This is a genomic window from Flavobacterium sp. T12S277, assembly GCF_048514875.1.
Classification (GTDB): domain Bacteria; phylum Bacteroidota; class Bacteroidia; order Flavobacteriales; family Flavobacteriaceae; genus Flavobacterium.
The window spans coordinates 1-43,261 of the sequence record NZ_JBLYEG010000022.1; the positions used below are offsets into that span (position 1 = coordinate 1).

34 protein-coding genes are annotated in these 43,261 nt (G+C 34.3%); 29 read left to right on the plus strand and 5 right to left on the minus strand.

The window, feature by feature from the left end; all coding sequences use genetic code 11:
• Nucleotides 1-584 precede the first annotated feature (584 nt).
• Complete coding sequence (locus ACN1CN_RS21245) at nucleotides 585-1,664, minus strand: pentapeptide repeat-containing protein (protein WP_419137481.1); 1,080 nt, start codon at nucleotides 1,662-1,664, stop codon at nucleotides 585-587.
• Nucleotides 1,665-1,885: 221 nt separating this feature from the next.
• Here ACN1CN_RS21245 and ACN1CN_RS21250 point away from each other — a divergent pair, with 221 nt between their 5' ends.
• The 7 genes from ACN1CN_RS21250 (at nucleotide 1,886) to ACN1CN_RS21280 (ending at nucleotide 9,426) form a co-directional block, all read left to right on the plus strand.
• Nucleotides 1,886-2,332: a hypothetical protein gene (locus tag ACN1CN_RS21250; protein WP_419137483.1), complete on the plus strand. Its 447-nt coding sequence runs from the start codon at nucleotides 1,886-1,888 to the stop codon at nucleotides 2,330-2,332.
• A gap of 39 nt (nucleotides 2,333-2,371) precedes the next feature.
• Entirely contained in the window at nucleotides 2,372-3,121 is a 750-nt protein-coding gene (locus tag ACN1CN_RS21255; RefSeq protein WP_419137484.1) for a LytR/AlgR family response regulator transcription factor, read from the plus strand.
• The gene (locus ACN1CN_RS21260) at nucleotides 3,121-5,052 is read left to right on the plus strand and encodes a sensor histidine kinase (protein ID WP_419137486.1); all 1,932 of its coding nucleotides are present in this window, start codon (nucleotides 3,121-3,123) and stop codon (nucleotides 5,050-5,052) included. The genes ACN1CN_RS21255 and ACN1CN_RS21260 overlap by 1 nt, the downstream gene beginning before the upstream one ends.
• A 222-nt stretch (nucleotides 5,053-5,274) precedes the next feature.
• The gene (locus ACN1CN_RS21265; protein ID WP_419137488.1) at nucleotides 5,275-6,546 is read left to right on the plus strand and encodes a hypothetical protein; all 1,272 of its coding nucleotides are present in this window, start codon (nucleotides 5,275-5,277) and stop codon (nucleotides 6,544-6,546) included.
• 18 nt (nucleotides 6,547-6,564) lie between these two features.
• A complete protein-coding gene (locus ACN1CN_RS21270) occupies nucleotides 6,565-8,031 on the plus strand; it encodes a tetratricopeptide repeat protein (protein ID WP_419137490.1) in 1,467 nt (488 codons plus the stop codon).
• Complete coding sequence (locus tag ACN1CN_RS21275) at nucleotides 8,018-8,581, plus strand: hypothetical protein (RefSeq protein ID WP_419137492.1); 564 nt, start codon at nucleotides 8,018-8,020, stop codon at nucleotides 8,579-8,581. The genes ACN1CN_RS21270 and ACN1CN_RS21275 overlap by 14 nt, the downstream gene beginning before the upstream one ends.
• Before the next feature lie 32 nt (nucleotides 8,582-8,613).
• On the plus strand, nucleotides 8,614-9,426 hold the full coding sequence (locus ACN1CN_RS21280; RefSeq protein WP_419137493.1) for a hypothetical protein: 813 nt from the start codon (nucleotides 8,614-8,616) through the stop codon (nucleotides 9,424-9,426).
• A gap of 138 nt (nucleotides 9,427-9,564) precedes the next feature.
• Here ACN1CN_RS21280 and ACN1CN_RS21285 read toward each other — a convergent pair whose 3' ends face one another.
• Nucleotides 9,565-9,939 carry a secretion protein gene (locus ACN1CN_RS21285; protein WP_419137495.1) on the minus strand — a complete coding sequence of 125 codons (375 nt, stop codon included), beginning with the start codon at nucleotides 9,937-9,939 and terminating at the stop codon, nucleotides 9,565-9,567.
• A gap of 605 nt (nucleotides 9,940-10,544) precedes the next feature.
• Here ACN1CN_RS21285 and ACN1CN_RS21290 point away from each other — a divergent pair.
• Entirely contained in the window at nucleotides 10,545-11,567 is a 1,023-nt protein-coding gene (locus tag ACN1CN_RS21290; protein WP_419137496.1) for an META domain-containing protein, read from the plus strand.
• Nucleotides 11,568-11,661: 94 nt separating this feature from the next.
• Here ACN1CN_RS21290 and ACN1CN_RS21295 read toward each other — a convergent pair whose 3' ends face one another.
• Nucleotides 11,662-14,376, minus strand: coding sequence for a S8 family serine peptidase (locus tag ACN1CN_RS21295; RefSeq protein WP_419137498.1), 2,715 nt, complete (start codon nucleotides 14,374-14,376; stop codon nucleotides 11,662-11,664).
• Between the two features lie 581 nt (nucleotides 14,377-14,957).
• Here ACN1CN_RS21295 and ACN1CN_RS21300 point away from each other — a divergent pair.
• A complete protein-coding gene (locus ACN1CN_RS21300) occupies nucleotides 14,958-15,779 on the plus strand; it encodes a M57 family metalloprotease (RefSeq protein WP_291287100.1) in 822 nt (273 codons plus the stop codon).
• 345 nt (nucleotides 15,780-16,124) lie between these two features.
• On the opposite strand, the gene ACN1CN_RS21305 is transcribed toward ACN1CN_RS21300, so the two are convergent.
• Nucleotides 16,125-17,489: a DUF5458 family protein gene (locus tag ACN1CN_RS21305; RefSeq protein ID WP_264524468.1), complete on the minus strand. Its 1,365-nt coding sequence runs from the start codon at nucleotides 17,487-17,489 to the stop codon at nucleotides 16,125-16,127.
• 2 nt (nucleotides 17,490-17,491) lie between these two features.
• Nucleotides 17,492-17,947 (minus strand): hypothetical protein, encoded by a 456-nt coding sequence (locus tag ACN1CN_RS21310; protein ID WP_319800536.1) that lies wholly within the window; start codon nucleotides 17,945-17,947, stop codon nucleotides 17,492-17,494.
• A gap of 158 nt (nucleotides 17,948-18,105) precedes the next feature.
• Here ACN1CN_RS21310 and ACN1CN_RS21315 point away from each other — a divergent pair, with 158 nt between their 5' ends.
• From ACN1CN_RS21315 to ACN1CN_RS21410, 20 genes are all read left to right on the plus strand, one after another.
• Entirely contained in the window at nucleotides 18,106-18,525 is a 420-nt protein-coding gene (locus ACN1CN_RS21315) for a GPW/gp25 family protein (RefSeq protein WP_264524467.1), read from the plus strand.
• Between the two features lie 9 nt (nucleotides 18,526-18,534).
• Nucleotides 18,535-20,292 (plus strand): hypothetical protein, encoded by a 1,758-nt coding sequence (locus ACN1CN_RS21320; protein WP_419137501.1) that lies wholly within the window; start codon nucleotides 18,535-18,537, stop codon nucleotides 20,290-20,292.
• Nucleotides 20,293-20,296: 4 nt separating this feature from the next.
• Nucleotides 20,297-22,729 (plus strand): AAA family ATPase, encoded by a 2,433-nt coding sequence (locus ACN1CN_RS21325; RefSeq protein ID WP_419137503.1) that lies wholly within the window; start codon nucleotides 20,297-20,299, stop codon nucleotides 22,727-22,729.
• Between the two features lie 3 nt (nucleotides 22,730-22,732).
• On the plus strand, nucleotides 22,733-23,638 hold the full coding sequence (locus tag ACN1CN_RS21330; RefSeq protein WP_419137505.1) for a hypothetical protein: 906 nt from the start codon (nucleotides 22,733-22,735) through the stop codon (nucleotides 23,636-23,638).
• Between the two features lie 34 nt (nucleotides 23,639-23,672).
• Complete coding sequence (locus tag ACN1CN_RS21335) at nucleotides 23,673-24,557, plus strand: TssN family type VI secretion system protein (RefSeq protein WP_419137507.1); 885 nt, start codon at nucleotides 23,673-23,675, stop codon at nucleotides 24,555-24,557.
• A gap of 93 nt (nucleotides 24,558-24,650) precedes the next feature.
• The gene (locus tag ACN1CN_RS21340) at nucleotides 24,651-25,787 is read left to right on the plus strand and encodes a hypothetical protein (RefSeq protein ID WP_264524462.1); all 1,137 of its coding nucleotides are present in this window, start codon (nucleotides 24,651-24,653) and stop codon (nucleotides 25,785-25,787) included.
• A gap of 10 nt (nucleotides 25,788-25,797) precedes the next feature.
• The gene (locus ACN1CN_RS21345; protein ID WP_264524461.1) at nucleotides 25,798-26,289 is read left to right on the plus strand and encodes a hypothetical protein; all 492 of its coding nucleotides are present in this window, start codon (nucleotides 25,798-25,800) and stop codon (nucleotides 26,287-26,289) included.
• Between the two features lie 10 nt (nucleotides 26,290-26,299).
• A complete protein-coding gene (locus ACN1CN_RS21350) occupies nucleotides 26,300-26,770 on the plus strand; it encodes a type VI secretion system transmembrane protein TssO (protein ID WP_264524460.1) in 471 nt (156 codons plus the stop codon).
• Nucleotides 26,760-27,710 (plus strand): PKD domain-containing protein, encoded by a 951-nt coding sequence (locus ACN1CN_RS21355; RefSeq protein WP_264524459.1) that lies wholly within the window; start codon nucleotides 26,760-26,762, stop codon nucleotides 27,708-27,710. Before ACN1CN_RS21350 ends, ACN1CN_RS21355 begins: the two co-directional genes overlap by 11 nt.
• The gene (gene tssR, locus ACN1CN_RS21360) at nucleotides 27,700-30,024 is read left to right on the plus strand and encodes a type VI secretion system protein TssR domain-containing protein (RefSeq protein WP_419137510.1); all 2,325 of its coding nucleotides are present in this window, start codon (nucleotides 27,700-27,702) and stop codon (nucleotides 30,022-30,024) included. Before ACN1CN_RS21355 ends, tssR begins: the two co-directional genes overlap by 11 nt.
• Nucleotides 30,025-30,034: 10 nt before the next feature.
• A complete protein-coding gene (locus ACN1CN_RS21365) occupies nucleotides 30,035-30,811 on the plus strand; it encodes a DUF5457 domain-containing protein (protein WP_291287092.1) in 777 nt (258 codons plus the stop codon).
• A gap of 526 nt (nucleotides 30,812-31,337) precedes the next feature.
• The gene (gene tssD, locus ACN1CN_RS21370; protein WP_264524456.1) at nucleotides 31,338-31,733 is read left to right on the plus strand and encodes a type VI secretion system tube protein TssD; all 396 of its coding nucleotides are present in this window, start codon (nucleotides 31,338-31,340) and stop codon (nucleotides 31,731-31,733) included.
• Nucleotides 31,734-32,065: 332 nt separating this feature from the next.
• The gene (locus ACN1CN_RS21375; protein ID WP_419137513.1) at nucleotides 32,066-32,581 is read left to right on the plus strand and encodes a hypothetical protein; all 516 of its coding nucleotides are present in this window, start codon (nucleotides 32,066-32,068) and stop codon (nucleotides 32,579-32,581) included.
• Between the two features lie 9 nt (nucleotides 32,582-32,590).
• Nucleotides 32,591-33,529, plus strand: coding sequence for a hypothetical protein (locus ACN1CN_RS21380; RefSeq protein WP_264524454.1), 939 nt, complete (start codon nucleotides 32,591-32,593; stop codon nucleotides 33,527-33,529).
• A 116-nt stretch (nucleotides 33,530-33,645) separates the two neighbouring features.
• The gene (locus ACN1CN_RS21385; protein ID WP_264524453.1) at nucleotides 33,646-34,509 is read left to right on the plus strand and encodes a glucosaminidase domain-containing protein; all 864 of its coding nucleotides are present in this window, start codon (nucleotides 33,646-33,648) and stop codon (nucleotides 34,507-34,509) included.
• Nucleotides 34,496-35,155 carry a hypothetical protein gene (locus ACN1CN_RS21390; RefSeq protein WP_419137514.1) on the plus strand — a complete coding sequence of 220 codons (660 nt, stop codon included), beginning with the start codon at nucleotides 34,496-34,498 and terminating at the stop codon, nucleotides 35,153-35,155. Before ACN1CN_RS21385 ends, ACN1CN_RS21390 begins: the two co-directional genes overlap by 14 nt.
• A 27-nt stretch (nucleotides 35,156-35,182) precedes the next feature.
• Nucleotides 35,183-36,952: a type VI secretion system Vgr family protein gene (locus tag ACN1CN_RS21395; protein ID WP_419137516.1), complete on the plus strand. Its 1,770-nt coding sequence runs from the start codon at nucleotides 35,183-35,185 to the stop codon at nucleotides 36,950-36,952.
• An 8-nt stretch (nucleotides 36,953-36,960) separates the two neighbouring features.
• Nucleotides 36,961-38,310: a hypothetical protein gene (locus tag ACN1CN_RS21400; protein WP_419137518.1), complete on the plus strand. Its 1,350-nt coding sequence runs from the start codon at nucleotides 36,961-36,963 to the stop codon at nucleotides 38,308-38,310.
• Nucleotides 38,311-38,313: 3 nt separating this feature from the next.
• Nucleotides 38,314-42,567, plus strand: coding sequence for a DUF6531 domain-containing protein (locus ACN1CN_RS21405; RefSeq protein ID WP_419137519.1), 4,254 nt, complete (start codon nucleotides 38,314-38,316; stop codon nucleotides 42,565-42,567).
• Nucleotides 42,558-42,935, plus strand: coding sequence for a hypothetical protein (locus ACN1CN_RS21410; protein ID WP_419137521.1), 378 nt, complete (start codon nucleotides 42,558-42,560; stop codon nucleotides 42,933-42,935). The genes ACN1CN_RS21405 and ACN1CN_RS21410 overlap by 10 nt, the downstream gene beginning before the upstream one ends.
• The last annotated feature ends 326 nt before the right edge of the window (nucleotides 42,936-43,261 follow it).

Genomic DNA, 43,261 nt, shown 5'->3' on the forward strand with positions numbered 1-43,261 from the left:
GGTTAAAAAATGGACCGCGGATGGTACAGATTCGCTATGCGAAAACGCGGATTGAAACGGATTTTTTTTTGTTTGTTCTTTATTTTATACACTTGGCTGATCTTCTGTTTTAAAATAGATCGCGGATGGTGCTGATTCGCTATGCGAAAACGCAGATTAAAGCGGATTTTTTCTGTTTGTTCTTTATTTTAGGTTGTATTCTTTGAGTAATCTTTTGCTTACCGTAAACTGCGTTAGGGATGGCAGCGGTATCCTTTTGCGATATCTTAATCTTCTAATGATCTCCGAAAACTTTTATCGCAAAAGATTTAGCGGATAGCCCGACCCGTAGGGGAACGCCCAAAATGTTTTTTTTAATGTGTTTAAAATTAAAGGAATACAACTAAATTGTTTTTATTCGCTAGGTTTTGGTAGACGAATAACCAGGGGCAATTTAGTTGTATCTGATTTCAGGAGGTATTAGTTGATGCTATTTGTAAAGAAGTAAAGTATGAGCTTGCTTAGCGCCAGGTAAAAGGTTATTATAAGTGCTATCATTGGTTTGTTGTTTTTTTGGTTTAATAATGTGGTGATGATCCTGAGAATTACGGCAATAATGTAATACCAGTCAAGTCAGCTTTACCGCTTTTTAGGAATTCATAGGTGATCTTATCTGTCTGACAGTTTGTGAATTGGATACGTTTCAGGTTGCTGTTCTTAAAAAAAGTATTGGTAAGTATTGAATTTTGGAATGTTACTTTTTTGAACTCACAGTTTTCAAAATGGCAATCCTCTAAGGTTCCTTCGAAGATGATCTCTTCAAATTGCATTTCAGTAAAGGATGTGTGGTTCCATAATGCATTTTCGACACGATTGTTTGCGAAAACTCCGGATTTGAATTCTGCCTCAGTAAAATTGGTATCTGAGAAATCACAGCCTTTGATGTGGCTTTTTATAAATTGAGTTTCGTTTAGCAAGCAATTCCTGAATATATTTTTGTTTAAACTGGAATTTTGAATTTGAGCATTGCTTATATCTGAACCTGAAAAATTACAGTTATCAAGATGATTGTTTTTTAGAAAATTAGCGCCAATGAAATTCGCACCGGAGAAGTCGCAATCTTTAATATGGTTTCTGGAAAATTCGGTTGCTTCTAAAGAGCAGTTATTGAATAAATTGTGCGTTAAGTTTGAGCTTTGGATGTTACTGTGGCTAAGGTTGGAATTTGTGAAGTCACAGTCCTTTACATTGTTGTTTTTTAGAATAAGATCTGATATGTCCGATCCGATAAATAAGCAACGCTGCATATTGGAGAAACCGAACTTTTCGTTTAGATTTTTTAATCCCGAAAAGTCAGCGTCTGTCCAGTTTGCATATGACATATCCCAGCTAATTTTTTTCTTTGGCTTTGTTGCGGGTAATTCATCAGGTTGTTTTGTCATTGGTTCAACGGCTGTCGTTTTAGTAGTTTCGGATTGAAAATTTTCAGAGAAATAGTTCAGATCAACACCCAGAATTTCTGCCAGACGATTAAAAGTGGTAATGTCGGGCATCGACTCTCCGCGTTCCCACTTTCCAACAGCTTGTGAACTGATAAATAATTGCTCGGCAAGCTGTGCCTGAGACAAGTTTGTTTTTTTTCGTGCTACAGCAATTTTATTGCCTATCATTTTAGTATTTAACATGGTATTGTTTTTTTTATTTTTAGATCTTACAAAGGTATTTGGATGTGTTTCCAGAATCAAAAAAAAACGAAAACTTATAGTTGTATTTAGGCTACATTTGGTAGCTATTTAACAACTAACGGTGGTATACACGAATTCTTACTGTTGGAACCGCTAAAATGAGGGCTACGGACTTGCATAGAAGTAAAATAGTATATATTCGCATTATAAAATTTATTTCAATGAACAACCGATTCTTTAGCAATGTGGTACTATTAACAGGTGTATTATTCCTTATAAGTTTGGCTACTATAGCGCAGGGATACTGGGCTTTGTGGGACTATAAAACTCAACCGTCTTCTTCCTGTTTGGAGTGTGATATTTTTTTAGACTTACTGTTTTCTTCGATACTACCTGTATTTTTAATTGCGATTAGTCATGTTTTCTTGTTTAAGTTTTCATCAAAAAAGATTTTTAGGATACTAATTACAGCTTTGATTCTCCTATCTTCATGGTGGATAATAGATACCGAAATTTTTATAGAAAGAGAAGCATCATGGAGTACTTACACGAATGTTTGGGAAGTTGGTTTCAGATTGGCTGTTATTCCAATTTTAGTCGTAGGAGCATTGTTTCTTTTTCTGTTTGATTTGTTGGTTGAAAAAATTTCGTTTAGGAGGAAATCTTAAGTAGTAGAATCTAATTTTATTAAAATTGTTGTTTCATATATGGACAAAATAAAAACAGTAATTATTGAAGATGAACCTGCGATAAGAAAAGAATTGCAATGGTTGGTTTCACAAGAAGAGTCTCTAAAGCTCGAAGCAATGGCAGGCTCGGTAGAAGAGTCATTGCAAATCATAAAAGAGGTGAAACCAGACTTGGTGTTGATGGATATTCAGCTGTCAGACGGTACCGCTTTCGATATATTGAATCAGTTGGAAGAGCCCTCTTTTTCTATCATTTTTATTACAGCTTACAATCATTTTGCGATAAAAGCCATTAAGTACGGAGCATTGGATTATTTACTAAAACCAATAGATGAGAGTGAATTTTCAACCGCAATACAGAAACTTAAGAAAGTTAAACGCACTGATTATTTGAGTCAGATTAATGTTGTAAAAGAGTACAGCTCCGTAAAAACTATTGAAATGAGTTCCAGTATTTGTATCACTTCTGTGGACTGCATGCAGATCGTGCGGCTGGATGAAATTATATACCTGTCAGGCGAGGGATCTTACACACAATTTCATTTGGGTGATAAGAAAAAGATAACCGCTTCTAAACCTTTAAAATACTTCGAAGATATTCTACCGGATCATTTTTTCATTAAGACACACCAATCTTATATTGTGAATAAAAATTTTATTGATAAATACATGAAAACGGGTGTAATCATTATGAAAAATTTGGCCGAAGTTCCCGTGGCGACCCGCAGAAAAGATTTTGTTATGGATCACCTAAATCCTTTGAGATAATGAACAAAATTGTACTTTTTTTGTTGCTGTTATTAATTTCCTGTCAGCAGAAACCGGAACATTCACTCCTCAATTCGGAAAAATTAGTAGAAAAATTACAGCTGACCAGTGATAGTCTGGATAAAGATCCAGAAATAGATAAACTTGCTTTTTGGATTGGTAAACTCAAACAAAAAGATTTTTCAAAGTCGACCTCAAGTTTGGCTTTTATACATTACAATCTTGCTAAGGGCTTAGCAAAGACTGATATCGATAGTGCTAAAAAACACATCAATATAGCTTTGACTTTGATTGAAAAAGAAAAAGAGTTTAATGATCTTAAATTTACTATTTACAACGGAGCTGGTTTGCTGTCAGAACTTGATGGGAAATTTTATCAGTCCGTATATTATTTCAATAAGTCAGCTGCCATCATAATGAATGATGATTCGCTGCAAAGCAAACCGTTGGCAAAAGTGATCTGTTTGCTGAATGCTGCTCAGGACAATAATAAAATTAGCCAGTACCCAAAGTCTGTAGAGCAAAATCAGCTTGCTTTGCGAATTCTAAAAAAACTCCCTGATGCTAATTATAAGTACAATTTCAGGGCCTATTCGCAGTTATTTACAGCTTGCGAAGAGAGTAAAGTTTATAAGGCAGATTCGCTTCTTTTTTACCTCCAAAAGCTGAAACATATTGCATTGGAAACGAATGATCCGATGCAAATTAGATTTGCGAATGAGCATACGGCACATTACTATACATTGAGTGATCGGTACAAGGACGCGATTCATTACTATGACTTTGTAAAACAGTATGATGCGGAAATCTTGCTGGCAGACCCGGAGAAACCTGTTGCAGTAAAAAATCTGTATACTACTTTATCCAATCTTATTGATTTAAATGTTCTAACCAAACAATTTGCACAAGCCGAAGACTTAATTAAACAGGCAGATAAAATTGAGGAGCAGCATTTTCATATTCTATCTTTTTATGAATTATGTCTTAATAAACAGGCCAAAATGCATTATTACTTTGCTAAGGGAGATAGTACTAAAGCACAAAATCTGGCCAATCAGGTATTGGAACTGAAAGATACTATCCTGAAAAATTCAGGTATTCAGGCTACAGAAGAGATGGCTACTATTTATCAGCTGCAGGCCAAAGACAGATCGATTTACGGACTTAACCGAACTATTGATCATGCGACGGATCGCCTGGAACGTAATAAACTGCTGTTGTTTATTGTTGGATTATTGGCACTATTAGCGATTTCATGGGTGTTTTTGCTTTATTTTTTCCAGAGACAAAAAAGACAAAAGCAGGAAAAGGAGAAAATTTTGTTGCAGCAGCAATTGCTCCGAACACAAATGGAACCTCATTTTATTTTCAATACTTTGTCGGCGCTGCAAAGTTTTATCAGATTTGATGAAAAAGAGAAATCAATCAAATACTTAAGTCAATTTAGCAGATTACTCCGAAGCAGTTTAGAATTGAGCCGTAAAAATTACGTTTCTCTTGATCAGGAGATTGAAGCCTTGGAAAATTATCTGAGTTTACAACAAATGCGTTTCGAGTATACGTTTACCTATGAAATACTGTTGGCGGATATGGATACTTCTGCGGTATTAATCCCACCGATGCTTATTCAGCCTTTTGTCGAAAATGCAATTATACATGGTATTGGGAATCATTCTGATAAAGGAAATATAGTGTTGGAAATTGAATTGGAAAAAGATCAGTTACTGGTAAAAATTACGGACAATGGAAAAGGATATCAAAATACATCAAACACAGAAGCTGAGCATCAGTCTTTATCGGGTACTATAGCCAAAGAGCGTTTGGATATTCTGGCCAGAGAAAATAAAATAAAAACAAGTATAGAAATTAGTTCTAGCGAAAATGGTACCGTGATATTACTAACACTTCCTGTCAAAAACAAAAGATATTAGTGCGGATTTAAAAGGGATCAGTACGCATAACTGATTTTTGTAACCGAATTTATATCCGTTTAAATTGATATGCTTTTATTTTTCACATTTGTGTGGAAAACAGGAAGTAGAATGAAATGATTGTAAAACCTGGATTTACACATACAGGTAAATTTGAAAATGGAAAAGTGATTTTGAAAAAGGCAGATACACAAGATTATATCGTTTATAAAAATGGAAAGATTGAGAAAAATAATTAAGAGAAATGTAATCGGTATTGCATTGTGTTTGCTGGTATTGCCGGCCTGTTCAAAAAAGGTACTGACGTATAATCCGGAACCGGAGACTGAACTTTATGCAATCGACCATAAGGAGGAGGTGAGCTTAGTTTTTTTTGATCATAACCAAGATGGCTTAGAAAAGCACTTGAATTTGCATAAAAGATTTGCTGAAGCTTTTGATACTATTCAGGAGGTGCATGTGGTTCATGTCAATCAGAATCGTGTAATTGAATTCAAGAATTATGGTTATTACTATTTTAATAATAATGACAATGGTTCTAAATCCGGGATGATACTGTCTAATGGTGTTGATGAGCCCGTCGTGGTGACCGATCCGGATAAATATATCAAGGCATACGAATCTTATTTCGGAGTTCCATTTGATGATAAAGTGTACTACGGCGCACTAAGAAAAGCGGAGATAGCGGTACGTCAGAAAGAATCACAGGAAATATTGAAAGCAAAATTTAAAATTGACGCAAACTATGCAGATCGTTTGATAAAATACGCTAACATTTCCTATTACCCCAGAAAAGTAGCCTCTTTAACCTGCTCTAATGGGAAAGTAAGGGCAAACATCTTTGAAGGGAATACGAGTAACAAAAAGAGTATTATGCAGGAAGAGAGCCTGTACGATCAAAAAGGACTGCTGAAAAAGTATTCCACTTTTATGAATGAAGCCTTATTTTCGGAAGATGTTTATTATAGAAATGCAACTGGTTTAATTGACAGTATTGCACGGAAGGATCAAAAAGGATTGAAAAGCAAAAGTGTTTTTAAGTATGCAAAAGATCATTTTAATGTCATTTCTGTGGATGAGAAAAATACAATGGTTTCAAAAGTGTATCATTTAAACGACAAATTTCAGTGTATCAATATTGAAACCCTAAACGAGAGTGGAGATGTCGTTTTAACTACTTCTTTAAAGTATGATGACTTCGGACGAACTATTGAGGAAACCTCCGGAAATCAGACGATAAAATACGAGTATAAAAATCAAAAAGAAGATTTTTATTCCACAATGAAAATCTATAACAACACAGACCATACATTGGTTAGTGAAAATATAAGAAACGAAGAACAAGACAAGATCATTTTTACATCCAAAAATAAAGACAAGATCCTTTCAAAAACCATCTCATTTACTGATTCCAGAGGCTGTACTAAAAAAGTTAATATCTATAATATGGACAATAAACTGATCAATGTATATGAATATTTTTATGAGAATTAATAAAATAAACTTTTGATTTTGAACACTAATAATTTGCCGAAAAAACAATTCATAAAGAGGAGAGTTTTATGTTTTTCGTTATTTATACTCTTTACCCTAAAAGGTTTAGGACAAGAAAAAGTTCAGAAAGAAATCAATTACATTCGAAGCATTCGTAGAGAACCGGATAAAATTACAGTAGAATTAGGCAATAATCCGCAATTATGCTATCTACAGGTAAAAAACAATATCAATTATACTAAAAGTGATGCATTACTAAAGGAAAATGAGCAAGAAGGGTATTTTGATTACGAAAGTTTGTTTGAGATAGAAATTGAAAAGATAAGTGGCAATATAAGATCGATAAAACCATTGAGTAAAAGCGAGAGTTCAAAGTTTGGAGCTCTTAAACCTAATTTTTCAGGTGCTGTTGCCGCAGTTTCAACAAGTGAATTACCTGAAAAAAAATATACTAAAGCACTGGAGCTTTTTAACAAAAAACAATACGAAGCTTCAATTTCTGTAATCAATGAAGCAATTGTGATTAATACTCAAAATCCTGACTATCATAGGTTAAAAGCATTGTGTTTAGGCAACTTGATGCAATACAAACAGTCTTCAGATGAAGCGAAGTTTGCACTTACAATGGATAGCGGCAATGCGGAATTGTACGAAGTAATAGCGAACAATTATTATTTTTTAAAAGATTATGCAAATGCGGTTCAGAACTTTGAAAAAGCAATTCAATATGAAAGAGAAAACATCACGAGGATTTACCACAACTACATACGATGTTTGATCGAAATTCCTAATCCGCAAAGAGCTATAGAAGTTTATAAGCTTTATCAATATCGAACAGATAATTTAACCCGATATGCAGATGACTTAGGAAATTTTGAAAGCGATTTAGAATTTTATAGCGGACAAGCTTACCAGCAGCTAAAGGACTGGCAAAATGCTCTTGATATTTACGACAGATTGATTGTGATGTATCCTGATGTTTATGGATATCGTGCCCAAAGAGGAAGGCTTTTTCAGGAGAAGGGAGATTTTTTGGACTCAATTAATGATTTTACATCAGCATTAAAACTCGATCCAAAAGAAAGTATTTTATTGATTAACCTTGCACAAACATATCAGGAAATTAAGGAGTACAAAAAGGCCGAAGCGGCTTATAAGGAGTATTTGGATAAAAATAAAGGGGATAGTGTACAAATCAGTAACTATGGCTACCTTTTGCTGGATCAGGGACATTACCAGGATGCACAGGCAAAGTTTGAAGTGTCTTTTAAAATTGATAAAAAAAACATTGATACACATATAGGACTCATACTTACAGCTTATTTGATTGGAGATACGAAGAAAAAGAATTTATTTATTGCGGATGCAAAATCACAATTTCCGGAAATCCCAATTAGCCCGACAACATTAAATTCATTAATACAAACGGGGAATTATTACTATTCTGAAAAAATTATAACCATCTGGAAAAATGCGATTAATTAAGCCTGTTGTTGTATTGAAGTACGTAGTATTGTTTGTCGCATTTTCTAATATGTGTTATGCGGGAGGACTTTCTGCCTGGGAGGATGCTACTCCTTATGGCAATAAACTTTATTATGATGGAGGAAGTGAGCGGCTCGTAGAATTAACTCTTAAAGAGAAGGAGGTGTGGTTTAAAGAATTTTATTTCTACAAAAACTATACGGTTGCAAAAGGGGATGCTGCTTTTTATATCATTGATGAAAAAAAGGATAGGATAGAAGTCTTCCACAACAAACAGGACTTTGAGAAAGCCTTAAAAGAAAAAGAACTAAACCCTTTTTTTATCGTTCGCTGGTACGACGATAATTATGGAAGTGATAAATTCTGGATTCCTTTTTCATTGGTTTTATTTCCGTTTCCTTTTTTAATGCCAATCCTTTGGCTGATCTGCTTAATAAACTTGTTTCGGCAATCAGATAAAATGGTTTTTTTGAAAAAAATAATAGTCTTTGGCTATCCGCTAATTGGAGTGTTGGTATGGATAGTTTACAATGTTCCGCAAAGTTTTTAAAATAGTAATTCGTGTTTTTTACCTCTTAATTTATGAATTTAAGATATTTCATTTTTGTAGTAGTGTTGCTTGTTTCCTGTAAAGAACCTGGAAAAAGTAAATCAATCTTATTAAGATCAGGCACAATCAAAAATTCGCAGCAGAAGAAGAATTTAAATACTGCCGAAGAATCAAAAACTGCGAAATACAGCAAAATTATCGAAGTGGGATACTATGAAAAATTAGAAGGCCTTTCTCATTTCCAACTGGACAGTATTGAAGAAGCTGATTATAATAAGATTGCAGCGAAAAAAACTTTTGAAACTACAGAAATTGAGAGACAAAATGATTTTTTTTACATCCAGGGAGCAAAACAAAAGTTTGAATTTAAAAAATATAAAGATTATAAAGGAGAATTAAGCTGGAGTGGTTATGAGTATCTTGGACATTGCGCTGTTTTAAATTTAGTGGCCCTACAAGAGTCCAGTACTGCCGATTATCTGGGATTTTCGGAAATGCAATTGTTAGATAGTTCCAACGATGTACTGTTTAAAATCATTTCTTTGGGCGATGCAAGCGTTTCAGTTCCGGAGCTTTCACCGGATCGTAAGTTTATGGTCTATTTTCAAAATCCGGAATATGAATCAAAAAATCAGGCTATAGTAATTTTGAAAGTGAATGATAAAACCGATCCGACGAAGTTCTTAGCAGAGTATAAAAGCTGTCTTTCAGAAAGTGATCATTCAATAGAGGAGATTAAATGGAAAAGCAATACTGTAATTTACATAAAAGCGTATCGATCGTCCGGGTTTGATTCAAACGGAAAAGAGATGAGAGCTTATTTTTATTATAAAGCCGAGATTTAAGAAATCGAACCCCGAGCGGGTAAAATAGCCTAAAACCAGTAGTAATACCTAGCGGGTTTATATAAAAAAAAACAGCTCATGGAGCTGCTCTTATTCAACTCAAAATAGAGTCGTCCTTTGATTGTGGGGGCAAAAAGGTTAATCTTGTAAAGAAAGGCTCTCACTTACAGCTTTGGCTGTTATTTTTTTTGCTGTAACTTCGATTTTGTGCGTCATCACCTTACCATTTTCTATTATCTCTAAAAAATAAAAATCAGACGAACTGCCTTCTAAACTTATTGTTGTTGATATTTCTAATTTGTTTGTTTCAGACTCTCTGGAGTAAATTAAATTTCGATTTTCATCATAAATATTGAAAGATGAACTTTCGGCAGCATCCAGCGTAAAGTTTATTACTTTTTGATCTCCGGTCGCTATAGTCAAAGTGTAATCGCGTGTACTTTCATCAGCATAAGTATAAATTGACGACAATAATAAGTCACCAATAAATACTGTTTTACTAAATTGTGTCATTCTTTAATCGTTTGATAGTCAAATAAAATTGAGGCGCAAAATTAGAAAATTAATTAAGTTTTATTCAAAAAAATCCTATTTTTATATTGGTAAATTGCTGAATTATAGATATTTTGGTGTTTTTATTAAATTATAGGGTAAAAACGCAACTGTTCGAGTTTCTTTTTATACTTCTTATAAAAAAAGAAATTGATTGTCAGTTTATTAGCATTAAAAATTTTGTACTTTTAATATAGAATTCGCTCTTTCGAAAATTTTCGATCCAAAAAAGCATCTAAAAATATTCCGGATCGATCATTTTTAAATCAAATATGAAAGTATTGGCAGTGTCATGAAACTTACAACAGCCGAAGTTGCATTGCAATTGTAGCAGAAAAAAGAAAGCCAGAGTATGGAGTAACTAGTCGGTTTGCAGTATAGTTAGTAGTTGCGTAGCCCTAAAAAGAAGGATGTAACAGCTAAAAACTCCCGTAAAATAAGGCTTTTCCGGAGGTATAAAAAAAAGTTAAAAACAAACTGCTTTGTTCAAATGGCACAGTTAATGCTAACCAAGGAAATATAGTATAATCAGAATACTTAATGAAGTATTACAAAATTTAAAAAGAATGAGAAGATTTAAAGGTATGTATGTTTTTATGATCGTGTTATTATCATCAATTACATATGGTCAGGAGAATTTAAGAATGTTTGTAAGAGAGAATAAAGTACCATGTCAGGGTGTTGCTCCAATGGAATGTTTACAGGTAAAGTATGACAATGACAAAGACTGGCAGTTTTTTTATAATCATATTGAAGGTTTCAATTTTGAACAAGGAAACCGATATGAGCTTATGGTGACCAGAACAAAAAGACAGGGTGTTGTTCCTGCCGATGCTTCTTTGTACGAATACAAACTGAAAAGTATTATTTCGAAAACGGCAGTAAAAGAGCAGAAAGGGATTTACAATACAAAAATGATCTTGACCCAGTTGAATGGAAAAAAGATAAATAATGGTAAAGCATTTATCACGATAAACCTGGAAACAGGTACAATCAGCGGTAAAAACGGCTGCAATAACTTTAATGTAAAATATACAAAGCTTGCTGCAAAAAATCAGATCAAAACCGATGCTCCTTTTGGAACTTTAATGGCTTGTGACGACAAGAGCATGAAATTAGAGCATGAATTTAGCGAGGCAATAAAAGATAAAAAGTTTAAAATTGTAAAGAAAAACAATAAAGTACAGTTTAAAAACTTAAAGAACAAGACTGTTATGGAGTTTGCCATTCCAACTCAAAATGAACTTTGGAGTTTTATTGGTAAGAACAACTGGAAATTAATTATGCTTGAAAATGTAGGGATGGATTATGGCCGTGCTTCTATTAAATTTGATACAGCAAAAAAACAAGTGAGTGGAAATACAGGTTGCAACAATTTTGGAGGAACTTACGAAAGCAAAGGAGACCGTGTTGTTTTTAATAATGTAAGAACTACTGCAATGGCATGTATTGGTGAAGAAGGGAATAAAACAGAGCAAAAGGTAGTATCTTATTTAAACAGTAAAGAGCTGCGTTTTGATGTAGCAGATCAGACACTGAATTTTTATTTGAATGGCAAATTGGTAATGATGTTTGGAGTTACAAAGTAAAACTTTCACTGCCTATAAGAATAAACAAGCCTGACGAGTATCGTCAGGCTTGTTTGTTTATAGACGTATCGTCACTTAAAGATCCGATAAGAGCTTAAAATACGGCAATTTTTCCTGATTGTATTTCGCCTGAGCTTGTAATTATTTTATAGAGATAAATTCCTGTGGCAATATTTTTCAGCGTAACGGTATTGGTTTTAGAAAGTAAAGGGAAAGTATTAGTCATTTGCCCGCTGACATTATACAAGTAGAAAGTGGCGCTTCCCTCTTTTTTGGCTTCAATACTTAAGTCTTCATTTTTGTTTAGTAAGGTAGGGTGTATCAAAAATAAAGCATCCCCTAAATAATTGGCATCAACGATTAAAGAACTTATTACCGTATTGTTGGCCAGAATAAGCTTTATTTTATATTTGTTTCGTCCCTTTGTCGGAGCGGGATCTAAAAATGAAAATGTTTTTGAACTAATATCATTTGTTGTACTAATAACCGTTTCGGCATCGTCGGTTATTTTGACCAGTTCAATTCTTTTGATATTGTATAAGCTAAAAAGGCTGGTATTAATTTTTATTTTATCCTCCTCATAAACTTCTGCCAAAGCAAACTCAAAATAGCAATTTGAGTTTTGGGCATACTGTAATGTCGACTCGCTTTTTATTCCCTCATTAGTGTCAAATACAGGAACAACTGTATAAATTTTCCCGTCCGTATAGGCGTAAGTTGCGTTTGTGGTTTGTTGTTTAAATTCGTAACCATTGTTGGTCAGTTGATAGATGTTAAAGGATGTAACAGCAGCAGGCTGGTCCCAATTAATCTCAGTGGTACCGTCGCAGACTAAACTGGAACGGATGTTTAAATCGTATGAAATCGTAAAGCTATCAGAGATATAATCAGTAGTACCAATGGTCATCTTTAATTTTGCTCTTGAAAATTTTTGCTCTTTTGGAGTATAAGTAAACTGCTCATTGTTTAAAGGGATATCATTTGCAATAATTTCCCAGGTTTGCCCATTGTTGTAACTAATAGATAATTGCCCGGAGGTACCGGAAAAGGACGAATTCCATTTGAAAGGAGAAATAATCCGGCCATCATAAGGGAAATTATCATTTTGAATGGGGTAGTTCCATTCAAATCGATTTTGAAGTTCGTACTCGTAAGCGATGCTGTATTCCTGAGAGGCATTCGAAACATAGGAACCCATAACATTGATCGTATAGGATACGGATGCGGGATTTTCAATTGTCACCTGTTCGATGGTATTTATTTTATCTTTTCCTCTTACGGCTTGCTGCTGAGGGGTATCAGGATTAAGAATCCAGGGCAAGATAGTAGTGTTGTCAGCCGAAACGACTTCCAGGTCTAAATCGTTTACCAGACTTATGTTACTGTTTATCGCGGCAGGCAAATCATTCCACACTAACGTAATTTTTAAGTTTTTTGCATTTGCCGGTAAGGCAATAGTGTGTGAAGTTTTCTGGCCGGATGTGAGATTACCGGATAGGATTCTATTTTCACTGATTGTTTTTAAACTTTTGTCCGCATTGATATTACCATAACCATAAGTAAAATCGGGACCCGGATTGCCTAAATCTTTTGCACTATTAATTAAAATTGCCTTTGTCAGGGCATTACTCAAAGGGGTATTGTATGTCGCTTGATAATGCTGTTTCATAAGTGTGATAATCCCTGTGGCCAAGGCTGTCGAATTTGAAGTTCCCTGCATGCTATAGGCTACCAGCTCTGGTTTTATACGGCCGTCATAGGCCGGACCTTTTGAAGAAAAAGGCATAACTACTCCGTTTTGGTCAATACACCCCACTACAATACTGTTTTTGGATTGCTTGAAATTACCAGTAATCGATTTGTATCCCTGAAGGCCTATATTTCCTGAGGAAAAACAGTGGGTCAAATTGGTATTGGAGTACAATTGAGCGTCATAAGCATTGGCGAGTGCCCCATAAAAATTCTCAATCACGGTACCGTAGGAATGATTTTGAGTGGTGGCACCCTGTAAATTGGCTACTTCATCGGGAAAGATATTCGATAAGTCAGAGGAGTGTATTTTAGACTTTGGAGCAACTCCTTTTCCTAACACAGAACTATTTCCTGATCCCGAAGTTATAGTTGCCATTGCGGTGGAATGGACGGTTACAGTAGTGGATTGCCCCGTAGAAGGAATGAGTTTGTTTAATAAATCAACATCATTTACATCAAAAAGGTCGTCTTTGATGGCTACAATCTGATTTTCGCCTGTTAGAAGAGGAAAATTAATATTGGCTTTATTGATAGAATTGATCGTAAAGTTTTGATCTACTATTTTAGATTCGGTTTTTGGCTGCAGTGATTCCTGCGAAACCGAAGTTACACTGCTCAAATTGATAATGGCATCTATGATTTTTTTGGAATCACTTTTTAGAACTACAAGATGGTTATTGAGTATTTTGACGTCAGAAATGTTTATTGATTTCAGATCGGCAATTAAGGTTTTGAGGGTATCTGTTGCGATGATATACGGCTTGTCTGCTGTATGATTTGAAAAGTCAGCCGGTAGTTTCCATAAATTATTAACCGGACTAATGTTGTTTAATACCCGATTAGATTTTGAGGTTTTATTTTCAACAATGCAAAAAGTGTCGTCCAGTTTTTTTACAATCTTGTACTGAAAGCGGCGTGCATTTTCTAAAGAGGTAAGATAGTATGGCTCCAATTTTCTTTCATTTTCCTTTTTTATGTAGTGTTTCCATTTTTCGGGACTTTGTGCAAGACTAATTGTCGTAATCAAAAAAAGGAGGAAAATAATTGGTGTCTTCATTTACTATAGGGGTTAGGGCAGTTATAAGCATTTACTCCAATTGACATAAAAAATACGCTTGCAGCGGTTGATTGCTTCTAAATTTAGATGATGCAACGGAGAAATTTATGTTTAATGATTTCTAATTGAAATCTTTATCAATTGTGAGAAAATCAAAGTTATTAAAATATTTGTAAAAAAAATACGAGTTTTTATTTCCTACAGTATCTTCAAAATGGTTACGTCTACTATTCTCATTTTAGTTTCCATATTCTATTTTAAATGTGGTGTAAAATTGCAAATTCACATTTTAGCAAGAGTAACCTAAAATTGAATATTAAAAACGTATTTTTATAGATAACATTCTGATTTGTATTTAATTATTGGTTTTGCTGGGCTCAGCGCAATAATCAGATAATTATGATTAAAAATTCTTAAATTAATTTCATAACAAAAACTGTTAAAATTGTTAAATTACTGTTTTATAAGTATTTTAATATAAAAAATATTTAAGTTTGGAGATAAATAGTATTAATATTTTGTAAAGATCCCCACATTACCAAACTTTTTTAACAACCAAAAAAAACCTGTTTATGAAAAAAATGAAATCAATTTTAGCCTTGTCATTTATGGCGCTAATGGTGTTGTCTTGTAACAAAGATGATCAAGCTGATCAACCAAAAGACGGATCTCTTCAAGTAACACAAGAGGTGTTGAATAAAATTAGTGCACTTGCGCTAAATAATAAGGATGTTCAAGTGATTAAAAACACGAAGTTAGATGGTACCACTGAGGATGCGTTCCTTATTGAAGGTGATATCATTATGACGGAAGAACAATTAAATAAAATGAATATTCATGGAGGTATTACCACAGAACAATACCGCACTACTAATTTAGTATCTACTCCAAAAACGATTAAAATTGTTGGATTATCCGGGACTGGAACAACAGCTTTAAGCACAAATATGCGTGCTGGATTGCAAGCGGCAGTAAACAGATACAATAGCTTAGGACTGTCTATCAACTTTACACTAACTTTTAGTTCAAGTACTACAGGTGCAAACATTGTAGTAAGAAGACAATCCGGAGGTGCCGGTGGAGTAGCTGGTTTCCCTTCAGGAGGGAATCCTTTTAACTCTGTTACATTGTATTCTGGATTAGATACTTATTCAGTTAATGTAAATGCGCACGTAGCTGCACACGAAATTGGACACTGTATTGGTTTACGCCATACAGATTACTTCAGCCGTCAAAGCTGTGGTCAAAATTCAAACGAAGGAGCAGCTGGTGTTGGAGCAATTCATATCCCGGGAACACCTACAGGATATGACTCAACATCTTACATGAGAGCATGTTTCAGTTCAAATGAAACTGGAGCTTTCAATGCTAACGATGTTACAGCTCTTAACTATTTATACTAGAATTTAACTAAGGGCTCTCTTTACAAAATAACAGAGGCTGTTTCATCATTTGAAACAGCCTCTTTTTTATTGGAAACTGTTTTAAAATCATTTATCGTTTTTTAATTAGTAATTGGGTTAATGTAGTACATGGTATTAAGAGTTGATTCAAAAGATGCGCTTAGGGATATTTTATCCGCTGATAACAATGTTTAAATTACTTTAGTCTTTAATAGTTTGTTTTTTTATTGTTAATTAAATGATGCTTAATTAAAACTGATGCACCAAAGTATTTTTTAGAAGAGACCAAAAAAAACCTCAAAAAGATTTTAAACTTTTTGAGGCTTATACTAATTCAGGATGCGATTAAACTTGTTTGTAATCGCTATGCCATACTGCTTCTTCCGGACCATCTCCTTTGTGTCCATCTAATTGAATTACAAAGCTTTTAGCAGGGAAATAAGGTGTAATGTGAATGTCCAGTAAAATTCTGTCCTTTTGAGTTTTATCCTGCTCAATTTTCATTACCGTAAACTTCTCGATAAGATTAGCAGGTCCTTTAATTCCATCTAAAAATTTAATGATTTGGCTTCTTAAGTCAGCTTCAGTTCTGGTTGTCCAGTTTTCAAAGGCTCTTCTGTTTAAGAAATCAAAAAGTACTTTTGTAATGTGGTCAAATACTCTAACCACTGAATACGTTTGTAAACCTAAGTTATCTCCGTTGAATAAAGTTTTAGCAGAGAAAGCCATAATTTTGCTGTACTCATTTACCATAGGAACTAATCCCATTTTTTCAATTTCAGAGATTTCGCTTTTCTTCAAGTCAAAACGAACGCTTTCTACTTCATTCAAACCTCCAAACTTTTTACCGGCAACAACCTGAGACATTAAAGTTTTGTAGATTTTACCTGCTAATGATGTGGATGGCGGTACATATAAGTTGTCTTCTTCTCCAACTTCATCATATTTACTTCTTCCAAGCAAATAGTTACAAGTCATGATCGTATTTGATTTGTATACATCACCTCCGGTATGGTTGGCATTAAAGAAAATATCGATAACATCATCCGGTGTTTCAAGATCCTGGAAGTCAGTTAATAGTACTGTCTTGTTCTCGTGTGCGATTTTAGACCATTTGTCTAATACTGCATTTGAACCTAAATAACCTGGTACTGAAAGGATAGAGTAGTTTTTTCTCAAGTCTAATCTGTCAAAATTTTGTTTTAATTCGTTTGAAACATAATCAATAAACAAACTATTGTCAAGATCTTTTAATTGAGAGATGTCTGCATTAACGATCGTAACATTTTTGATTTTGTCACTTTCTGCATTTTTATAAAATAAAGCAACACTTCTATAAGATGTTTCTAATTCTCTTGAAACATTTAAAGCGTATTTTAAATTTTTGTTTAAAGTTGAATCTGCTGATGTCGCTTTAGCATTAGCTACTTCGATCATAGATTCTACTGATTGATTGCTTTTTAGCAAATCCAGCCACAAATCCAGTCTGTTGGTAAGAGTTGTTCTCTCACTTTCCCATTGTGCATCGTTAAGAAAAATATTTTTTCTGGCTTTTCTGGTAGGGTTTAGATTTGATAATCCGTCAATTACGTTTTCTAAAAAGGCAAAACCGCCGTATTCATTTAATAAATTTATTTTACTGCCTTGTTCCTGAACCAATTGTTCTACTGAAGAACCATGACTTTTTTGTTCTTTGGTTTGAGTTGCCATATTTATTGTTTGTTGGTGTTAATTTCGTTCTTCGCGTTTTCAAGTAATTCGATTATAGCCTCTTTAACAGCTGGGTCCTGAATAGCTTTTATTAAACCTCTGTTGCTCGAAAGTTGGCGTACAATTTTATAAGCCTGTTCTTTTTCGGTATTTAGTTTATTTAAAAAAGGACTATTCTCTTTAATCGATTTGGCTCCAAAATCTCCCAGGTTTTGAAATACCATGGATTCATTTAAATCTGAACCTTCTTCCGTAGAAAATTCAAAATCTACACTCGGTTTGTACTTTTCAAAAACAGCTTCTACCGTCTGCAAATCATACACAGCTTCCGGTCCAACCGGTTGCTCATTTGTAAGTTTTTGAATTAGTAATGTTCTGTTTGAAGGAATTTCTAAAATAGATTCATTGGCGTCAATCTTTACTTCATTGCCACCAATACCATAATTGAACATGCTCATAATTTAATAGGATTATTAGTTAAGTGTGTAAAACTAGTAAAAAAAAACTTTAAATTATTATTGATTTGTAAGTATTTTATTTGGATTTTTGTCGTATCCTGCCGGGGTTTTTGTAATGTTATAAAATTATCATAATTCAATTAAATTTGTGTTAAAAAATGAAATATCTGAAATATCCCGTTAATTTTAAGTCGTTATTAAGAGGCTCTCAAGAAAATTTTTGTAAGATTGAAGAATCAATTGCGTACAACATTATGATGATCATTACGACCTCTTTTGGAGAGATACCAGAGACGCCGGGATACGGGACTATTATTTGGGATTTAGAATTTAATCAACATATAAAAAAAAGAGATTGGGAAGATTTGGTACGAAAATCATTGCAGGAATCGATTACCGAATTTGAAAAAAGACTATTGCTAAGTGAAATTACGATTTCTTTAGATGAGATTGATGATAAGGAGTTAGCCTCAAGCATCAGGAGAAAAGCGAATATAGTTGTAAAAGGTTCGATTATAGAAAGCTTAGTTCCGTTTAATTTTCATACTAAATTGAATATCAGCCCAATTTCTCAATAATACCACAATATGAAAGACGTTAAGTTTGTTGAAATAAAAAATAGAATACAGAAAAAGTGTTTAGAAATCTGGGGTATTGAGGACATCAACATGGCAGATCCTCTGGTAATGATGTTGTTAGACGTTTTTGTCCATGAACTTTATTACCTGCATCACGAAGGAGTTGAATCCGACAACAAAATTATTGAGCGCATTGCTCAGGAGATTGTACCAAGTCAGTGGAATCTGCCGATGCCTGCACATACTCTGGCCAGTACAAGTGTCACTAATGGTATTGTCCTCTTAAACGACGATACCGAATTTGTTGTAAAATCGAATATGGTAACCAGTGTCGATGCTGATATTCATTTTACTCCATTTGCAAACGAAAGTGTCATTGAAGGCGAAATTAGCTTTCAATTGCACGACTCTTTTTTAATTGACTCTTCAAAACATGTGAAGCATTTACCTGCGCCGCACAGAATTTCAGATCATCGTATTTGGATTGGACTGGATGCTTCCAAAGAGAATCTGGAGAAACTTAATTCACTGAAATTTACTTTTATAACGGAAGATTCGTCTTTAGATTCTTTTCTGCAATTTATCGTAGTAAAGGACACTTTAGGAAATACTCTTGAAATTGAAAGAGAAACTTTTGATGAAGTTCAGGACAACAAACATTATACAGAAACGATAAAATCATTCTATAAAAACTTTATTTACAGATTAAAGCTGAACCCCGAAAATTTGGTCTACGAATCGATAGTAGATAAGTTTAAAATTGAAAAAGAAAGCCTGAAGTCGGGTAAAAAGAATACAGGACTAATTTGGCTGGAATTTATATTTCCTGAAATTTTCTCTAAAGCAGAGCTGGATAAAATTCAGATCAAAATAAATACTTTTCCGGTTATCAATCGAAAGTTAAACAACAGAGTACACAATGCCAAGCTAGAGGGACGACTTTTTGCAATGAAAGCCGAGAGTAATACCCATTTTTTGGATGTGGCCAGAATTTTTAACGAAAAAAATGTTGAATTCACCAACGGTATAAAACAACCGAATCATCTTAGTTCTAATGTATTCACTATTTTTTATGGCGGATTGGAGAATTATGATTCACGAACCGCAAAGTTTTTCCTTAAAAAATTAGCCCGGGCACTTAGAGAAGATATTAGTTCTTTCTCGAATATTAATGCCGATTATATTGATGCTACGATGACCCGAATTAATGAGGAAATTAATTCAATTGAAAGCAAAATTAATAGCAGTTACAACAAGGTTAGCGAAGAGGAAGTATATGCTTTGATTCACGAAACCGATAAATCTAAAATTCTGTATTGCTCGTACTGGACTTCAAATGGGCAGTTGGCCAACAACTTAAAAAAAGGAACTATTTTAAAACAAACCGCTTTGTCTGAATTGGTTCAGGATGCTACTGTTTTTGAAACAAGTTCGGTTGGAGGAATTTACAGAAACAACAAAGCAGAAAAACTAATCAATTTGAGATACGGCTTTCTGTCTAAAGAAAGATTAGTAACCAAACAAGACATAAAATCGGCAGTACACTACCATTTAAGAAATATCACCAAAGAGGTATTTATTAAAGATGGAGTTGGTATTAGCGATCAAAGAAAAAAAGGCTTATTCAGAACTATTGATATAGAAGTTGTTTTACAGGATAAGTATGCTATGCAGATCGAAAACAAGCAGAAAATTGGGTTGTTTTTAAAAGAGACCTTAGAAAAACAGTCTGTTATGAACATTCCATTTCAAATTACAATTAACTAAACCTATGAATGAACTAGATTACAGTCCAAGCTTATTATCTGCCATTAAATCTGCCAAATCGTTAGCAATTCAGGATGGACACAGTACTTACGGTGTTGCTCATTTAGCCTATGCGCTATTATTTGAACCAACCGGATTAGTCGAAGTTTTAAGAACATTATCAAAAGACATTGAGTATATCAAAGAATGGTTTGATGTAAGGAAGGAAGTGTATACTTCTGCTCAAAACAATGACAATACAATCACAGCGGATACTGAAGTAGAACATGTTTTTACAGAATCAAATTTTAATAAAATTAGACTGGGATCAGATTCTATTGATGCATTTTCCGTTTTTATTGCCATTATCAAACCTGGTTTGGTGTATAGCGATAAACAAATTGACGGGTTGAACTTAAGCGATAAAGAACTGCTTAAACATTTTGGACTCCGCAACAATCAAAAAAGTTTTAATCTCGCAGATACTAATGATGAAGAAGAAACGGTCAATATTAACTATTGCGATACCTTATACAAAAAAAATATAATTGAAGAGGGCAGCAGTGTTATTGGCAGAAATAAAGAGGTAAGGCTGATCCTTGAAAATATCGAGCGATACGAAAATCACGGTATTTTATTAATTGGAGAATCGGGTATTGGAAAAACGAGTATTATAAAAAATCTAATTTCCTCGTTGCACGAAACAGATCCTGATTTTTTTGAAGAAACTCTGGTGTTGTCTTTAAATGTAGCCAAACTGGTAGCCAATTGTAGTGGTGAAAATGAGATTTCGAAGAAACTGATTGAAATCTTTGAAAAACTAGCCAGAAACTCGAAAAGCATCCTTTTTATTGATGATATACAGGTTTTATTGAATTCGTCCAATTCAAAATCAAATGCCGTAATCAATATCATCAACACCCAATTGACTGAGGGTACTATTAATATTATTGCTTCAATTGACTCCGATTCTTATCGTAAATCAATTGAAGGAACGACGATTAACGGAAAGTTTGAAAACATTTTTATTGAAGAATTAGACTATTCTTTATTACTTGAATGTTTGAGTCTGTACAAAGCCAAATTAGAAAAGCATTATAAAGTAGCGATTCAGGACGAAGTCATTCAAGAAGCCATTCATTTATCAAAAAGATTTTATAAAGAAAAAAAATTACCCTACGGAGCGATCGATTTATTAGATCGTACTGCTTCATCAGTTATCGTATCAAATGCCAACTCCTTAGTCGAGATTGTAAAAATAAAAGAGCAGATAAAAGAGTCTGATCCTGCCGACGAATCAAGGATGAGTTTGCTGAAAAAAGAGATTTACAACCGCATAAGCTGCATCGTAACCAGTAAAGTTAGTGTAGTCGAAAATTCGAATAATTCTAAAAATGAAGCTGTCACTTTTGAAGCGATAGAACAATTATCTACCGATATTGAAAATCTGGCCAAAGAAAAAGTGACCACTGTTACAAAATCGGAGCTTTTGGCAGTTGTTTCAAATGCAACCGGAATTCCTTTAGGGAAAATAAGTGCCGGAGAAAAAGAAAAACTTTTGACTATTGAAGACAAACTGCAGGAAAGGGTAAAAGGACAGGCACATGCGATAAAAACCTTGTCGGAGGCTATTATTGAATCCCGAAGTGGTTTGAGTAATCCAAAACAACCTATTGGATCCTTCTTTTTTCTTGGGCCAACAGGAACCGGTAAGACTGAATTAACCAAAACACTGGCGGAATTATTATTCGATGATGAAAATGCCATGATCCGATTTGACATGTCGGAATTTAAAGAAGAGCATTCCGCTGCGTTATTGTATGGTGCACCTCCGGGATACGTAGGTTACGAAGAAGGAGGGATGCTGGTGAATAAAATTAGACAAAAGCCTTATTCGGTAGTCCTTTTTGATGAGATAGAAAAGGCACACAGTTCCGTTTACGATGTGTTTTTGCAAATTATGGACGAAGGAAAAGTGCATGATAAATTAGGACGAGAAGGAGATTTTTCGAATGCCATCATCATTTTTACCTCAAATATTGGTAGCCAATGGATACAGGAACAAATCGAAAATGGTCATTTACCTACCTCCAATCAGTTAATTGAAATTATGAGCGAGCACTTCAGACCCGAATTTTTGGGACGTTTAACTGAAGTGGTTCCGTTTGCTCCAATCAATATCGAAATTGCCAAAGCTATTTTCAGACTGCATTTGAGCCGTTTGCAGGAGCAATTAAAAAGTATAAAGAATATTTCGTTCGATATATCGGAGGCTGCTTTGGAATATTTGACCAATAAAGGCTTTTCTAAAAAATACGGAGCCAGGCCTATTGCCGGAATCGTAAGAACTTATCTGAAGAAGACGATTTCAAAATTAATCATTTCAGAGGCGATTCTGGAGAATGAAAGTATAATGCTGGATATCAAAGAGGATGAATTTATCTGGGAAAAAAAATAAGCTATGGAGCAGGATATTGCAGTTTTAAAGCAACAGCTTAATTTTAATCTAAAGGGCGAAATTCTTTTTTATGAATTGCAGAACCTTTTAAAAAATGAAACTGAAGTTTTTGTCAGACACAAAGGCCTTTCTAAAAGAAACAATTCCAGAGATGCTATTGATCTTTCTTCAATGTTGTATCAGGAAGATTCAAAATATACAAAGGAAGCGCTGTTATTGCATTTGGCTAAAAATAGCATTTACCATAATTTACCCGAATTACTGTTTCATCCGTTATCGGTTAGTAATTCTACCATGTCCAACAAAGAGATTGTAGAAGCGGTAAAGGAAAATAAAAAAGCAGAAAAGAACGCGCTTGATTTCTTTATGCCTTTTGACAATGAGATTTTTTCGGCAAGTTCAAATTTTGCCGTAAGAAGCCTTCACTTGTTTAGCGATAAGATTGATTTGTTTCTAAGGATCGTAGATGAGTTAATTGCAATTGATTTTGATCTGTCTAATACACAAAAGAAAAATCTATTCATCTATTTATGTGAGGCTGAAAAATTAAAAGAGAACCTTCCTGAATTGGAAAAAGTGTTGGAAATGTTGCTGGGTGACACGGTAAAACTAAAATACAAAAAACATGTTTTTACAGAATCTCCATTTTTAAAATTAAGCGATGGTTTACTCGGCTTTAATTTGGGCCTTTGCGGAGCTGTAGAAAGCGAAGTTGATAATGTTGAGGTAACACTATATTTTGAGGGAAATATCGACTATTCGATACTCGAGCGGAAGATGACTCTTACCCGGAAAGTACTCGAGTATTTTATTATCAGTAACCGGAGAGTTGACATTGTTTTTTTTAACAACTATCAATTGGGAATAAAATTAAACGAAAACTATTTAGGCATAAATACCATTTTATAATTTTTTAAAGCATCATAATAATACCACTTCAATTATGAATACAATATTGCCCTTTTTTCTGAAATACCTCCTGGCACCGTTTTTAATTTTAATTATTACGCTTGTAATGAATCAATTTGCAAGCATAAAAATAAAAACAAAATCAGCGATCGTATTTGTTTTATGCTTTTCACTTATCGCGGCTTTACCCTGTTTGTTTGCTTTCTTTAACAACGAGTTCATTTGGTTTGGCTTATTTTTTTCAATCTTTTACTACTTACTGCTTGGAGTTGTCTTATTGTATTTCATGAAAACGGCTTTATTTCAGAAGATCGGAATACAAAATAGTGCTCCCGCAAAACTTTTTCTTTTTTTAATTGTAGCCATTCTTTCTTCCTGGATCTACTACCTCGTCTTTAATTATATTGCCATATCAAGTTATGCGCACATCAGTATGCTTAACATACTGTGGTTATATGCGCCAATCTTTTTTGAGGAATCAAAGAAAAAATATTTGCAGATTCCTGAGCCTTTTTATGAATACTGGAGAGTGGGTAAAGAGCGCAAGGATTTTGACTATTGGGACAATATTGACAAATTCCGTCTGATGCAGGTTTCTATTAATATTAAGAAGAAAATAGACTCTGAATTCTTTTCAAAATTTGATGTAAAAATTGCTCAGGATGTCAATCTGGGCAGCTGGTTTGATAAATTTATTGAAGACCAAAATTATAGATTTCCAAACGATGCTATCGAATCCAGTGCTGAGAACGAAGATACCGGCTGGATTTTTTATACGGCAAAATATTTTAGATTTCCCTTGTTTATCAGAAATCTGAGTCCGTATCAGACCATCTCTCAGAGTAAATTGAAAAACAAACAAATCATTTTTGCTAAAAGAGTTGCTTTAAACAGGCAGCAGGATGAACTAGAAGAATAATTAAAACTTTGACTTCTTTTGAAACCAGATGGATTTAAAAGAAATGGAAATAAAAAAAAACTAACGAATACCACCATAAAACAACTTCGAATTATGAAATCAAACATACATTTACCCATTAACTGGACAGATGGTGTAAAACTAACCAAAGACCATTTTATCAATAATTATTTCAACTTTATAACAATTGTAAGCGATTATAATAAAGTTCAGTTAAACAATTTCAATTATGGCTGTATCCAGCCAGCAGGTAATAAATCTATTGAGATTGAAATAAAAATTGAAGGTGGTCAATTAGTTGCCTATTTAAAAAAATGCGAATTAATTGCTAAGAACGGGCACATCATTTCTTTTAATCAGGATATTTATGGTACTAAACTTCCCGAGGTAAGTATTAATGCAAATGATTTAGATCGCAATTCTTTTGAGCAATATTATGTTATTGTTTCTATAAATCCTTATGATTTAATTCCTGTAGGTATTCCGGATCCTGAGAGCATTCCGTTGCACCATCCCCATGTGCTTCCCGATATAAAATTGCACATTGTCAATAAAAAAGAAGTAAACGATAACTTTTTGTCGGGCTACTTTATAATTGTTAAGAAAATAGCCTTCCAGAACGGAACTTTTATCGAAGACGGAAAGTACATCGCTCCTGTAGTAAAAACCAAAAACAGCGAGATTTTAAACCAGTTTCTGACGAAAGTGAATACGGAATTGTATCAGTTAAATGACTTTTCAATAAAGATTCATAAAAAGAATGCCCAAAGCGCAATCAATAACAAACTAGTGTCTAACACATTTAGTTTGTGTAACAAGATATTGAACTATTATGCGGAGAACTGTTTTTACCTTAAAAACATTGCTTCTGAAGAGTCTCCGGTTTATATGTTTGACAAAATAATCGTGTTGGCCAATCACCTTCTTTCGGCTCTGACCTTAATGGATGATAAAGAGAAAGAGGTTTTGTTACAATATTACTACGAGTGGATTGATGTTAAACCATCAGAATTGCTAACAGTATTGTTTGAAGCGAAAAATGCGGTTTACGACCATAATGATATCGCACAAACGCTCGAAAAACTAAACCAGTTTTTAGGGATTTTAAAACGCTTATGGCAAAAATTAAGCGAGTTAGAATATATCGGAATCAGAAAAGAAAATATTGTTATTAGTGAAGAAACCAAAGTTTCTGCACCAAAAAGCAATACATGGTCAATACTAGATTAAAAACAAAACAATGGAACCACTTAATCACATTAAAATAAAGGCTAAAAAGCGTAAGTTCTATAGCATGTTTTTTATCACGTTTGCTTTTATTTTTGGTTGTCTGTATATTACGTTAACTACCGCCAATAAAGGTGTTGCCGAATTGGAGCAAAAGCATAAGTACTATAATGATATTGCGGTAAAACAGGGAGAAATGAACCTGCTGTTTGACGAAATCCTAATCGAGATTAACGACCTGAGATTTAAAGACAGAACCTTAAACGAACGCAAGAATCTTCAGTCTTTAATCAATGAAAAAAGATTCGCGATCAATAATGAAATTCGAAAATCAAAAACGAATCTGACAAATTCTTTTGGGTTATACGAAGAGTTTTTGGTTGAGCTGCAACGAATACAGACTAAAATTGATGTTTTGAAAGAAGCCGAGACAGGTTACGGGATTAACAAAAATCAGCTTAAAAATTGTATCGAAAAACACAACCAGGAAAATAAAAAGAAATAATCCTATAATCATGAAAAAGGCAATAGAATTTGATGAAACATATTGGAAAAAGCTAAAATTCAATTTGTTATTTATTATAAGTGCTTGTGTAATATACATTGGTGTTACCAAATTTTTATTAAAAACTCCAAATTTTAATAATACGGATATGCTCAACAGAATTAATGACTATGAAAAGATGCAGGAGATTAAAGTAGATTATGCTAATAAATCAAAACTGATTTTCAAAACCATTGATACGATCAAATACGATATTAATCAGGTACAGCGAATAGATGAAGTAAAAAGAAACATATCCGAATACAAACAATTGTATAAGGATAATGAATTTCATTCGTCGTACAATTTTTGTGTGATTGGCGGGAACCTGTTAAATGTTTTTTTAGAGATCAATCTGGAAGAAAGTACGGTCAGGAAAAATGATACTCTTGTTCAAAGAAGTCTAAACGAATGTAAAGCGAATTTTAAAAATGAACATTAAAAATAAAACAGTAGTTATCCTTTTGTTCTGCCTTGCGGTAATTTTAGTGATCGTGGCATTGCTATTTCCGTACAATAAAAGATTAAATAATCTTGATTTTTCGATATTAGATGAGAATGATAATCATCAGTACGAATTAGATGAGGAGTTGAATTTTAAAATAAACGACAGCACTTTAATAGAAGATAAAAAAGCGGTCTGGTATTTTGGAAACGGTGATTCAATTGTGAGCAAAGGAAGTGTAAATTATACCTATGAAAAAGCAGGTAAATATCTGGTAACGCTAAAAATTGACAATAAGTTTGATTTTTCGAAGCAAATCAACATCGTTAACGGAAGAGCTTTGACTGCAAGAGACTCTATTTCAAAAATATTTGCCCCGGATTTTGGTTATGTGGGCGAAGAAATTGTATTTACCGGATACTCGCCAAGTTCGAGCAACTGGTATTGGGATTTTGGCGAAACGGGGACTATCGATTCTTATGAAAAACAGGCTATTTACATTTTCACCAAACCGGGTGTTTACACCGTAAAATTGGAGACAGATAAAACGGGATATCCGGTAAGAAAAGAGATTGAAATTTACCCATTGTACGAACCCTTTAAAGAACCGGAAAAAATTGATTCGGCAGGCATTGTCATAAATGATATTAAAAAACGACTGCAAATTATTGCCAATCTGGGAGCAAGGGATACAAGAACCTACAAAGAGCAGGTCAATTATCTGAAAAACAAGTACATCTGTAATAATTTGTCAGATGTAGTAGTGGTGGTTAATGAAGAAAAATACAATGACTTTTTGAGTTATTGTCAGGGACTGCATTATTTAGACGGAAAATCTACTATCATTCAGGAAGTAAAACTAGATACAATCAAATGCTTTAAGCAGATCAATATTACCCAAAAAACCAAAAAAAATAAAGCAACAGATGAAAATTAGTATTTTACTTCGATATACTTCTTTGATGATCTTGTTGGTTATAAGTCCAATTTTTTCGCAGGTTAGTAATAGTACAAGTGTTCTCAAGAAAACAGAAAAAATTGTGAATACGTACGACAATGAAAGGCAAAAAGAAGACGAAAAATCACAGCTTAAATTAGTGCTTTCAGATAGAAATGAAAATAAAATCTATGAAGAACCTTATGGGGCCAAGGTAAAAAACAAGGTGAATATTTTGTCGCCGATGTATGTAATCAATCAGGATAAAAATTATTACGAAGTGGTGGTTGCTGATAAAAAGCTGATTGGTAAACCCAAAGGGACATTTTCGGTCTTTCGAAGTAAAACAAATCACTTTTCTAATGCAAAGGAAGTTCAGTATCTGGGCTGGATAAAAAAGGACAATGTGATTGAATACAGCAGGGCAATGCAAAATCAGGTCAATTTAAAATATGTAAAGTATTTTGTGGCCTGCAATACCTTAGACAACTTATTTTCGAGTAAAATAAACGTTAAAAAGAGCACCCTTTTACTGAAAAGCGATCCCAATTTAGAAGCGGTATCAAAGAAAAGTATAAAACTAAATGATTTTGTATATGTCTATAAGATAGATAAAACAATCAATTCGGCTTTTGTATCCAACTTTGATGATGTGATGCCAAAAGACACGACTAATCTTAAATACGGCTGGGTTCCTTTGCAATATCTGAATCCTCTTGAAGATAACATGGTAGTAAAACTGAAACCTACCGATACGTTAAAGTTTTCGTCCGGAAAAATTAACTTTCACGCGAGTGAATTGTATAAGAACACTTTTTTTGTAAACGAAAATCAAACCAGCATACCGGTTCAGTTTGACAATGCCAGTAAAATTTTATTGCCGGCCAACATATGGAATCATGATAAAAACAAAATCACCAATTTAAAAGGAGATGATATTTCGATCAAAACGATTGAACAAATTGCTTTGCAAAGCAAAAATATTAACTTCTTTTACGTTTTTGAGAATAACAATGGAACCAAAACGCATTTAAAGAAAACGCTTTCCGCACTGCAAAATATTAAATTAACGATCAGCAGTGATTTGTATGCAAACTATAATTTCACGTACTCCTTTATTGCTAAAGGAAGATCGAAGAGTTATTATCTGAAAAAATCAACCTCTTTTTCAAAGTGGTTTGATTTAATTGAAAAAAGCATCAAAACACCCGAAGAGGTTCCGGCAGAAAATATTTTGCCTAACAACAATACGGCGATCAGTCAGTTCCTCGATTCAGATGTGAATTTTGAGAATAACTTCTTCATTCTGGCAGGTCTGGACGGTTCTGTAAATTCGGTACTCAACGATAGTTTTACTCAGTTAGCTAAAAATAATGGTAAGTTATTGTTTATTCTTTTTGGGAATGAGAACAATGGAGACAATCAGGATTTTATTCTGCAAAGCAAAATGCATTTGAGTGATGCCAGTAATGCCAATAAAAAGAACATTCAAAATTATTACGTAGATCCAAAATTGATCACCAAGAACGATGAGTTTGTGTATACTGGTGAATACGATAATGATTACATCTACGATGCTCCTTTAAAGAGTAATTTTAATGGAGGGATTGTTTTTCCGAAACTAAATGGAGGGCTTACTCCTGAAACCATTAATAAAGCGATTGACAGTGTGATCAGTAAGACCATAAAAACAAATAACCGACTACTAAAATCACTCACGCAGTATAAAAATGAATTTAGTTTTTTGAGAAGTCAGCCAAGTGAAACCATAAACAGTCTTCTTGAAAACTTTCCGCATAAAGATAGTGTCGACACCGATATACCGAAAAATTATAAAAGTGAATCCTTTGCCATAACAGCAAAAGACACACTGACTGAAAGTTTAGAAAGTAGCGTGCATCTTTTATTTACGGAGGCAGAAATCAAATTGCTTATTGAAAACTACAGAGAGTTAATCAGTAAAGAGTACACCAATCAGAATATTGACAAAGTAGAGATTTTGAACTTTAAGGACAAATGTAAAACGTTTGCTCAAAACATTAGACAAACAGAGCCTTTAAGAGCCAGAAGTTCCCTTGCGGATCTGCTTTATTACAAAACGAGAGTGTTTGTAAATAGTTCGCAATTGCATGAAATTAGAATCAAGGATATTAGAAAGTTTAAGAAAAAGCGGAATGAATTTCGGGCACTTTTTATCACATTAAATGCGAAGGTTGAGGTTTTAGAAAAAATGCTGCGCAACAATGCTTTTGAGGTTTTTGATGACGAAGCACAGCTAAAATACTATTACATACCAAAAAAACTTCTATTATAAATTAACGACTATGGAAATTATCAATACAGTAGAAATAACAAAACCTTTGCATGAAATAATTTTAGAGTTGTTCTATTTTGAAAGCAAAGGAAAACCCTTTGAACTTACAAAGAATGAAATTTTGTGGAGATTAAAAGATCCGGCTATTACCGAGTATCAAATGGAAGAAGTCCTCAATTGGATGGTACACCATAAAAAACTAAACGAAACACTGGGACTTTATAGCCTGGACCGTTTTGAATTGATTGATTTAGAAGTAAAATATAAAAACGAAAGATTGAACAGAGAGAAAAAACAAGAGCCTATTTTTTTTACCAATTATAGCACCATCAACAATATTCATAGTGCGACAAGACTAAAACCTATGGATATTATTATTCAGTATATTTTGCCAACATTTTTGCTGTCCTATATACTGTTTATCTTTTTTCTGATTAACAAACTGAACAATAGCTTTGAAATCAATAATACTAAAGTAGAAGATGTAAGCGAGCTGACACTTAAAGAACCGAGAACAGGAGTGATCAGGAAAAAAGCAGCCTTATCCGATAAAGAAGTAAAGCGATTGTTTTCCAATCAGCATCAGAACATTTTGTATTTAAATAAAACAATTGATTCGCTACAGAAACAGGTAAACAAGATAAATGAAATTCATACCACCGCAACTTTGGACATAAGAAATCAGGTAAATTCTTTACAGCCGCAGGTAAATTCAATATTCCTTCACATAGCAGCTGTGTTGTTAGGATTTATTCTGTTGTTTTTTATGAAAAATATCAGAGATTAAATGGTGTGTATTTTATAACAGCAGCTCATTTTGATTCCAAAAAAGCGGATCAATAAAAAATAATAGAAAGAGGTATTCTAAAATCATGTAGAATACCTCTTTTTTTGTTCATAAAGGGCAGGTAAAAAAACAAAAGGAGTGTTCGAAAAAAAGTGTCTTTTTGACAATTGAATTGTTTTTACAACGGAATATTTATTTTTTAAAACAGATGAATTTTCTGTCAGCCCCCGTGAATGCTGAATTCTTACAATTTTGAATGATCAGGCTTGACTTTTTTTTGAATATTTTTATGAAAAAGATTACGAATTGACTTGTTTTTTAAAATTGTATTTGTATATTCGTACAAGTTATTGATTGCGAATCACCCTCATCTTCCTACAAGAAGCAATTAAAAAAAAGTACGTTAGTACAAAAAAGAGGTATTCTAAAATCATGTAGAATACCTCTTTTTTTTGTTTATACTAGTCAGACAAAATAAAGAGGATTCTAAAAAAAAACATTTTTTAACAACTTAATTATTTTTATTATGGCATTTAAAGCAGTTTTAGAATTCGAAGGAAACGAGTACCAAGTATTATTTTCAAAAGTTGATATGTTAAGACATACTGACGGTAAAGGAGCAGTTTCATCTGAAATTAAAGGAGGTAGATTAAATCTTAGAGTAAAATCTACAGATAATACTACAGTTATTGAGCAGGCAGTAAACAGCCAACACAAACCGGTAAGCGGAAAAATTAAATACTTTAAAGCTGATTCTGAGCAAGTAATGAAAGAACTTGCTTTTGAAAATGCATTTATCGTATTCTTCAGTGAGCAATTAGATGCTTTAGCTGAAACTCCTATGACTACTGAGATCACTTTCTCAGCAGAAAAAATCACATTAGGAAATGCTACATTAGATAACAACTGGGCTAAAATCTAATTTTACCCATTTGACAAGAAGCGGTAAAACACCGCTTCTTGTTTTTATAGAATTTAAAACATACAATACAATTTCAAAGCTGAATGAAAAGATTAAGGAATATCGCTATCTATTATATTGTTTTGGGAATACTGTGTTTCTGTTCTTTTTGGCTTTATGGCTTTTGGAAACTCGCAATAATAGGAGTTGTTTTATTGATAATCTACTTTCTTTTTCGGTTTGTTTTTAAGGTTAAAAAGATTTCTTTTAGTGCCTCAAAAAATCAGTTTATTGTTTGGGATTGTTTTCTGTATCTATTCCCCATTTTATTTATCGCTTTTTCATTTTGGTATTTGACAAGACCATTTAATCAGGTTATTGTGTTGCCAAAAGGGTATGAAGGTATTGTTAAAATAGAATACAACCAAAAGGACGGACAACCTAAGGAATGGATCGGTGAGTCTTTAGGCATGGGAGGTTCCAGAGTTATAAAAGTAGACCGTAATGGTAAGGCAAAAACTCAATTTGCGTATGAAGATAAATACATACCACTTATTGGAACGCACTCACAGGTTTCTTTGGAGGGACTGAAAATTTATTATGAAAATAATTTAAAAGAAGAAATACCCCAGTATACTTATAATGAAAGTGCAGGTACTGAAGATTTTCAGTATGAAAAATTAAAAAACAAAAACTTGCCAATTGCTTATACAACAGCAGTAAACAAGCAAAAAAACATAGTCGTGGTGTGTAAAGTGAATGATTATAAAAATTATTTCTATACGCAGAACGAAATAAAAAAAATGGAAGAACAAGGTATTTTTATAGATTCCTGGTCTAATATTTTAAGAGATCACTATTATAAATAATACCCATCTATGATACCGATTACAATAAAATTCAATGCCTATATTCCAAAAAATCTAGGTAAAACATTGTTGAGCTATTTTGAGAAGGATTCTCGATTTAATCCGAGTAAAATGACCAACTATTATCAGTTCAAACAAAAATTGCAGGAAATTGATAGTCAGGGATACGCTTGGTTACCGGAACCCGGGAACTTTGTATCAGATTATTATTTTTCTACCGATAAAATTGATTTTCATAATAAACACAACGATCATCACAATCGCTTAAGTCTTGTGATGAATCTTGATGGGGCTAAAACGGGAAAATATACTTTATTTGACAAAAGTGCTCTTTTTAGACATAAATGTGGAACCGCATATAAATCGGGACAGCATTCTGATGCTTCACACAGGGTTGAGGTATATATTCAAAAAGTCCCCGTTTATTATGGCCGTGCAGCAACGGGCAGTATAGCAACTAGTTTTGAATATAGAGGGGTTTGCGAAAAAGTCCTCGTAGAAACGTCTGAAGAAGTGCCGTTAGAAACGAGTATACAAAATGTTGTAAGTGGTACTCATATAAGCCGGGTTGGTACAAAGATTCCTAATAATACAAGTATTATTGAAGCATCTGCTTCTGCGGGATATCCATTTACACCGGGTTTTGCAACGCCAAATATTGATTTTACAATAAAAGTGACAATGTATAGAAATGGGAAGTCATTGTTAATTACGATTAATGGTGAACATAACCATTTTCCGGCTTATGAATTAGTAATCGATGAAAAATTGGTCTATAATTATAATCCTGTGGATCATGGTTATACCAATGGCCCGACGCCTAATAATTTAAGTCAATCAAAGACATTTACTAAAACAATATACAAACAACTAACCGATTGGGATACTAGGTCTTTTGACTCTCCGAAGCGATTGGTTTTTTCGAGTAAAAAAGGATTTAGATTTTAAGGAATCACAATAATAAATAGCCATTATGTCACCACCAGCAATAATCTCATGAAATAGATTCTAAAAGTGTAAATCATTTTAATTGTGAAGTTAAATAATTAGATACAAAACGGACTATGGGAAGATCTTCATCCTCAGCAAAACAGAAAAACGCTAACTCTTTGGGAGTTAAAGGCGCTCAATACAACCAAAAAAGTGGTCAATGGGAAAATACAGATCAGTTAGGGGCGATGATGCAAAGACGAAGTGCACAAGCTTATCGCGTTGCTGAAGATGTTAAAGCTAAACAAGTAAGTTCGGCACCTAAAAAAGAAAAACCTGTTCATCATCTGTTTTTGACAACAATTGCTGTTGATATATATGATTTTGCTAAAGCAAAAGGAGCATCTTCCAAAGGAGCTTTATTAGTGCTGGCACAGGCAAGTTTGGAAAGTGGATATGGAGCATCGGCATTAAAAAACGGCGATTATAATTTATTCGGAGTAATGGGACAGCCTTCCAAAAGAAGCACCAGTCACGGTACTGTTAAGGATTATTCTACCTTGGGAGGTTACCAGGCTGCACTGACGGATTATTTCAATAAGATCAATAAAAACTGGAGCCATTTTTCGGAGATAATAGCAAAAGACACTATAACGGCAGATGATATTGACAAGGCTTTTAATACCGGAACATATTATCCGACAGCTAAAGAAAGACATGGTGGGAAATATGCCTACAATGCCGATATGGACAGCGCCGGTAATAATCATTATGGAGAGCATCTGGAAAAACAAATAGGCAGTGTAAAAAAGCGTTTCAAAAATAGTTTGGACTATCAGTTAGAAGTTAATAAAGAAAGACTAAAGGAAATAAATACGGTTTTGACAACCAATTCCCTTTTATTCACAGATCCGGTGAAAACTAAATTAGAGGAAGAAAAAAGAGTGCTTATCAATCAGAATGAAAAATTTAATGCTATTTCAAATGAGATTAACTAACTTTTTTAAAATAAAAATAATTGCAATTGTTTTTATTCTTCTGGGATGTAACTTAAAAAGTAATGAAAAGCTTGTAGTAAAACAGGACGAAAAAAAGGAAGCGGAAATAAGTACTATCGACAGCCTAAAAGTTAAAGACAAAGAAGGCGTTTTATACACCATTAAATATTACAAGGATAGTCTTCATATTAGTCAGGGGAGCGTAAATATTATAAAAATAAATTATCCAAACCGGTTCGATAAGGCATTTCCAGTCAACGGACTGATCGTGAACGATAAATCTACAGCTTGTTTTATCACAAGTGACCATGTTCTTTTATTACCATTAAATGAGGTTAACAACAGGATAAACCTAATGGCAATTGATTTAAGGAATAAAAAGGAAATTAACTTTCAGTTTAAGCAAAAATCTGATGTAATTACCACGGCTATTAATTCTTTTTATTTTAATGAAAAAAGCAACATAATTATAAGTACCAATAGTCTGAATTATGAAGGAAAAACAACCGTTCATTATTATAAAATGGGTAAAAACCTGATAACTCATCAAGGGACTAAAGATTTAAATTTAACACCTGAAATGCTTGAAAGCAACGATTTGTTTTCGAGATATTTAAATGAAAACAACAATAATATTCCCCAATAAATAGCTACTAATACAAAAAAATAAACTATGACACCACCATCAATAATTTTTGGAATAGATTCTAAAAAAATAAGTCATTTTACCAGTATTGAGCTGGTACAGGTGATAAACGATCACCATAGATTTGAAATTCTTGTTCCGCATGCTGCAATTGAAAGCCCTTTGGCTTACACTTTGGAGAATGCACAGGCATGGCTGGGTAAAGTGGTACACATCATACTTGAAGAGAAAAATAATTTTTTGGGTGTGGTGACCAATATCGCTTTTGATCAGGAAATGGGACATTCCGGAAATCAAATTATTGTTTCAGGTTACTCTAAAACGATCTTGTTGGAATCGGGTGAAAAATTATATTCCTGGGAAGAATTAAACTTAAAAGATATTATAAAAGAAGTTATAAAAAATGGAGCAGGAGAGCAGATTCAAAATGATATCAATCCGGAGTACAGCAGTAAAATGGATTATCAGAATCAATATCTGGAAACCGATTTTCAGTTCATCCAGCGATTGGCTAAACAATACAATGAATGGCTGTATTATGACGGAGAAAAATTAAACTTCGGAAAGCCAAAAAGCTTCGATGCTCCCATATCATTGACGTACAATAGTGATATTTCAAGACTGCAAATAGCGGTACAGGCAGTTCCGAATAAGTTTAGTGCCTTTACGTACAACGAAAGTGCCGATAAACGATATACAGCAAAATCTAAAGACACAGTAGGAGGTTTGCCTAAATTGGGCAACGAGGCATTTACAGCTTCAAAAGAAGTTTTTGCCACACCAGCTTTTACGCACGGAATCGTGAGTACAGGTGATGATTTGGTATTGGAATCCTTCCTGAAAAAAAAGCAGGAAAGTGCTGCCGCAAACACCAACTATGTTACCGCGACTACCAAAAACCTAAAATTAAAAATTGGAAGCATCGTTAACATAAAATCGAGTGTTTTAGAAAACACCAATGCGATTACACAAGAAATTGGCTCTTATTTCATTACAGAAATTAGCCATTATGCCAACCATTTGGGAGAGTATGAGAACAATTTCAAAGCGATTCCTTCAAAAGTACTTAGTCTGCCTGAACCGGATGTTGCCTATCCAATTGCACAAACACAGCAAGCTTTGGTAGAAAGTAATACCGATCCAAAAAACAAGGGAAGAATTAGAGTACAAATGCTTTGGCAGCAAGGTACTTCGATGAAAACGGCCTGGCTTCGTGTTATGACCCCGGATGCGGGAAGCAGCGACAAAGTAGGCACCAATAGAGGAATGGTATTTATACCGGATGTAGGCGACCACGTAATGGTACATTTCCGTTATGGCGACCCAAACAGACCTTTTATTCTGGGGAGTGTTTTTCACGGAAAAAGCGGTGGAGGCGGTGGAACCGACAACAACAAAAGAAGCTTTGCAACCCGCGGAGGAACCTCACTTGTTCTTGACGAAGAAAAAAACACCTTTACAGCTACCGATCCAAGTGGTAACATGATAAAACTTAACGGAGATGGTACAATGACTATTTATGCACCAAATAAAATAGACGTACTGTCTAAAGAAATAAACATTATTGCCGATGAAAAGGTCAATATAAATGGCGTAAATGAAGTAAATGTAGACAGTAAAAAAATAGTGGCTGTAGGTACGGATGAAGTTAGTGTGAAAAGTGATACGCAAATCGGTAACGAAGCACCAAGTATTAATATTAAAGGTAAAAATACCATTTTGGCAGAAGGAAAAATTGTCGACATAGACGGAAAAACGATGACTAATGTTAAAGGAGGAGTTGTAAATTTAAATTAAAGCCGAAAATGAATAACGCACACAATCCTATTGCTATAAGGGTCGAAAACATTCAGAAAATTTGGATCAAAACCAGAAAAGATAATCCCAAGGTACAAATATTCAATATGGTTTGTTTTACAGAGGATTATCCTTTAGTAGATGGATTTATTCGTTTAGAATCTTCAGCATACGGACAATCGGTTGATTCGTTTGTCGCTTTTGCTATTGATTTTTACGATAAAAAAGATTTTTACACCACCATTATTGAACAATGGCTGTTAGGTTTTGAAGAAGACCTCAAGAAAAATCCAAATTGGAATTGGGAAGAATTTAATTCTTTTAAAGATACATTGCCGGAGATAGAGCAACTAAGCATTCAGGATCTAAAAGATTTTTATATCCGAATGCTCATTAGTTTTAAAAATTTTGAGGCAAAAACGGGAAATCTTTTAATCGTTAGTTTTTTAATAAAAAAAGTTAGTGATCCTGAGGTTTTATTAGAGAGTATAAAAGAACTGATTGCTTTATTACCTGAGAATATCGGATTCTTATGTATTGACTATCAGGAAAGGCAGTTGTACAGCCAGATGATGGGACAGTTAAAAGACAAAGGAATCCTCATCGAAATTCCAAAGCAGGAAATTAACAAAGCCTATAAAGAAATAGCCACACAGGGTAATCCAAATGATCCGCAGGTGCGTTATCGAAAATGCCTGTTTGAAATTGGAGAAGCCGCAAAGGATAAAAAACAAGAAAAAGTAAAAAGATTAGGTAATGAGCTTATTGATATAAGCAAGAGTACCGGAGAAACCAGTTTTTGGGCTTCATCCTATCTTATTTATGCCAGTTTTTTATTTCAGTTTAAAGATGAAAAAGAACTGATTCATGAATTGCTGGATAAGGGAATAAAAATAACGACTCCGTTTTATAAAGAGAAAGAAGATATTGCAGGAATCTTGATGCAGGTGTTAGTTTACAAAGGCTCACATTACAGTATTACCGGAAATACGGATTTGGCGATACATCACTTTTTAAAACAAGTGGCTATTGCCAAAGAAATAGGGCAGGAGATGCAGGTCATTAACGGTTATAATTATGCATTGTTACTCGCTGCAAAAAAGAAAGACGGACAATATACTGCAATCTTAAACGATGCTTTTGAGTACGGCTATGCGTTAACAGACAGCGACCTTAAAATCATCAATTTTACCTTTATCGCAAACAGTTATTTAGAGAATGACCCCAAAATAGAGTACGCAGAAAAAGAAGCTATAGCCGACAGAATGATAAGTATTTTTGGAGAAAACTGGAAAGACACCCCAAAACAAATCGCCAAACAAATCCGGGAAGAATATCAATTAAGCAACACCTACTAAACCATGTTATTAACCGATAACCATTTAACCATTGTGGTGGGAATAGACATCCATTTCACCACTTTGCCTCCTTTTAACCCTTTTCACCCTTACATAGGTATTGTCATTGACCCTTTTGATTATGTTCCATTTTTAGGCACCAGTGTGCATGTAAATGGTTTTAAACGAGGGAACTCTGACACCAGTGGTATCATTATTCCATTGGTACACATTCCGCTTTTTACACCACCCTGGCTGATGACGCCTATTATTGGCCACGAAAGCATGAATTTTTTTGCTTCTCAAACCGTATTTTCAGACAGCACCCGAATGAGTCCCAAAGGTCATATGTTAATGACTTGTAATGATATCGGTATTCCGTTATCATTATCCCTTGGTAAGACTAAAATAGGCAAGAAAATGTTACCGTTTGCCCCAACCCTTTTTGCCCCAACTTCATTTTCCTTGCCTATTCCTACCGGGAAACCGGTTATGGTTGGAGGCCCTTATCCACCCGATTGGGGTGGGATGCTTACGGGACTGCTCGCCAGTATAGGTTTTAGTACTTTAATGAAAGTAGGGAAAAAAGCATTCAATAAATTTCTTAAAGGCGCTATAGGGCCCAACAAACTCAGCAAATTGTTGTGTAAAGCGGGTTTCGAGCCTATAAATCTAATCAACGGAGCCGTTTTTTATGAAGGGAGTGATTTTGATATCACAAGTCCTATACCCCTTAACTGGGAACGTAACTGGTATTCAGATTCTCAGTATGTAGGCTGGCTTGGACATGGCGTACATAGTGTATACGACAGAGCCGTAGAATTATACCCTGAAGAAGATGCTTTAGGACTTCGAATGGACGATGGTAGGGTGGTCGCATTTCCGGCGCTGTTACCTGAGGAAGAATTTTACCTTCGTCAGGAAAAAACTACCCTGAAAAGAACTCCCGAAGGTTATCAGGCTTACGATCATAAAAGCAAACTCTTTTATGATTTCGCCCTTTTTGACGGAAAAAAATACCAGCTCACTCAAATAAGTAATCCTGATGGATTGACCACCGTTTTTGAATTTAAAGGATACAGCCTGAACAGAATCATCGATTCAGCAGGCAGAGTAATAAAAGTTAGCACCAAAGACGGATTCATTCAAAAACTAGAACTTGTTGCTCCTGAACAAGATGAGCTTTTGGTTGCTTATGAATATGACGAGCATCATAATATGGTTGCCATTATTGATGCATTAGGAGTGCCAACGCGTATCAAATATGAGGACCACCTTATGGTCGAGAAAACCGACCGTAACGGACAAACCTTCTATTGGGAATACGATACTCAAAATAAATGCATTCACACCTGGGGTGAAGGCGGCTGGCAGGAAGGCTGGATCGAACACCACACTGAAGAAGGCTATAACATCGTAACCGATGCCAACGGAGCTGTAACCACTTATTATTATGAGCCCAACCAGCTTGTGACTCAGATAAAAGACCCGATGGGGAACAGCACATTTTATGATTATACCGATTTTATGGAATTGTATCGTGAGATCAATCCAGAAGGCCGTATCTTAGGATTCAGTTACGATGACAGGGGGAACAAAATTAGCACCACCTATCCCGATGGTACCGAAGAAATGATGTTGTTTGATGAAGAGAACCGTCCGTCGATAGCAATAGATCCCGAAGGACACAAAACAATCTATCTGTACAAAGATCAAAAGCCACATCAGCTTAAAACCATAATCGCTCCGGACAAAACCAGTACTCATTTTGCTTATTATGAAAACGGACTACTGGCCACTGTTGCCAAAAACAACAACGAGCTTGAACTGGTGTATGATCAACAATACAACCTCATTGAATGGAGAGAAAATGATAAAAAGCTAAAATCATGGGAGTACGACCATCGTGGGCGCGTACAGGCTATTTACACTCCAATGCAAATGGCGGGTTACTTTAGTTACGATGCACTAGACAGAGTCAGACAAATTGTCGAAAAAGACAGTAATGTTATTCAATTTACGTACAACAATTATGACGAAGTAATAGCCCTAAAAGACAATAAAAACAACATTAAGTTTAGTTATACCCCAATGGGGAATCTTGCTACAAGAGAGCAAAATGGTGTAAAAGTCCGTTTTGACTACGACAAGATGGAGCAGTTGTTAGGAATAAGAAATGAAGATAACGAAGTTTACTATTTTGCGAGAAACAAGGCTGGGCAAATTATTAAAGAAACTGCTTTTGATGGTATGGTTAAAAAGTACCAGCGTAATCTTGTAGGTGAAGTCACTAGAATAGACCATGGAAACGGAAAATTTACCGAGTACGAACAAGATGCTCTGGGACGTATTGCCAGAGTTGACTACTATGACGGCAGTTGGGAAACCTATAGCTACAATAAAAACGGACTTTTAATGGAGGCCGTAAATCAAAACGTAAGAATATGCCTTGAACGAGATGAAATGGGGCGTATCGTAAAAGAAACCCAGCAACAACAGCTTGATAAAAGCAGTAATGCAGTTACCCTTACCGCGACCTACAACAAACTGGGACAACGTATAGGTGTAAATAGTTCTTTGGGAGCTGAGATTAATACACAGTATGACTCAAAAGGACAACTCGAGCGAATAGAAGCCCAAAGTAAAGAGCTTAAAGAACAGCATAAGGCTTGGGAAACTACGCTGAAACGAGACGAATTAGGGCGCGAAATAGAGCGATTTGCTACAGGAGGATTACACATAAAAACCAGCTACAACAGCACTGGGAAACAAAAAGAGCAGGAAGTATTTGTCAATGGTAAACGTACAGGTTCACGTTATTACAATTGGGACACCAATCAACAGTTACGTAGTGCCATAAACCAAATGACCTCAAATATAACCTACTTTGATTATGATGACCTTGGCAATTTGGCTAAAGCTGATTATAATGGTAAAGGACAGCTTTACAAAACTCCTGATGCAATAGGGAATCTCTACAAAACTTCCGACCGCAGCGATCGTAAGTACGGTAAGGGGGGTAAATTGTTACAGGACGAAAAGTATTATTACAAATACGATGAGCTGGGCAATTTGATACACAAAAGTACAAGAAACATTAACGAACCAATAAAATTTGATGAAGCAGTCAATTGGATCGACAAACTAGCGAATAATAAAACCGAAGAAACAAGATTACAGCAAGAACACCAGCAATGGCAGGAGGGAGATACTATTTATAATTGGCTTGCGAATGGAAGACTTGAAAGTATAACCAACCCGGATGGAAAAAAAGTGTATTTTGAGTATGATGCTTTAGGCAGACGTACCGCAAAAATTGCAAACCAAAAAATATATCGTTATGTTTGGGAAGGAAATGTTCTTATTCACGAATGGAAATACGATCTAAAAGACAGGCCTCAACTTGTTATTCAAGACGATGATTTAGTTTATGACAAACCAGAACCAATTGAAAACTTAACGACCTGGGTTTATGAAGACGGTTCTTTTGTGCCAAGTGCAAAAATAATTGGGGGAGAAAAGTTTTCTATTATCAATGATTATATTGGTAGACCAGTACAGGTTTATAGTGAAACAGGGGCTCTAGTTTGGGAAACCGATTACGATATTTACGGGGATTTACTTAACCTGAAAGGAGATAGGGGTTTTATGCCTTTTAGACAATTGGGACAATATGAAGATGGTGAGACAGGTTTGTATTACAATAGGTTTAGGTATTATAATTGTCACGCCGGGGTTTATTTAAGTCAGGATCCCATAGGACTTTTGGGTAATAACCCGAATTTTTATGCGTATGTTCATGATACTAATAAAATGGTAGATCCATTTGGGTTATCGGCTGGAATTTTGACCATATATTCACATTCTCCCCAAGGAGATCTTATTGGTCATGCATTTATTGGAGTAACGGATGCTAGTGGAACAACAAAGTATATTGGACAATGGCCTGATCCCGGTTTTGCTAAGAATGATATAGGTCGTATATTAGTTTCAGATATGCCAGGTGCCCTTGATAAAGATGACACACGCTATTTGAATGACCCGGACACAGTTTCTAAAAGTTATAATTTAACTGCAGAACAATTAGATAGTGTAAACAAATATATTGATGAATTTGATGCAAAAAATGTTGACGGTAAAGGTTATAATCTTAGAAATAGACAATGTGCCAGTTTTGCTTACGGAGCTGCTCAGGCAGCTAAGATACGGGAATTGAAAATGCGAGGTTGGGTTACACCATCAAGCTTATCTAAAAGACTCAAGGTTTTATGCAAATAAGATCTATTTCATTACTAAGTCTAATTATTTTACTATTAATAACTTTAATCATTATGTTTTTAAGCTATTTTTTTAAAAAACCTTATATCAGTAAATTGGTAAAAAATGAAAGTGAAATTCATTTATTTATTGAGTGTAAATCTAAAAAATGTGGAGATATATTCTTAACACCGCAAAAAATACAAATATTGTACTCTTGTGGATTAAATTTATTTAAGGGAACAAGTACAATACAAAATACTAATATTGGTTATAAAAATGGAAATTTAGAAATAATAAATAATCGTGACAACAAAATCTTGGTTTCTTTAAAATGTGAAAAACAATTGTATGAAGAAGTGTTTAAGTATGTAGAAACTAACAAATAATTTTTACTTAATTTGTCTAGAGAAAGTTTGTATAAGGGAAGAAAAAATTAGGTTTAATCTTCTTTTATATTGTCAGTTTAGTTATAAAATTATCTGAAAAAGGTTTAACAAGATGTTTCCCCTGCTGGCGAGCATCTTGCCAAGAAACACAAGGAAACTTGACAAAGAATAGAAAAATAAAAACTGCCTCAATAGTGAGGCTGCAAATTCCGGTTATATTGATCACCCCATTCCGTTTTAAAGTGAGCACCTGATTCCAGTTCAAAATGACCACCTAATTCCGGAGCAAAATGACCACCTCCGTTTTGATTAAAAACTATATTTTT

Coding starts and splice junctions, on each gene's coding strand:
- ACN1CN_RS21255 (WP_419137484.1), top strand. CDS start 2,372: ATGGACAAAATAAAAACAGTAATTATTGAAGATGAACCTGCGATAAGA.
- ACN1CN_RS21315 (WP_264524467.1), top strand. CDS start 18,106: ATGAAATATCTGAAATATCCCGTTAATTTTAAGTCGTTATTAAGAGGC.
- ACN1CN_RS21310 (WP_319800536.1), bottom strand. CDS start 17,947: ATGAGCATGTTCAATTATGGTATTGGTGGCAATGAAGTAAAGATTGAC.
- ACN1CN_RS21245 (WP_419137481.1), bottom strand. CDS start 1,664: ATGTTAAATACTAAAATGATAGGCAATAAAATTGCTGTAGCACGAAAA.
- ACN1CN_RS21280 (WP_419137493.1), top strand. CDS start 8,614: ATGAATTTAAGATATTTCATTTTTGTAGTAGTGTTGCTTGTTTCCTGT.
- ACN1CN_RS21285 (WP_419137495.1), bottom strand. CDS start 9,939: ATGACACAATTTAGTAAAACAGTATTTATTGGTGACTTATTATTGTCG.
- ACN1CN_RS21400 (WP_419137518.1), top strand. CDS start 36,961: ATGAATAACGCACACAATCCTATTGCTATAAGGGTCGAAAACATTCAG.
- ACN1CN_RS21250 (WP_419137483.1), top strand. CDS start 1,886: ATGAACAACCGATTCTTTAGCAATGTGGTACTATTAACAGGTGTATTA.
- ACN1CN_RS21355 (WP_264524459.1), top strand. CDS start 26,760: ATGAACATTAAAAATAAAACAGTAGTTATCCTTTTGTTCTGCCTTGCG.
- ACN1CN_RS21260 (WP_419137486.1), top strand. CDS start 3,121: ATGAACAAAATTGTACTTTTTTTGTTGCTGTTATTAATTTCCTGTCAG.
- tssR (WP_419137510.1), top strand. CDS start 27,700: ATGAAAATTAGTATTTTACTTCGATATACTTCTTTGATGATCTTGTTG.
- ACN1CN_RS21395 (WP_419137516.1), top strand. CDS start 35,183: ATGACACCACCATCAATAATTTTTGGAATAGATTCTAAAAAAATAAGT.
- ACN1CN_RS21410 (WP_419137521.1), top strand. CDS start 42,558: ATGCAAATAAGATCTATTTCATTACTAAGTCTAATTATTTTACTATTA.
- ACN1CN_RS21405 (WP_419137519.1), top strand. CDS start 38,314: ATGTTATTAACCGATAACCATTTAACCATTGTGGTGGGAATAGACATC.
- ACN1CN_RS21330 (WP_419137505.1), top strand. CDS start 22,733: ATGGAGCAGGATATTGCAGTTTTAAAGCAACAGCTTAATTTTAATCTA.
- ACN1CN_RS21380 (WP_264524454.1), top strand. CDS start 32,591: ATGATACCGATTACAATAAAATTCAATGCCTATATTCCAAAAAATCTA.
- ACN1CN_RS21390 (WP_419137514.1), top strand. CDS start 34,496: ATGAGATTAACTAACTTTTTTAAAATAAAAATAATTGCAATTGTTTTT.
- ACN1CN_RS21295 (WP_419137498.1), bottom strand. CDS start 14,376: ATGAAGACACCAATTATTTTCCTCCTTTTTTTGATTACGACAATTAGT.
- ACN1CN_RS21335 (WP_419137507.1), top strand. CDS start 23,673: ATGAATACAATATTGCCCTTTTTTCTGAAATACCTCCTGGCACCGTTT.
- ACN1CN_RS21340 (WP_264524462.1), top strand. CDS start 24,651: ATGAAATCAAACATACATTTACCCATTAACTGGACAGATGGTGTAAAA.
- ACN1CN_RS21345 (WP_264524461.1), top strand. CDS start 25,798: ATGGAACCACTTAATCACATTAAAATAAAGGCTAAAAAGCGTAAGTTC.
- ACN1CN_RS21275 (WP_419137492.1), top strand. CDS start 8,018: ATGCGATTAATTAAGCCTGTTGTTGTATTGAAGTACGTAGTATTGTTT.
- ACN1CN_RS21305 (WP_264524468.1), bottom strand. CDS start 17,489: ATGGCAACTCAAACCAAAGAACAAAAAAGTCATGGTTCTTCAGTAGAA.
- ACN1CN_RS21385 (WP_264524453.1), top strand. CDS start 33,646: ATGGGAAGATCTTCATCCTCAGCAAAACAGAAAAACGCTAACTCTTTG.
- tssD (WP_264524456.1), top strand. CDS start 31,338: ATGGCATTTAAAGCAGTTTTAGAATTCGAAGGAAACGAGTACCAAGTA.
- ACN1CN_RS21365 (WP_291287092.1), top strand. CDS start 30,035: ATGGAAATTATCAATACAGTAGAAATAACAAAACCTTTGCATGAAATA.
- ACN1CN_RS21320 (WP_419137501.1), top strand. CDS start 18,535: ATGAAAGACGTTAAGTTTGTTGAAATAAAAAATAGAATACAGAAAAAG.
- ACN1CN_RS21325 (WP_419137503.1), top strand. CDS start 20,297: ATGAATGAACTAGATTACAGTCCAAGCTTATTATCTGCCATTAAATCT.
- ACN1CN_RS21300 (WP_291287100.1), top strand. CDS start 14,958: ATGAAATCAATTTTAGCCTTGTCATTTATGGCGCTAATGGTGTTGTCT.
- ACN1CN_RS21290 (WP_419137496.1), top strand. CDS start 10,545: ATGAGAAGATTTAAAGGTATGTATGTTTTTATGATCGTGTTATTATCA.
- ACN1CN_RS21350 (WP_264524460.1), top strand. CDS start 26,300: ATGAAAAAGGCAATAGAATTTGATGAAACATATTGGAAAAAGCTAAAA.